Origin of the sequence: Roseibium sp. Sym1, from assembly GCF_027359675.1 — a bacterium.
Classification (GTDB): Bacteria; Pseudomonadota; Alphaproteobacteria; order Rhizobiales; family Stappiaceae; genus Roseibium.
In genome coordinates this window covers 5,193,976-5,251,646 of record NZ_CP114786.1, presented here as the reverse complement: position 1 = coordinate 5,251,646, position 57,671 = coordinate 5,193,976, and the positions used below count along the sequence as shown (strand labels likewise).

50 protein-coding genes, 2 tRNA genes and 1 riboswitch (2 of these 53 only partly in view) are annotated in these 57,671 nt (G+C 59.7%); of the genes, 27 read left to right on the top strand and 25 right to left on the bottom strand.

Going from position 1 to position 57,671, the window contains the following annotated elements:
• Positions 1-986 carry the 3' portion of a D-TA family PLP-dependent enzyme gene (locus O6760_RS24420; RefSeq protein ID WP_269582252.1) on the top strand. The gene continues 82 nt to the left of window position 1, outside the view, so the window shows 986 of its 1,068 coding nt (coding positions 83-1,068); its start codon lies beyond the left edge, outside the window; its stop codon occupies positions 984-986.
• A gap of 344 nt (positions 987-1,330) precedes the next feature.
• Here O6760_RS24420 and O6760_RS24415 read toward each other — a convergent pair whose 3' ends face one another.
• From O6760_RS24415 to O6760_RS24380, 8 genes are all read right to left on the bottom strand, one after another.
• The gene (locus tag O6760_RS24415) at positions 1,331-2,458 is read right to left on the bottom strand and encodes an ABC transporter ATP-binding protein (protein ID WP_269582251.1); all 1,128 of its coding nucleotides are present in this window, start codon (positions 2,456-2,458) and stop codon (positions 1,331-1,333) included.
• Positions 2,459-2,533: 75 nt separating this feature from the next.
• Positions 2,534-3,745 (bottom strand): ABC transporter substrate-binding protein, encoded by a 1,212-nt coding sequence (locus O6760_RS24410; protein WP_269582250.1) that lies wholly within the window; start codon positions 3,743-3,745, stop codon positions 2,534-2,536.
• A gap of 34 nt (positions 3,746-3,779) precedes the next feature.
• Complete coding sequence (locus O6760_RS24405) at positions 3,780-4,622, bottom strand: carbohydrate ABC transporter permease (protein WP_269582249.1); 843 nt, start codon at positions 4,620-4,622, stop codon at positions 3,780-3,782.
• Positions 4,612-5,508: a carbohydrate ABC transporter permease gene (locus O6760_RS24400; protein WP_269582248.1), complete on the bottom strand. Its 897-nt coding sequence runs from the start codon at positions 5,506-5,508 to the stop codon at positions 4,612-4,614. The genes O6760_RS24405 and O6760_RS24400 overlap by 11 nt, the downstream gene beginning before the upstream one ends.
• Before the next feature lie 8 nt (positions 5,509-5,516).
• A complete protein-coding gene (locus tag O6760_RS24395) occupies positions 5,517-6,686 on the bottom strand; it encodes a Gfo/Idh/MocA family protein (RefSeq protein ID WP_269582247.1) in 1,170 nt (389 codons plus the stop codon).
• Positions 6,683-7,432: a copper homeostasis protein CutC gene (locus O6760_RS24390; RefSeq protein ID WP_269582246.1), complete on the bottom strand. Its 750-nt coding sequence runs from the start codon at positions 7,430-7,432 to the stop codon at positions 6,683-6,685. The genes O6760_RS24395 and O6760_RS24390 overlap by 4 nt, the downstream gene beginning before the upstream one ends.
• A complete protein-coding gene (locus O6760_RS24385) occupies positions 7,429-8,340 on the bottom strand; it encodes an ROK family protein (protein WP_269582245.1) in 912 nt (303 codons plus the stop codon). Before O6760_RS24385 ends, O6760_RS24390 begins: the two co-directional genes overlap by 4 nt.
• Positions 8,341-8,580: 240 nt before the next feature.
• The gene (locus O6760_RS24380) at positions 8,581-9,462 is read right to left on the bottom strand and encodes an N-acetylmuramic acid 6-phosphate etherase (protein WP_269582244.1); all 882 of its coding nucleotides are present in this window, start codon (positions 9,460-9,462) and stop codon (positions 8,581-8,583) included.
• A 198-nt stretch (positions 9,463-9,660) separates the two neighbouring features.
• On the opposite strand from O6760_RS24380, the gene O6760_RS24375 reads away from it, so the two are divergent.
• The 4 genes from O6760_RS24375 to O6760_RS24360 all read left to right on the top strand — a co-directional run bounded on the left by O6760_RS24375 (position 9,661) and on the right by O6760_RS24360 (position 14,184).
• Complete coding sequence (locus O6760_RS24375; protein WP_269582243.1) at positions 9,661-10,422, top strand: GntR family transcriptional regulator; 762 nt, start codon at positions 9,661-9,663, stop codon at positions 10,420-10,422.
• Between the two features lie 5 nt (positions 10,423-10,427).
• Complete coding sequence (locus O6760_RS24370; protein WP_269582242.1) at positions 10,428-11,468, top strand: SIS domain-containing protein; 1,041 nt, start codon at positions 10,428-10,430, stop codon at positions 11,466-11,468.
• A complete protein-coding gene (gene nagA / locus O6760_RS24365) occupies positions 11,465-12,616 on the top strand; it encodes an N-acetylglucosamine-6-phosphate deacetylase (protein ID WP_269582241.1) in 1,152 nt (383 codons plus the stop codon). The genes O6760_RS24370 and nagA overlap by 4 nt, the downstream gene beginning before the upstream one ends.
• 465 nt (positions 12,617-13,081) lie before the next feature.
• A protein-coding gene (locus O6760_RS24360) for an IS3 family transposase (protein WP_269581172.1) occupies positions 13,082-14,184 on the top strand; the annotation gives its coding sequence in 2 pieces (ribosomal slippage) (positions 13,082-13,343 and positions 13,343-14,184; 1,104 coding nt in all).
• Positions 14,185-14,393: 209 nt separating this feature from the next.
• Here O6760_RS24360 and O6760_RS24355 read toward each other — a convergent pair.
• Both O6760_RS24355 and O6760_RS24350 read right to left on the bottom strand, forming a co-directional pair.
• Positions 14,394-16,028: a caspase, EACC1-associated type gene (locus O6760_RS24355; RefSeq protein ID WP_269582240.1), complete on the bottom strand. Its 1,635-nt coding sequence runs from the start codon at positions 16,026-16,028 to the stop codon at positions 14,394-14,396.
• Between the two features lie 4 nt (positions 16,029-16,032).
• Positions 16,033-16,383, bottom strand: coding sequence for an effector-associated constant component EACC1 (locus O6760_RS24350; protein WP_269582239.1), 351 nt, complete (start codon positions 16,381-16,383; stop codon positions 16,033-16,035).
• A 373-nt stretch (positions 16,384-16,756) separates the two neighbouring features.
• Between O6760_RS24350 and O6760_RS24345 the strand changes: the two genes are divergently transcribed.
• Complete coding sequence (locus O6760_RS24345; protein WP_269582238.1) at positions 16,757-17,581, top strand: hypothetical protein; 825 nt, start codon at positions 16,757-16,759, stop codon at positions 17,579-17,581.
• Positions 17,578-18,750, top strand: coding sequence for a pentapeptide repeat-containing protein (locus O6760_RS24340; protein WP_269582237.1), 1,173 nt, complete (start codon positions 17,578-17,580; stop codon positions 18,748-18,750). The genes O6760_RS24345 and O6760_RS24340 overlap by 4 nt, the downstream gene beginning before the upstream one ends.
• 276 nt (positions 18,751-19,026) lie before the next feature.
• On the opposite strand, the gene O6760_RS24335 is transcribed toward O6760_RS24340, so the two are convergent.
• Positions 19,027-19,102: transfer RNA gene (locus O6760_RS24335), tRNA-Asn, on the bottom strand.
• 325 nt (positions 19,103-19,427) lie between these two features.
• A riboswitch (cobalamin riboswitch) is annotated at positions 19,428-19,641 on the top strand.
• A gap of 33 nt (positions 19,642-19,674) precedes the next feature.
• Here O6760_RS24335 and cobU point away from each other — a divergent pair.
• From cobU to O6760_RS24310, 5 genes are read left to right on the top strand one after another with little or no spacing between them, the layout of a single operon-like run.
• Positions 19,675-20,226 carry a bifunctional adenosylcobinamide kinase/adenosylcobinamide-phosphate guanylyltransferase gene (gene cobU, locus O6760_RS24330; protein ID WP_269582236.1) on the top strand — a complete coding sequence of 184 codons (552 nt, stop codon included), beginning with the start codon at positions 19,675-19,677 and terminating at the stop codon, positions 20,224-20,226.
• Positions 20,223-21,332 (top strand): cobalamin biosynthesis protein CobW, encoded by a 1,110-nt coding sequence (gene cobW, locus O6760_RS24325; RefSeq protein WP_269582235.1) that lies wholly within the window; start codon positions 20,223-20,225, stop codon positions 21,330-21,332. Before cobU ends, cobW begins: the two co-directional genes overlap by 4 nt.
• Before the next feature lie 51 nt (positions 21,333-21,383).
• Positions 21,384-25,142 (top strand): cobaltochelatase subunit CobN, encoded by a 3,759-nt coding sequence (gene cobN, locus O6760_RS24320; RefSeq protein ID WP_269582234.1) that lies wholly within the window; start codon positions 21,384-21,386, stop codon positions 25,140-25,142.
• Positions 25,139-25,777: a cob(I)yrinic acid a,c-diamide adenosyltransferase gene (cobO, locus tag O6760_RS24315; RefSeq protein WP_269582233.1), complete on the top strand. Its 639-nt coding sequence runs from the start codon at positions 25,139-25,141 to the stop codon at positions 25,775-25,777. Before cobN ends, cobO begins: the two co-directional genes overlap by 4 nt.
• Positions 25,778-25,816: 39 nt before the next feature.
• Positions 25,817-27,262 carry a cobyric acid synthase gene (locus tag O6760_RS24310; protein WP_269586350.1) on the top strand — a complete coding sequence of 482 codons (1,446 nt, stop codon included), beginning with the start codon at positions 25,817-25,819 and terminating at the stop codon, positions 27,260-27,262.
• Between the two features lie 35 nt (positions 27,263-27,297).
• Here O6760_RS24310 and cbiB read toward each other — a convergent pair whose 3' ends face one another.
• The gene (gene cbiB, locus O6760_RS24305; protein ID WP_269582232.1) at positions 27,298-28,275 is read right to left on the bottom strand and encodes an adenosylcobinamide-phosphate synthase CbiB; all 978 of its coding nucleotides are present in this window, start codon (positions 28,273-28,275) and stop codon (positions 27,298-27,300) included.
• 9 nt (positions 28,276-28,284) lie between these two features.
• Positions 28,285-29,286 (bottom strand): threonine-phosphate decarboxylase CobD, encoded by a 1,002-nt coding sequence (gene cobD, locus O6760_RS24300; RefSeq protein ID WP_269582231.1) that lies wholly within the window; start codon positions 29,284-29,286, stop codon positions 28,285-28,287.
• A gap of 263 nt (positions 29,287-29,549) precedes the next feature.
• Here cobD and O6760_RS24295 point away from each other — a divergent pair, with 263 nt between their 5' ends.
• Positions 29,550-29,801, top strand: a complete 252-nt coding sequence (locus tag O6760_RS24295; RefSeq protein WP_269582230.1) for a hypothetical protein — start codon at positions 29,550-29,552, stop codon at positions 29,799-29,801.
• A gap of 22 nt (positions 29,802-29,823) precedes the next feature.
• Here O6760_RS24295 and O6760_RS24290 read toward each other — a convergent pair whose 3' ends face one another.
• The 3 genes from O6760_RS24290 to O6760_RS24280 all read right to left on the bottom strand — a co-directional run bounded on the left by O6760_RS24290 (position 29,824) and on the right by O6760_RS24280 (position 31,629).
• A complete protein-coding gene (locus tag O6760_RS24290; protein ID WP_269582229.1) occupies positions 29,824-30,954 on the bottom strand; it encodes a carboxylate-amine ligase in 1,131 nt (376 codons plus the stop codon).
• Between the two features lie 68 nt (positions 30,955-31,022).
• On the bottom strand, positions 31,023-31,445 hold the full coding sequence (locus O6760_RS24285) for a hypothetical protein (protein ID WP_269582228.1): 423 nt from the start codon (positions 31,443-31,445) through the stop codon (positions 31,023-31,025).
• A 110-nt stretch (positions 31,446-31,555) separates the two neighbouring features.
• Positions 31,556-31,629 (bottom strand) — tRNA-Cys (locus O6760_RS24280).
• Between the two features lie 250 nt (positions 31,630-31,879).
• On the opposite strand from O6760_RS24280, the gene O6760_RS24275 reads away from it, so the two are divergent.
• From O6760_RS24275 to O6760_RS24265, 3 genes are all read left to right on the top strand, one after another.
• Entirely contained in the window at positions 31,880-32,542 is a 663-nt protein-coding gene (locus tag O6760_RS24275) for a protein-L-isoaspartate O-methyltransferase family protein (protein WP_269582227.1), read from the top strand.
• Between the two features lie 204 nt (positions 32,543-32,746).
• Positions 32,747-34,138 carry a TolC family outer membrane protein gene (locus O6760_RS24270; protein ID WP_332306204.1) on the top strand — a complete coding sequence of 464 codons (1,392 nt, stop codon included), beginning with the start codon at positions 32,747-32,749 and terminating at the stop codon, positions 34,136-34,138.
• Positions 34,139-34,411: 273 nt separating this feature from the next.
• Positions 34,412-35,137: a PopZ family protein gene (locus O6760_RS24265; RefSeq protein WP_269582226.1), complete on the top strand. Its 726-nt coding sequence runs from the start codon at positions 34,412-34,414 to the stop codon at positions 35,135-35,137.
• 20 nt (positions 35,138-35,157) lie between these two features.
• Here O6760_RS24265 and O6760_RS24260 read toward each other — a convergent pair whose 3' ends face one another.
• Positions 35,158-35,586, bottom strand: coding sequence for a DUF1284 domain-containing protein (locus O6760_RS24260; protein ID WP_332306232.1), 429 nt, complete (start codon positions 35,584-35,586; stop codon positions 35,158-35,160).
• A gap of 183 nt (positions 35,587-35,769) precedes the next feature.
• Between O6760_RS24260 and O6760_RS24255 the strand changes: the two genes are divergently transcribed.
• The gene (locus tag O6760_RS24255; protein ID WP_269582224.1) at positions 35,770-38,688 is read left to right on the top strand and encodes a valine--tRNA ligase; all 2,919 of its coding nucleotides are present in this window, start codon (positions 35,770-35,772) and stop codon (positions 38,686-38,688) included.
• Between the two features lie 114 nt (positions 38,689-38,802).
• Positions 38,803-39,348, top strand: coding sequence for a DUF2155 domain-containing protein (locus tag O6760_RS24250; RefSeq protein WP_269582223.1), 546 nt, complete (start codon positions 38,803-38,805; stop codon positions 39,346-39,348).
• Positions 39,349-39,378: 30 nt separating this feature from the next.
• Here the strand turns inward: O6760_RS24250 and O6760_RS24245 are convergent, their stop codons facing one another.
• From O6760_RS24245 to O6760_RS24235, 3 genes are read right to left on the bottom strand one after another with little or no spacing between them, the layout of a single operon-like run.
• Positions 39,379-40,170 carry a GNAT family N-acetyltransferase gene (locus tag O6760_RS24245; RefSeq protein WP_269582222.1) on the bottom strand — a complete coding sequence of 264 codons (792 nt, stop codon included), beginning with the start codon at positions 40,168-40,170 and terminating at the stop codon, positions 39,379-39,381.
• 60 nt (positions 40,171-40,230) lie between these two features.
• Positions 40,231-40,713, bottom strand: coding sequence for a GNAT family N-acetyltransferase (locus O6760_RS24240; RefSeq protein ID WP_269582221.1), 483 nt, complete (start codon positions 40,711-40,713; stop codon positions 40,231-40,233).
• A 57-nt stretch (positions 40,714-40,770) separates the two neighbouring features.
• Entirely contained in the window at positions 40,771-41,439 is a 669-nt protein-coding gene (locus O6760_RS24235) for an alpha/beta hydrolase (protein ID WP_269582220.1), read from the bottom strand.
• Positions 41,440-41,746: 307 nt separating this feature from the next.
• On the opposite strand from O6760_RS24235, the gene O6760_RS24230 reads away from it, so the two are divergent.
• From O6760_RS24230 to tenA, 8 genes are all read left to right on the top strand, one after another.
• On the top strand, positions 41,747-42,916 hold the full coding sequence (locus tag O6760_RS24230; RefSeq protein WP_269582219.1) for a cysteine desulfurase family protein: 1,170 nt from the start codon (positions 41,747-41,749) through the stop codon (positions 42,914-42,916).
• Between the two features lie 105 nt (positions 42,917-43,021).
• Positions 43,022-44,494, top strand: a complete 1,473-nt coding sequence (sufB, locus tag O6760_RS24225; RefSeq protein ID WP_269582218.1) for a Fe-S cluster assembly protein SufB — start codon at positions 43,022-43,024, stop codon at positions 44,492-44,494.
• Between the two features lie 65 nt (positions 44,495-44,559).
• Entirely contained in the window at positions 44,560-45,315 is a 756-nt protein-coding gene (gene sufC / locus O6760_RS24220; protein ID WP_269582217.1) for a Fe-S cluster assembly ATPase SufC, read from the top strand.
• Positions 45,316-45,329: 14 nt separating this feature from the next.
• Positions 45,330-46,649, top strand: a complete 1,320-nt coding sequence (locus tag O6760_RS24215) for a SufB/SufD family protein (RefSeq protein WP_269582216.1) — start codon at positions 45,330-45,332, stop codon at positions 46,647-46,649.
• A 38-nt stretch (positions 46,650-46,687) separates the two neighbouring features.
• Positions 46,688-47,944, top strand: a complete 1,257-nt coding sequence (locus O6760_RS24210) for a cysteine desulfurase (RefSeq protein WP_269582215.1) — start codon at positions 46,688-46,690, stop codon at positions 47,942-47,944.
• Positions 47,945-47,955: 11 nt separating this feature from the next.
• Positions 47,956-48,351 carry an SUF system Fe-S cluster assembly protein gene (locus O6760_RS24205; protein WP_269582214.1) on the top strand — a complete coding sequence of 132 codons (396 nt, stop codon included), beginning with the start codon at positions 47,956-47,958 and terminating at the stop codon, positions 48,349-48,351.
• A 71-nt stretch (positions 48,352-48,422) separates the two neighbouring features.
• Positions 48,423-48,800: a Fe-S cluster assembly scaffold SufA gene (sufA, locus tag O6760_RS24200; RefSeq protein WP_269582213.1), complete on the top strand. Its 378-nt coding sequence runs from the start codon at positions 48,423-48,425 to the stop codon at positions 48,798-48,800.
• Positions 48,801-48,837: 37 nt separating this feature from the next.
• Positions 48,838-49,500: a thiaminase II gene (tenA, locus tag O6760_RS24195; RefSeq protein WP_269582212.1), complete on the top strand. Its 663-nt coding sequence runs from the start codon at positions 48,838-48,840 to the stop codon at positions 49,498-49,500.
• A 60-nt stretch (positions 49,501-49,560) separates the two neighbouring features.
• Here tenA and O6760_RS24190 read toward each other — a convergent pair whose 3' ends face one another.
• From O6760_RS24190 to parE, 4 genes are all read right to left on the bottom strand, one after another.
• Positions 49,561-50,622 (bottom strand): GGDEF domain-containing protein, encoded by a 1,062-nt coding sequence (locus tag O6760_RS24190; RefSeq protein ID WP_269582211.1) that lies wholly within the window; start codon positions 50,620-50,622, stop codon positions 49,561-49,563.
• Positions 50,623-50,745: 123 nt separating this feature from the next.
• The gene (locus O6760_RS24185) at positions 50,746-52,200 is read right to left on the bottom strand and encodes a DEAD/DEAH box helicase (protein ID WP_269582210.1); all 1,455 of its coding nucleotides are present in this window, start codon (positions 52,198-52,200) and stop codon (positions 50,746-50,748) included.
• 294 nt (positions 52,201-52,494) lie between these two features.
• Positions 52,495-53,226: a sulfotransferase family 2 domain-containing protein gene (locus O6760_RS24180; RefSeq protein WP_269582209.1), complete on the bottom strand. Its 732-nt coding sequence runs from the start codon at positions 53,224-53,226 to the stop codon at positions 52,495-52,497.
• 96 nt (positions 53,227-53,322) lie between these two features.
• On the bottom strand, positions 53,323-55,368 hold the full coding sequence (gene parE / locus O6760_RS24175; protein ID WP_269582208.1) for a DNA topoisomerase IV subunit B: 2,046 nt from the start codon (positions 55,366-55,368) through the stop codon (positions 53,323-53,325).
• Between the two features lie 600 nt (positions 55,369-55,968).
• Here parE and O6760_RS24170 point away from each other — a divergent pair.
• On the top strand, positions 55,969-56,808 hold the full coding sequence (locus tag O6760_RS24170) for a tetratricopeptide repeat protein (protein ID WP_269582207.1): 840 nt from the start codon (positions 55,969-55,971) through the stop codon (positions 56,806-56,808).
• A gap of 546 nt (positions 56,809-57,354) precedes the next feature.
• On the opposite strand, the gene xth is transcribed toward O6760_RS24170, so the two are convergent.
• Positions 57,355-57,671 carry the 3' end of an exodeoxyribonuclease III gene (gene xth / locus O6760_RS24165; protein WP_269582206.1) on the bottom strand. The gene runs 466 nt beyond the window's last position, so only the last 317 of its 783 coding nucleotides appear in the window; its start codon lies off the right edge, out of view; it ends in the stop codon at positions 57,355-57,357.

The following is a 57,671-nucleotide window of genomic DNA, read 5'->3' as shown; positions in this document are numbered from 1 at the left end:
TCGCCCAGGAATATTTCGACCGGATCGGCAGGGATTTCCGGCCGCATATCAAGACCCACAAGATCCCGGCCCTGGCGATGGCGCAGGTGGCCGCAGGCGCGAAGGGCATCAATTGCCAGAAGATCAGCGAAGCGGAGGTCTTCGCCGAAGCCGGGTTCAACGACATCCTGATCACGTTCAACATGCTCGGCCGTGCCCGGCTTGATCGGCTCAAGATCCTCAACACCAGGACCGACCTGAAGGTGGTCGCGGACAACGACATCGTCGTCGACGGCTTGTCACAGGCCTTTCAGGACACCCAGATGCTGAAGGTGCTGGTGGAATGCGACACAGGGGCCGGCAGGAACGGGGTGCAGACACCGGCAGCGGCGGCTGACCTTGCCCGCCGCATCGCCGATGCGCCCGGATTGCGGTTCCAGGGTTTGATGACCTATCCGAAGCCGTCGACGGAAGCCGCGGTCGAGGCGTTCTTTTCCGAAACGCTGGCGTTGCTCACCGAGGCGGGAATCGAGTGCCCGGTCGTCTCCCACGGCGGCTCGCCGAGCCTCTATGACAGCGACCTGGTGCCGAGCGCGACAGAGCATCGGGCCGGGACCTACATTTTCAACGACCGGTCCATGGTCCGAGCCGGCATGTGCGATTTCGACGATTGCGCCATGCACGTGCTGGCCACGGTTGTTTCACGGCCGACAGAGACAAGAGCGGTTCTGGATGCGGGATCAAAGGCCCTGACCTCCGATCTGCTCGGGTTTTCCGACCATGGTCTCCTGGTCGGCTATCCGGACGCCTCGATTGCCGCGCTCAGCGAGGAGCATGCGGTGGTGGACCTGAGCCGGTCGGACAGAAAGCCGGACATCGGCGAGCGGGTCAGGATCATTCCCAACCACACCTGCGTCGTGTCCAATCTTTTCGACAAACTGGTGTTTCACCGGAACGGCGTGGTGACTCGCATCGAGCCTGTCGCCGCCCGTGGGCAAGTCGTCTAGGCTGTAGTGACACATTAACGACTGGCATCGTTGGGGTCAGGATCGTTGCTGAACAGGCGGAAAGCGCAAGGAAGTGCAGTGCACTTTCGAGCATTTCCAACACCTTCAGGGACGATCCTGGACCAACCCCGAAGGGGCCGCCCGAAAATCGGGTCCTTTCTGCGTCGCATGTCGTCGAATATGCCCCGCATGTCCGTCCTCCATGCTCCTTGAAATGACCCTATTTTCGGGCGGCGCTGCCAATCGTTAATGTGTCACTACAGCCTGGTCCTCCAGGCGGCTTGCCCGCCTTTCCCTGATGTGGATGCGGCCGTCTTGGCGGGGGCGCGTTCCGGCGAACAGTCCTAGAAATGCATGTCCGCCGCATCGAGTTCCTTAAGCGAAAGCAGGCGTTCGAAGGCGTTCCCGTCCGCGTCGAACAGGTGACAGTCGCTCCCGTTGAGGCCCATCGCCACCGGTTTGCCGACCCTGGCCGGCGCGGAGCCCGGGAGCACGCTGCAGAAGATGGCCTTGGCCCCGTCAACGGCGCTGTAGGTAACTGTATGGATTCCCAGGTGCTCGACCACATTGGGAACGGTCTCGAGGGCCGCGTCTGCCTTGCCCAGCGTCAGGTGCTCGGGGCGGATTCCGAGGGTAAGAGGTTTGCCGGCAACATCGGACACGGCCGACACCTGTACCGTGAGGTCCGCTCCGGACGGTAGCGTCACAGTGATGCCGTTTGCGTCCGCGGCCTTTCCGGTGACGTCGATGAAATTCATCTTCGGGTTGCCGATGAAACCGGCCACGAAAACATTCTGCGGCTTGTGATAAAGCTCCAGTGGCGTACCGACCTGCGAAATGACGCCCTGATCCAGGACCACGATCCGGTCGGCCATGGTCATGGCCTCGACCTGGTCGTGCGTGACATAGATCATGGTTGCGTCAAGTTCCGAATGAAGCTTGGCAAGTTCGACTCGCATTTCGGCGCGGAGCGCGGCATCCAGGTTGGACAGAGGCTCGTCGAACAGGAAGACGGACGGTTCACGGACAATGGCCCGGCCAATGGCGACACGCTGGCGCTGCCCGCCTGAGAGTTCCCCGGGTTTGTGCTGCAGACGTTCGGTCAGTTGCAGGATCCCGGCTGCTGCCCGGACTTTCTCCTCGACCTTGTCCTTGGCCAGGCGCTCGACGCGCAGGGGAAAGGCGATGTTCTCGTAGACGGACATATGCGGATAAAGCGCATAGGACTGGAACACCATGGCAATACCGCGCTTGACCGGCGGAAGGGTATTGACGACCTTCTTTTCGATGGTGATGTCGCCGCCCGTGATTTCCTCGAGCCCCGCAATCATGCGCAGAAGGGTCGACTTGCCGCATCCCGACGGGCCGACAAACACGATGAATTCGCCATGCTTCACATCAAGTTCGACACCCTTGATGACTTCCATCTGGCCATAGCTCTTGCGTACGTCGCGCAGCTGCAACTCGCCCATGGTCATTCCCTTTTTCAAAAGAGTTGGCCGGGCCCCCGGATGTGGGTTTGACAGGGGCCCGGTCAGCGCGCCGGCTTACTTGTAGTCTTCAAGCTGCTCAGCGGCGATCTCGACGGCCTCGGCGGCGCCGATTTCACCCAGAACGACCCCCTGGACAGCTTCGTTGATCGCATCCTGAAGGCCGACATAGTCGGTGACGAACGGCTCCGGACCACCGGTCGGGATCGCTTCAAGGAACGCTGCCCAGGTCGGGTCCTTCTCGACCAGGGCCTTGACCTCGGGCAGGTCGCGCAGCGGCGTGAAGCCTTCACCCAGTTCGAATTCCATCTGGTTTTGCGGGTTGGTCAGCAGCTTGGCGAGATCGAGCGCCTGGTCCTCGACCCCAGAGCCCTTGAAAACGGCCAGGGAGTCGGTGATCAGCAACGTGCCCGGACCGCCGCTCGGACCGTGCGGGATCGGTGCCACGCCCCAGTTCACGTCGGTGACGCGGGTACGCTCCCACGGGCCGGAGATGAACATGCCGATCTTTCCTTCGGAGAACAGCGGACGCAGCTTGGCGCGGTCATAGGCGACCGGTCCCGGCTGGGAGACCGTTGCCATCTTGCCGTAGAAATCCAGCGCCTCGACATTGTTCGGCGAGTTGAAGACGATTTCGCCGTCCTCGCTGATGACTTCACCACCGTTCGTGTAAACGTAGTTCATGAATTGGTGCATGGTGTTGTCGAAGGAGGCGGCCGCGAGGCCGAAGCCGTCGGCCTCGGTCTTTTCCTTGATCGCCTTTGCGGCTTCATACATCTCGTCCCAGGTCTTGGGCGGCGTTTCCGGATCGAGCCCTGCTTCCCTGAAGAGGTCCTTGTTCCAGTAGAGCGCCTTGGTAGAGAAGGCACGCGGCAGGCCCCATTGCTGGCCGTTGGCGGTGATCGTGCCGAGGATCGGCGCGGCATAGGTCGCCTTTTCTTCATCGCTCATGTTGACCGGAATGATCAGGTCGTTGGCGGCAAGCTGTTTCAGCGTGCGCGAGCCCATATAGGCGATCGCGGGCGGGTTGCCGGCGGAAGCAAGGGTCGTGGACTTTTCCTGGCACTGGCCCCAGGGCACGAATTCCACGTCGACCTTGTAGCCGGGGTTGTCCGCCTCCCAGCCCTCGATCAGGGCAGCCTGCTTCGGAATACCGGCACCCGTGTTGTCGCCGCAAACGATCATGTGAATGTTCTTGTCTTCCGCTTGCGCGGCAGCGGCAATGCTGAGGGCAAATGCACCGCCCAACAGAAGTGATTTGTAAGTCATCTGCTTTCCCTTTCTGGTTAGATTATTGTTTTTGTTATTCTTTGACGGCGCCTGCCGTGAGGCCGGCGACGATGTAGCGTTGCAGGAACACATAGACGAACAGCACTGGCAGAATGCCGACGAGGCTGGCGGCCATGAGTTCGTTCCAGACGACCGACTGGCGACCGAAGAATTGGAACAGGCCGACCGGAAGCGGGTTCAGTTCGTTCACGGAATTGAAGGTCAGCGCATAGATGAATTGCTGGGCATAGGCGGTGATGAAGGCGGTGATGGTCACCACGACGATGCCTGGGAGAGCGACCGGAATGATCACGCGCCAGAGCGTGTAGATCTTTCCGGCACCGTCCACCCAGGCCGCCTCTTCCAGTTCCTTCGGAATGCGCACGAGGTAGGACCGCAGCAGCCAGATGCCGGTCGGGATCACGAAGGCGGTGCCCGGCGCGATCATCGCGAAATAGGTGTTGAGCAGGCCGTATTGCTGCATCAGCTTGAACAGCGGGATGATCAGCACGGCACCGGAGAACATGTTCACCGCGATGAAGATGCCCAGAAGGGAATTGCGCGCGGGGAACTCGAAACGGGCAAACGCGTAGGCGGCCGGTATGATGCAGACGAGGCCGAGGATGGTGACAACCGTCGCGATGAAGAACGAGTTGAGCATGTACCTCCACAGGAGCGGCACGTTCTCCCACATGGTGAAATAGGCATCGAAGCTCATTTCGTCGGTGATGAACCGGTAGGGAATCGAGAACAGGCTGCTGAGCGGCCTCAACGACACCACGAAGGCCTCGACGAACGGCGCCAGGACGAAGGTGAGGAACACCGCGAGGCCGACATAGATCAGCGCATATTCGTACCAGCGATACTTATGCAGCATTGTTCGGGCTCCTCTTTGCAAGGCGCGACAGCAGCAGGAAGTAGACCAGCGTGAAGGATCCCAGGAACAGCACGATCATGACGGTCCTGGCGGCCCCTTCGCCGTATTTGAAACGGCTGATCGCGGTCTTGTAGGTGTCGATGATCATGGTGGTGGTCGCACCGCGCGGACCGCCCTCCGTCAGGATCCAGATGATGTCGAAGGAATTGAAGGTCGCGATCGCCGACAGGAGCGCCATGGTGGCGATCGAGGGGATGATCAGCGGCAGCGTGATCCGGCGGAACCGGTAAAGACGCGAAGCACCGTCGACCCAGGCGGCTTCATAGAGGTCCTTCGGAATCGACTGCATCGAGGCAAGCAGGTAGAGCGTCACCATCGGCACGCCGATCCACACATCCGTCACGATGGTCGCCATGAAGGCGGATTTCTTGTAGGCCAGGAACTCGAAGGGCGCGTCGAGAATGCCGACCCGTTGCGCAAGGCCGGAAATCATGCCGAACTGGCCATTATACATCCAGCCCCAGATGAAGACGCCGATGGCGATCGGGATCACCCAGGGCGGCATCACCAGGATGCGGAACAGGGTGCGCCCGGGCACCATGGCGTTGAGCAGCACGGCACCGAGTGTGCCGATCAGCATCTTGAGCGCGACGGACAGGCTCATCCAGTAGAAGGTGCGCGCGATCACCTCCGGAAAGCGGCGGGACATCAGCTTTTCGTAATTGTCGAGCCCGACATACTCGAATTTCGGGCTCATGCTGGTGTTGGTGAAGGACAGCCGGAAGGTCTCGTAGAGCGGGTAGGCGACGATTGCCAGCATGACGAGCGAGGCCGGTACCAGCAGGAGGTACGGAAAGTAGTCGCGGTTCTTTGCCGTCTGCGCCATGGAGCCTCCTATGCCAGGCCGTAGCTGTCGAATTGCTGCCAGGTGTCGCTCAGATCAAGGACGGTGCGCGCGCGGCGCGCCTCGTCCAGCTTGATCGCGGTGAGCCCGGCTTCGAGGGCATCCAGCACCCCGACGGGCAAATCACCGCCGTTCCTGAAGTAGTGGGCAAGGTCGCGCGCCATGGCATCGTCGGCGCCGTAGTGGCCGTCCCGCCCGGCGTCGACCAGCTGCGGTCTGTCAACGAGGCAGGCCGAGGTCAGTGCGTCATGGACCCGGTAGTAGTTGCGGATGAAGTCGCCTTCGGCCATGCCCTTGGTGCCCATGACCGCGAAACGGCGGAATTCGTCGGGGACAAAGAGGTTGGTGTGGAAGCACAGATTGGCACCGTCTTCGTATTCGATCAGCGCGGTCTGGTAGTCGATGATGTCGCCGTCGCTGTCGAAATCGGCATTGCCGCCACCCCAGCGCGGCGTGAACGGGTCGACCCGGTCCTGGTAGACCGGTGCCGGGAAACTGTGGTCCTGGTCCGGCCGGTTTTCGGGAACGAAACTCTTGCGGCCGCCGAAGCTTGAAACGTAGCGCGGGCGGCACCCCGTGACACCCTGGTAGAGATCCAGGTCGTGGCAGCATTTTTCCAGCATGAATCCGCCGGAATTCTTCTCGTAGCGCCGCCAGTCGCGCATGAAAAAGGAGCCGTGATAGGGACCGATATGCTCGGCTGCCTCTATGGAGACAACCTTGCCGATCTGCCCGGACCTGAGGCTCTTCTGCAGTTCCGTGTAGAGCGGCGAATAGCGCAGGACCAGCCCGACAATCACCCGATGGGCGCCGCCATGGACCTTCATGAGGGAAAGCAGCTCGAAGGTTTCCGCTTCCGTTGTAACCACCGGCTTTTCGCAGAAGATGTATTTCACATCCGACTGCAGAGCCGTCCTCAAGTGGTCCAGATGCATGAAATTGGGCGAGCCGATCATCAGGAGATCGAGCTTTTCCGAACGCAGCATCGCGGCCAGGTCGTCATAGGCGGTCAGCCTGACGCCGCTTCTGGTCTCGACCTGTTTCAGGCCCGCCGGTGTCGGATCGACATAGGCGCAGGGCGCGATGTCAGGTGTGACGGTCTGCAGGCAATTGCTGACATTCGCGATTCTTGCCCCGAGACCGACATAACCGGTTTTCATGCCGCGGCCTCCGCGTACAAATCCATGACGTGGCGAAGCGACTGGACAAGGTTGGCATCGGTGTCGCGCAGGCCGGACGCGGCAACGAACCCGAGGCGTGTTTCAGCGGTTTTCGGGTCGGCATGGTCACGCCGCGGCGCGGAACACGAAGCGTGCAGTTCGCCGACGCCGCCATGCTTCAGGATGCGCTTTGCGTTCGAGGCATTGACACCGGACCCGGCCATTACCGAAAGGCGTCCGGCTGCGATCGTCACCGCCTGTGCGAGCCGCTCCATCCCGAATTCGGCCTTGTCCGCCTGGCCGGATGTCAGGATGCGCTCGAAGCCGATTTCGATCGCGTCCTCGACGGCGCGGCCATAGTCGCGAACCGTGTCTATGGCGCGGTGTAGCGTGGCCGGCAGGTCTGTGCCGGTCAGGGCAGCTGACAAGAAATCGATGTCCAGATCGCGTTGGTCGTTGACCGCTCCAAGGACGATGCCGGCCAGGCCGGCGCGTTCAACGGCCTCTATATCCCGCAGCATTGCGGTCTTTTCCAGGTCTGAATAGGCAAAGCCCCCCCTGCGCGGCCGTACCATCGCGAAGACCGGAACAGGCAGTTTTGCGGCAGCGACCATGACGCCGGCGGACGGGGTGAGGCCGCCTTCGGAAAGAGCTGCACAGAGTTCAATCCGGTCTGCCCCGTTTTCGGCCGCGATCCAGGCACCTTCGAGCGTATCCACACAGACTTCGAGCGGAGGGCGCGTCATGCCGACGTCCCGCCGAAAAGTGTGCTGGCAGCGATCCCGGCGCCGCGCAGGCCGCCGTTCTCGGCATGTTGTCCGCGGATAACCAGAGGGTCCGGATAGGACGCCAGAACGAGATCGCGGGTTTTCCGGTCGATCTGTTGCAGCAGGAGCAGATCGCCGGACAGTCCGCCGCTGACCGGAATGACGTCCGGACCGAGCGTGTTCACCAAAACGGAAAGGGCGCGGGAGAGCAGGGTGGTGTAGGCGTTGATCGTGTCTGTCGCCTGCGCGTCTTTCTGGTGCCAGCCCGTGGTGATTTCCGTGCTGGACAGGGCTTCGCCATGCAGGCTCTTGTGGATCTTTTCCATGCCGCGCGCCGAGCACACCGCGTCGACACACCCGGTCTGCCCGCAGCCGCAAGGATAATGACTGAGGCCCTTGAGTTGACCGCCTGCCGTCGGGTCGACAATCGGGCCATGCCCCCATTCGCCGGCGATCCCGCCATATCCCTTGACCAGCTGGCCATTGACGACCAGTCCACCACCGACACCCGTTCCCAGAATGATGCCGAAAACGACGGGTTTGCCGATGCCGGTCCCCTGAACCGCCTCGGCAAGCGCAAAGGCATTGGCATCGTTGGTTACGAGCACCGGCCGGTTCAGCGCTGCTTCAAGGTCATCGCGGACCGGACGTTTGTGAAGGCAGGGGATGTTGGCGACATCGGCAAGGCCGGTCCGGTCGTCGAAGGCACCGGCCAGCGAAATCGATATGGGACCCTTGTCGGGGCTTGCGCCGGCTGCGACGGCATCGACAAAGGCGGACCAGTCATTGCCGGGTGTCGCGACGCGCCCATGTTCCTCGACGGATCCATCTTCTTGAAGAAAGCCGTGACGGATAAAGGAGCCGCCAATATCGAAACAGGTGATCATCGCCTGTCTTCAACCCCCGGATTAGATTTGTTACGATCCATTCACAATACCAATATGCAACCAATTAAGTGGTTCGTAAACCAAAAAAGATGATTGGCATGGTTTTTTTAATAAATTGGACGCCGGCCGGACAGCGGGTATCCCGGCCGGGTAGATATGCAGGCGTTTGACGCAGGCGGTCCAAGGGCGACCGGGCGAGCGGCCGCGGCCATTGATCAATTTGTCACGCCGGGGAGGGCGTCAGAGGAAGGGGCGGATATTGCCGTCCTTGCCGTCAAGGAGGTGTTCCGCCGAGGCGGCGTCGATATCCCGCAATATCATGAGGGCCGCAATCTTCACGCGTCCGCCGGCTTTCTCAAGCGTGGTCGCCGCCGCATCCGCCGGGCAGCCTGTCAGGTCCTGGAGAATTCTGCGGGCGCGCTGGCGCAGTTTTTCGTTGTCGGCCACGAGATTGACCATGTGCCCCCGCACAGCGTGCCCGAGCCTGAGTGCGACAAGCGTGGAGATCATGTTCAGGGCGGCTTTCTGGGCACTGGCGGCGCCGAGCCGTGTGGATCCGGCAATGATTTCCGGTGGTGTCCTCAGAAGGATCGGGTGATCGGCGAGTTCGAGCAGCGGCGTATCCGGATTGTTGGCAAGGGCGATGGTTTCGGTGCCGGCCGCGCGCGCCGCGTGGAAGGTGCCAAGCGTGTAAGGTGTTGAACCGCTGGCGGAAACAGCGATCAGAATATCGCCTTCTCCAAGGTCGGAGTCCCTGAAATCCCGCTGACCGGCCTCTTCATCGTCTTCATAGGTGCCCGCAAGATGCAGGAGATTCTTGGCCCCGCCCGCATACAGCATCCGCATCCGTTCCGGCGGAAAACCGAATGTTCCCGGCAATTCCAGGCAATCGGCCAGGGCGGTCAGGCCTGCGCTGCCGGCGCCCGCATAGCCGATCTTGCCCTGTGCCTGGGCCGCCCGTTGCAGGGCATTCGCGGCCTGCGCAATGCGGGGAATGGCGTCTTCCACGGCGGTAAGAGCTTCCCGCTGGCGGTGCAGGAGCAGGGACAGGACATCGTCGTCCGACTTGTTTGAAAGGCCAATCGAGAGAGGGTCCCGGTCTTCGGTCGTCGGCAATTTCATGGGTCCATGAACATGGATGGGGTCTGGCTCACAACTCGAAAATCACTCCGGGAGACAAGCGCATGTCTTGCCGCGGACGGGCGGTTTCTGGTGCTGGCCGGTGAGGGCTCTGGTCTTTTAACACTTGATTTTCGGTTCCGATAGAGTTTAAATTGGTATCTGAAAGGTATTATTCTTACCCTTGAGGCGCTCCGTTTCATGACAGATTTTATCACGATGCTGGAAGATGGCGACTGGTTGGCGAATTCCAGTGGCCCACGGTATTTGCAGTTGCGGCGGCGCATCCAGAAGGCGATCGACGAAGGTGTTCTCAAGGAGAACGAGCCGTTGCCGTCCGAGCGGGAGATCGCCTCGATCACCGACTTGTCGCGGGTAACGGTCCGCAAGGCAGTCGCCGGGCTGGTCGAGGACCAGATCGTGGTGCAGAAGCGGGGGAGCGGATCCTTTGTCGCGCCGAAGGTCCACAAGGTGGAGCAACGGCTTTCCAGTTTGACCTCCTTCAGCGAGGACATGGCCCGGCGGGGGCTGAGTGCCAGCAGCGAGTGGCTGCGGCGCGGCTTGTTCCCGGCATCGCCCGAGGAAATGTTCACCCTTGGCCTGACTTCCGGAGAACAGGTTGCCCGGGTCGACCGGCTCCGCAAGGCGGATGGCACGGCGATGGCGATCGAGCGGGCGTCCCTGTCCAGCAAGATCCTGCCCAACCCGGAAAAGGTGACGACGTCGCTTTATGCGGTCCTGCGCGCATCCGGCATGCAGCCGGTCCGCGCGATCCAGAGGATATCCGCGCGCAATCTCGAGCCCATCGACGCCGACATTCTGGGTGTGCCGGCCGGGTCCGCCGGGCTGAAAATCGAGCGCGTGTCCTATCTCGCCTCCGGCAATGTCGTCGAATTCACGCGATCCGTCTATCGCGGCGATGCCTATGACTTCATTGCCGAACTGCAAATTTCGGAAGACTAGACCCCATGACAGACGCACAAGACCTGACCGCTCCGACGCATATGCGGCGGGAAATCGAGGAAATTCCGGAAGCGTCCCGACGTCTTCTGGCAGAAGGAACGCCCGGGATCCGCCGGATCGCGAAAGAGGCCGGGGCGCCGGTATTCCTGGCAAGCGTGGCGCGCGGGTCCTCGGATCACGCGGCAACATTCCTGAAATATGCGGCCGAAATCTATCTGGGGCTGGCAATGGCCTCGCTCGGCCCGTCGGTGTCCTCGGTCTATCATGGCCGGGTAAGGCTGAACCAGGCGCTGGTGATCGCCATTTCCCAGTCCGGTGCCAGCCCGGACATCCTGTCCGTGGTGGAAAGCGCAGCCGGGCAGGGAGCCTTCACGGTTGGACTGACGAACACCACCGGCAGCGAGCTGGCACGCCTGTCGGCAGCCGCCGTAGATATCTGCGCCGGACCGGAGCGCAGCGTCGCCGCGACCAAGACATTCGTCAATTCCGTTGTGGCCGGCCTGCTGCTGCTGGGCGAGATCGGTGGCGACAAGGCCTTGCTCGATGCGCTCGCCGATCTTCCCGACCAGTTCGAGAAGGCCATCTCCATGAACTGGCAGGCCCTTGCTGAGCCGATCGAGCAGCGGGGCTCACTTTACGTGATCGGGCGCGGGCCGGGTCTTGCAATCGCCCACGAAGCTGCCCTGAAATTCAAGGAAACCTGTCAGGTGCACGCGGAGGCCTATTCCTCCGCCGAGGTCATGCACGGGCCGGTTTCGATCGTCGAGAACGGTTATCCGATCCTGGCGCTCGGTGTCCGTGACGCCGCCGAGGATGGACTGGCCCAGGCCGCCGATCGGATGGCCGACCAGGGGGGCAGGGTGTTCGCCACCACGGACAAGGTCAGGCGCGCTGAAAGGCTGCCCTTTGTTTCCACGCGCCATCCGCTTACCGATGCGCTGGTCCAGATTGTTTCCTTCTATGCCTTCATCGAGTGGTTCGCGCGTCGCCGGGGCTTCAATCCCGACATTCCCAGGCATCTGAAAAAGGTCACCCAGACGGTATGACCACCCAGACAGCCTATCGGTGCAGCCGGATCTTCGATGGTGAGAAGATTCACCGGGATGCCGTACTCCTGCTGGAGGGGGGCGCCGTTGTGGACCTTTGCGGGCCGTCGCAGGTCCCCGCGACGGCCTCGCAGGTCGATCTCGGTGATGGCATTCTGTCGCCCGGACTGATCGACCTTCAGGTCAATGGGGGCGGAGGGCTGATGCTCGGCGATGTGGAAAGCGTCGAGGACATTGCCCGGATCTGTCACGCGCATCTGCAACTTGGCACCACGGCGCTTGTCCCGACCCTGATCACCGACACGCCCGAAACAACCCGCAGGGTTGTCACGCTCGGCATCGAGGCCTGGGCGAGAGGGGTGCGCGGGTTTCACGGGCTGCATCTTGAGGGACCGCATCTCTTCAAGGGTCGCAAGGGCGCGCATGACCCGGATCTGATCCGGCCGATGACCGGGGACGATGTCGAACTCTACCTGTATGCCGCCAGGCAGTTGCCGAGCCTGATCATCACGCTGGCGCCGGAAACTGTGACACCTGACCAAATAGGCGTCCTTGCCGATGCCGGCATTCATGTCAGCCTTGGACATAGCGGCGCCACTTACGAGGAATGCAGGGCGGCAACGGAGGGCGGGGCGTCCTGCGTCACGCACTTGTTCAACGCCATGAGCCCGCTGCAACACCGGGAACCCGGACTGGTCGGCGCCGCGCTCGACCTGGGCGCGCTCAGTGTCGGCCTGATCGCCGACGGTGTGCATGTGGATCCGGTCGCGATGAAGATCGCACTGAAGGCCAAGACCGGCCCGGGACGGATTTTCCTGGTCACCGACGCCATGTCCCAGACCGGCACCGATGTAACCTCCTTCACCCTTGGCGGGCGCGAGATCTTCCGCCGCGACGGCACGCTGACACTCGCAGACGGTACGCTGGCCGGTGCCGACATCGACCTGCCGGCGTCGTTGAGATACCTGACGCAGACACTGGAAATTCCGCTGGAGACCGCTCTCGGGATGGCGACGAGCATTCCGGCGTCTGTGCTTGGCCGACCCATGGGGCGCTTAGCGGAAGGCAATGCGGCGGATTTTGTCCTGTTTGATGAGGCGCTTGGGGTTTCCAGTGTCTGGTTGAACGGGCAGGCTCTGGTGGGATAAGGAAGTAGTAGACGTACCGATCATGCCACTACAGCATAGACACGTGAATTTAGTGATCTAAGGTGGTGTGTGACGGAACACGCTGTTTGGTTCGTTTTATCAGTCAGAGTGCGTCATCGACTACTCACATGCTTTACGCAGCGACTTTTTCTACGCAGATTCTAATGGAAAGGTTGAGTGGTGATTGTTCCCAAGGCGAGAAGGTCTGGTAATTTCATGGCTGGTTCCAGAGGTTCTATAGACCAAGAATGTCAAATGGCTATGGCTTTCACTGGAGACAATGTAGTTGGTAGCTGTCTACCATATTCGGTACCAAATATGTATCACTGAGACGAGGTGCCGAGAGATGTAAGTAGTCGGTGCGCAGAGAGGCTTTATTAGACGTGATGTGCCCCCGCTAAATTCCCTCGATTTGGGTTAGAGTTTTCCGCGACGATTTTCCTGGCTGAGGAAGGAGCGGAATTGATGAAGGCATCGAAGTTTTCTGATGCGCAGAAGGCGTTCATCGTCAAGCGTGGGGAAGAAGGTGTTCCGGTTGCGGAGATCTGCCGTGAAGCTGGCATCAGCCAGGCGACCTATTTCAACTGGCGGAAGAAATACGCGGGTTTGATGCCGTCGGAGATGAAGCGTCTTCGGGAGCTTGAGCAGGAGAATGCCCGGCTGAAGAAGATCGTCGCGGACCTGTCGCTCGACAAGGAGATGCTTCAGGACATTGTCAAACGAAAGCTCTGAGGCCTGCCCGGAAGAGAACGCTGGTCGACGAGATGCGGTCGGACTGGTCGGTGTCCATTCGCCGTGCGTGCGCGGTGATCCGGCTTGACCCGACGACCTACCGTTACAGATCCCGTCGGCCCGGCCAGGCCGCTTTGGAACAGCGTATCAGGGAGATTTGCCAGACGCGCGTCCGGTTCGGTTACCGGCGGGTGCATGTATTGCTGCTTCGGGAAGGCTGGGTGATCAACATGAAGAAAACACGGCGGATCTACAACGAGTTGGGCCTGCAACTGAGGAACAAGCATCCCAAGCGCCGAGTGAAGGCGAAGCTTCGGGAAGATCGCCAGGAAGCCGTGGGTCCGAATGATGTCTGGGCCATGGATTTCGTGCATGATCAGCTCGCAACCGGTCGGAAGATCCGCGTTCTGACGGTGATCGACACGTTCTCCCGCTATGTGCCGGCGCTTGATCCGCGCTTCAGTTACCGTGGCGAGGATGTGGTGAGAACGCTGGAAACTGTCTGCACCCGGATTGGCTATCCGAAGACGATCCGGGTCGATCAGGGCTCCGAGTTCATCTCTCGGGATCTCGATCTGTGGGCCTATAGAAGGGGCGTCACGCTTGACTTCTCCAGGCCTGGGAAACCGACGGACAACGCCTTCATTGAGGCCTTCAACGGCCGTTTCAGGGCGGAGTGCCTGAATGCACACTGGTTCCTGAGCCTTGCGGATGCGACCGAAAAGTTGGAGGATTGGCGCAAGGACTACAATGAACACAGACCTCACGGTGCCATCGGCAACAAAGTGCCGGTGGATCTCATGAAATCAGAACACGCAGCCAGCCCGTGTTCCTGATTTGGTCCGGAAAACTCTAGCCCTTCCTGGGGGCACGTTGGGTAGCACTCCATCAACCAAAGGACTCTGCGCTAAACCGGAAGAAACTCGGGTCTCAGGTCAGACGTGCTTGAGTCCTTGTAATCGAGCATTGGAGCGCTGTACGGTTTACCGATACTGTGAATCGCCGAGGCGAGTATTACGTTGTCGGATCGTTTGGGCCTCTATTTTCAGAAGTTGCCCATTGTCAAAAGCGCTGCTGGCAAGAGACCAAACATGGCTATAAGTAAGGACATAGCAGCGAACGGTTTGACTAAGATGATCCCAAAGATCCAGGTGAATGTTGTTCTCTCGGCATTAAGATACGAGATGTGGTGTTTGTAACTTCGGCGTTGCATCGTATTGTTTGTTTCGTTCTGTTTCTCGGGCTCGTAATCCTCGGACAGTGCAGTAATGCTCCGGATCCTATTCATCGGACTGACGGCGTAGAGCGAAAGAAAAACGATTACGGCTTGGATGATTGAGAGGAATGCAAGCGCTCTAAGCGTATTGCCCGTATCCACAGACGATGACGGCTCTAAATCCGGTAAACTACCGCCAAAAAACTGATAACGCCATACGCTACTAAGTTGCACCGCGGTTGCCTCACTCTTGAGTAAAACAAAAAGAAGCCCAAGCGACAATGCAGCAAAAATAGAAGTCGAGCAGATTAATATCAAGGAATTTAGGCGTGCGGAACGGTAGTCTATCAATAGCGTACGCACATCATTCGGCCAGGCCTGCCAATCTCTTTTTGTAGCGCCGAACTGAGACCAGGTGCCGGCCTCATTGTTATTCGTAGTGCTTTCACCGTCGGGGTTCTCATCTGCCGGGCGCTCCTTTAACTCTTCGAGCTCTACCCGGATTTCATTTAGCATTTCGTCGTTAATTCCCGTTGACTCCTCAATACTGACAATGCGTGCACCGTAATCAACAACCGTGTTTTGTAGACCTTCGACGCTTGCTTTCAGTCGGCTGATGTCATCGAGGGAAAAAAACCGATTTCGGGCGAGGAAAAAAGCGCTGCCGTCATCTGTATTGGCCCTCCTCGGCAAAGGCATAGCCGCGCGATGCATTCGAACCTCGAGTTCTTCGAAGATCTGGTTGATGGTTAGTAGTTCCGCCGCATCTTCCACACCGTTTTCGAGTACGTCGAGCAATTGGCCAGTGAATTGCGTAACTTTTTCACCTGGCGGGGCTAACGCCTTTTTGTCGGAGGGGACCGCGGCTATCGCAAAGGTGCCTTTTAGGTCAATTTGGGTTTCAACCGTGGAATAAATTTCACTGCTGTTCATGAAGCCATCAACGCCTGCTCCTGCAAAGCAGCAATCCAATATAAGGATGCGGCGCGGTGCCTTGGACTTGGCAATAGCAGAACGGACTTTGGAGATTGGAACGCCGTTGAAGTTGCGTTCACGGGGAGAAGTGCTCGTAGAGCAGAGGTAAAGGCTTTCATCGGCGTCTCCCTGTAGCCCGTGACCGGCGTAGTAAACAATGAAAGTGTCGCGGGCGGCGGCGCCAGCTTTGGCGATCCGCGTAAGGATCTTGTCTGCAGATGAGACGTCGACGATTGGCTCAATATCCTTGCGGTCTAGGCCAACAATATCGGGATCCGTGAAAACCCGCTGAAGCCGATTGATATTCTCACGCACATGCGGTAGCGGCTCCAATGCCGGTTTCAGGGTCGGGTCACCGCTCTCATTTCGTACATCCTTGTCAACAGTTTCTAACGCAAGAGGCCCATCATAACCCTCTGAATGGCTGGTTCCGATAAGCACCACCTTTACGCTGTCACCATAGGACAGTTTATTGTTGACGCTGTGCATCGCGTTATACCCTGAGTCTATTGATCGCCGCGACGACTGTTTCCAAATCTTCGGGGTTTTGAGCCTTAAGCAACACTTCCTCGTCGCCGTTTGTAAATTTCACGATGATGGGGTCATATTTGGCAGAGATCCAGACGTGTACAGATTCTGCAAGTTTTACCATCGCCGCCGAACCAAGGACCACCGTCAATACAGCAAGTAGTGTGGGACCCATTTCACCTTTATCTGAATCCGGCGGGATCTCTTCCTGTTCTACTGTTTCAACGCCCGATATGCGTGCACTCTCCAGCCAATTCTTAAGATGTGCAGTCTCTTCAAGGGCGTTCTCGCCGATGATTTCAATTTTAATGCTCATTTGCTCATCCTAAGTTCAATCAATAAAGTTAGTTGCTAACACGCTATAATAGCAATATGGGTTTATTCAATGGGTTTTTCTATATAAATTTACCCTACGGTTCGATTGTTAAGTGTTCTGCCAGCCTGAAAGTACAAACCAGTTTGTCCGTCCTAGGAGGCCTAGTTAAGTTTTCGAATAGTTACATTTCTCTGCAGCTTAAAATAGCTTTTTTTCCTTGAAGTTACGGCTTTGGAGATGTTGTCGCTTTGTTACTAACATATTGAGGTGTTTCTCTGGTATTTAATATCGGTATCAGATGTACCTAGCGGACAAGCCTTGTATCCTTGGCATCCTCCCTCATAGCGGGAAATCTGAAATTGAGGAGATTGATATGAGTGGCTCAAACAACCTTCGCACAGTTGGTGATCTTGTCGCTATGCAAGGATGGGTACAAAAAACCAACGATGTTTCTCGTTTTACTCTTCACCTTCATTTGTCGTTTGATCAAGCGAGAATAGGTGGTGGATCGAATGCAAGTGTCAATTTCAAGCTTGTGGTCAAGCGCTGCCATGTCGAGGTTGAGATACCCGCTAGAGAAGGAATTACTTATGATCAAGCCTCTGTAGATATGGACGTACCAATGCAAGCTCAGATAATGAGAGCGTTGCAAGAGGCAAAAGCCGAAAGATCTGAACCGCGTGAACCCATCACCGCACAGGATTTCGGGGCAAAGTTTAATGACAGCTATAGAGGGCGAAATTCAGAAAATGCTGGCAGTGAGAAGGGTTTCACTGTTCCAATTATTTCCTCAGAGTATAAACCTACAGGGCCCAGACAGCTGTGTTGGAAGCTGCGGCCCGAAACTACTGAATTTCTGCAAGGGCCTGTTTGGAATGCCAAAGATGAACCGCGATTTACGGTTGTCGATCGAAGAAGCCCAGCGAGACGCAAGTCTGACACAGAGAAGGGGTTTCAGCCGTTTGTACGTGTTTCTCTACGTTGCAAACGGGAAGACATTGAGTTGCTCGAGATCAGCTTAAAAGATCAGGAGAGAAACTCGTTACTTTTGGGTAGTCCAAAACACTCTGTTCGTGTAGCCGCGGCAGAAGCCTATTTGAAAACTGTGATGTTTCAAGAAGGATTGCAGGTTGGAAATTTGTCAGATGTTTTTTCTGACTTGTTGCTGGCAGAGTACCTCTTAGAGGTGAAACCGTGAATGAAATATTTTCGCAACTTGAGCTTATTCTCACATCAGATCAGCATGACCTTCGATACCTTGCTAGACTAGTAAATTGCGATCCTGCTACCATGTATCGCGGGGTTAATTTTCGCGATGCAGATTTATCTGACCAGGATTTGTCCGGCATAGACCTTACAGGCGCACAGCTTTCCTCAGCTCATTTAAGTCAAGAACAAATTAATACAATTCGCCTTGCATATTCAGAAGAACCTGAGGCTTTTACAAAAAATATCGAAGAGGATAGTTTTTCATCACACTTCCACAGTTGGGAGAGTAAGTTTCCTCAGTTTTCTGTTTTGGAATACAACAAAAATATTCTTGAAGAGGAAGTGAATAAACTCTGGGACTTTAGTCCTGATTGGCATCTTTCTGCAGTTAAAGCGATTGCAGCGAGAAGTTTTAATATAGCGAGTTTTCATTTCTTAAGTTTTTTAATGTACCGAAAAAATGCGATCGCTGATCGAAGAATTTATGAGCTGCTAACTCGCATCGGCTACTGGTCCCTTTCCCAATCTAAGATTCCTGAATTTGGTGTGTCAAAGTACGCTCCTGACTATTTTGTCGCCTACATAGGCGATGCCAATGGCTTCCGTGAAGCTATGGAGCGTACGCAAATAGTAGTAGGAAAATATTGTGGTTTAACAAGCGCATTTATCGATGAAAATTCAAAGAAAATAAAGTCATATTACGAATTGATAGATTTTTTAGACCAATTTGATAAAGAAATAAACCTGTCCGAAGGCTCTCTTTTATCCAAGGATTTCTTTGAAAATATACAAAAATTCTGTTCATCTGCACATGTTGTTTTACGTTTGATGGAATCCGTGCGGTCTAGTGTAATTCCAACAAATATCTTGTTATCTGTGACAGCAAAGGGAAGCCAAGATAGAGACTTTATGGAGATTCTCGATGCACTTACTGAGCGCGGTGTAATCGTCGACAATAACGTCTTAAAAAATTGGATCGACTCAGCAGCTTCTTTTGATGAAGCCTTCGATAGGGCTTTGAGTGCTTCGAGGAATAATCCTGAAGGTTTCCCAGATTATAGTCAGAGCATTGGAAAACGGGTAACGACGGCTAGTGAGTTTGATAAGCTTAAGGGTTTAGTAGATTCAATTAAGGCGAACCTTAGTTCCAGCGAGTGAGTGTTGGTTAGAGTTATTTAGAGTGTGGTTTAACTTCCCGATGAAATATTCCTCGTGATCTAAAATTCAAAGTTGTTCCGCTTCAGGTCGGTGTTAAGAGGCAATTAGAATCCGCCTTCGCAGGTAGCAGACACCGTCTCGGTCGTGTGGTTTGGGCTCTCTAGCCTTTCCCATATCGGCTCATTTGTGTAGCCGTTTTGGCCGATTTTTCCGCAGCGAAGTCAAGCGCACATGCGATGCGCGGTGGGTTTCTGCGGATTTTTAGGAGGGTGGTGATGGCTCCCCAGGCCGGACTCGAACCAGCGACCCAGCGATTAACAGTCGCTTGCTCTACCAACTGAGCTACTGGGGATCACCACGCTCGGGGTCAACGCGTCGCCGCCCCGTCGATGGAGATGCGTATATCAAAGGCTTGATCCGTTTGCCAAGCCCTTCGTGGCGTTTTTTTCATCAAGCCGTCATTTTTTTGTGGCGGGTGTGGAAAACTATATATTTTTCAGATGACTAGGCGTTAAGGACGGCTTGGAAAAAGCTGCGCCCGCGTGGCGTCACGGACTGCCGCAACCAGTCATGGGAAGGGATCGGGATCGTCAGGTGGTCGAACGGCCCGTTCCGGGCGGCAATGAAGGACGCGCAGAGCGAAATCCGTCGTGCCGCTTGTGTCCCGCCCAGGATCCGGTTAGGTAGTTTGCGACGGTTCCGGATTGAGTGTTGCTCGGTCCGGATGAAACGGGAATCCGGTGCGGGCCAAGATGGCCCTGATCCGGAGCTGCCCCCGCAACTGTGAGCGGTGAGCGGCTGCACGAAAACCACTGGTCCAGACCGGCCGGGAAGGGGTGCAGACCGCGGTGAGCCGCAAGCCAGGAGACCGGCCGTCATCCCTTCAACCTCGAACGCTGTCGGGTGGACGGCCGGGAGACGGACATGACGGATCAGACCCTGCCGCGAACCGCCCTCGTGTTTGGCGGTGCCCGCTCCGGCAAGAGCCGGTTTGCCGAACGGCTCGCCGAAGACTGCGGTCTCCACAAACTCTATGTTGCCACGGGCGCGGCCCATGACGATGAAATGGCCGAGCGCATTGCGGCGCATCGCGCGCAGCGCGGATCGTCCTGGGAAACGATTGAGGAACAGTTCGATCTCGCCGGCGTGCTTGACCACGAATGCCGCCCGGACCGGGTGGTTCTGGTCGATTGTCTCACCCTGTGGCTCTCAAACATTCTCTTTGCGGACAAGGATGTAACCCTGGAAACCGAGCGCCTGTGCGCGCGTGTCGCCGGGCTTGCAGGTCCCTGTGTCCTTGTCTCCAACGAAGTCGGCATGGGCATCGTGCCGGAGAACCGTCTGTCGAGGTCGTTCCGCGATGCGCAGGGCAGGCTCAACCAGGCTATGGCCGGGGTCTGCCAGAAGGTCGTCTTTGTCGGCGCGGGCCTGCCGCTCCTCATGAAACCCACTTTTCAACCGGATATCACGCTATGACCACTTCCATCTCGCAACCGGGCCGGAAAATTCCGGCAACGATCGTCACCGGGTTCCTGGGCGCGGGCAAGACCACGCTGATCCGCAACCTTTTGACGAATGCCAACGGCAAGCGCATTGCGTTGATTGTCAATGAATTCGGCGACATGGGTTTCGATGGTTCGCTGGTGAATGGCTGCGCCGACCCGGACTGCGCCGCGGAGGAAGTGGTTGAGCTGACCAATGGCTGCATCTGCTGCACGGTTGCCGATGATTTCCTGCCGACCATGGAAATGCTGCTCGCCCGCGAGACCCCGCCGGAGCATATCGTCATCGAGACCTCCGGCCTTGCGCTGCCCCAGCCGCTGGTGCGTGCCTTTTCCTGGCCGAGCGTCAAGCCAAAGGTGACCGTCGACGGCGTTGTCACGGTGCTGGATGCCGCCGCGCTTGCCGAAGGACGGATCGCGCTCGACGAAGCCGCGCTTGAAGCCCAACGCGCTGCGGACGAGGCGCTCGACCATGAAAGCCCGGTTGAGGAACTCTTCCAGGACCAGCTGCGCTGTGCCGACCTGGTCGTGCTCAACAAGGCTGATCTTGTGGCTGCCGACCTGCTCGAAACCGTTCGGAAGAAAATCGCCGCGGACGTGCGCCAGGCGGTCCACATCGTCTCTTCGGAAAAGGGAACGCTGCCGATCGAGGTGCTGCTCGGCCGCGGGTCCGCTGCCGAGGACGACATGGACGGTCGCCATGAACACCACCACCATCACCACGATGACCATGACGACGACCATCATCATGAGGGCGACCATGATCATCACCATCATGACCACCATCACCACGACGATTTCGAAAGTCATGTTCTGGAAGTCGGTTCCTTCGACAGCCTAAAGGATGCCGAGGCGAAGGTCCTGGAGGCGATGGCCCTGAAGGGCGTGCTCCGGATCAAGGGCGCCGTGCGCATCGAGGGCAAGGCGGCGCCGGCCATGGTCCAGGCCGTCGGCCCGCGTGTCGAAACCTGGTTCGCGGCGGGGGCGGAAAGTGCCGGCCGGCTGGTGGTGATCGGCCTCAAGGGCCTCGATCTCGACGCGACACGTGGGCTGCTCGGTCAGGTGAGTGAAGCTGCCTGATCGCGGCCACCGGATACCGACAGACGCTTGAGACCAACAAGAAGGCACTGAATGCACATTCTCGCCAGCCAGACGCGCCGGATCGATGACGGTGGAGACGCGGTCGATCTCGGCCAGTCGCCCGCGGACATCCTGTTCCTGTCTGCAGCAGACACGGAGCTGGGCAGTTTTGCCGCCGCCCGCAAGCAACTGGGAGAACGCGCGGCAAGCCTCAGGCTCGCCAACCTGATGGCGCTGTCTCATCCCTATTCGGTCGATCTTTATGCCGAACAGACCATGCGCGGCTCAAAGCTTGTGATCCTGCGCATTCTCGGCGGAGTCGAGTACTGGCGCTACGGACTGGAGCGGTTCGAGGAAGAGGCACGGGCCAGCGGCGTTGAGCTGATCGTCCTGCCGGGCGATGACAAGTGGGACGAGGAGCTTACGGCCCGCTCGACCCGCAGCACAGAGGAAGTCCATCGTTTCTGGCGGTATTGCGTCGAGGGCGGCGCGGAAAACTATGCCAATGCGCTGCTCTACGCGGCTTTCCTGCTGAACGGGGACGAGGAACCGGCCCATCCGGTCCCGCTGCCGCGAGCCGGGATTTATCGGCCCGGGCAACCCGCACCGGATCTTGCCGCACTGACCAAAGGCTGGCCCGATCCCTCACGGCCGGTCGCCGCCATCACCTTCTACCGGGCTCTGGTCCAGGGCGCCCAGACGGCTCCTGTCGATGCGCTGGTAAAGGCGCTTGACGCGGCGGGTGTCAATGCGTTGCCGGTCTATGTTTCCAGTCTCAAGGAGGCCGAATCCATTGCCGTCCTGGACGGCCTGTTTGACGGCGCCAGGCCGGACGTGATTTTAAACGGCACGGCCTTTGCCGTGTCGAAGGCGGGCGTCGCCCATCAGCCGACGCCGCTTGACCGGCCCGGCAAGCCGGTTCTGCAGGTGGTGTTTTCCTCGTCCTCCAAGGAAGGCTGGGAAGACAGCGACCAGGGCCTGTCGATCCGTGATCTCGCCATGCATGTCGTGCTGCCGGAGATCGACGGCAGGCTGCTGACCCGGGCGGTTTCCTTCAAGGAAGAGGGGGGCTACGACGAGTCGACCCAGTCGACCCCGGTTGCCTTCACACCGGTTCCTGACCGGATCCAATTCGTTGCAAACCTGGCTGCTGGCTGGGCGAAACTCGGCCGGACACCCGCCAAGGACAAGAAAACCGCGCTGATCCTGGCCAATTATCCGAACCGGGACGGGCGCCTTGCCAATGGTGTCGGTCTCGACACGCCGGCCTCCTGCGTCAACGTGCTGAAGGCGATGGCCCGGGAGGGGTATGATGCCGGCGGGGCGCCGGACACATCCGCCGGGCTGATGGAACACCTGACTTCAGGTGTCACCAATGCCCGGGATGACCGCGCTATACGCCAGCGCTTCCAGTCGTTCGGGATGAGTGACTACAAGGAAGCATTTGCCAGGCTGCCGGAGGACGTGCAGAGCGCCGTCATCGAACGATGGGGCCGTCCCGAAGACGACCCCCATGTCACGGACGGTGCGTTCCGCCTGGCACTTCACCGGTTCGGCAACCAGGTGGTCGGCATCCAGCCGGCGCGCGGCTACAACATCGATCCGAAGGACACCTACCACGACCCGGCGCTGGTGCCGCCGCATCATTATTTCGCGTTTTATGCCTGGCTTCGCGGAACACTCGGTGTCGATGCGGTCATCCATCTCGGAAAACACGGCAATCTGGAATGGCTTCCCGGCAAGGCGCTGGCCTTGTCCGAAAGCTGTTTCCCCGAAGCCGTGCTCGGTCCGGTGCCGAACATCTATCCCTTCATCGTCAACGACCCGGGCGAGGGCGCCCAGGCGAAGCGGCGCACGGCCGCCGTCATTGTCGACCACCTGACCCCGCCGCTGGCGCGCGCCGAGAGCCACGGCGTTGCCGGTGAACTGGAAACCCTGCTCGACGAATACTATCTGGCGAGCGGTGTCGATCCCCGGCGGCTCAAGGCCCTGACACGTGATATCCTCGACGTCGCCGCCCGAAACGGGCTGGACAGGGACATCGGCCTTACCGACGACATGGACGAGGAAACCCGCCTGGCGCGTCTCGACGCCCATTTGTGCGACCTCAAGGAACTCCAGATCCGCGATGGCCTGCACATCCTGGGCGACAGTCCGGACGGCGATCTCCTGACCGATCTGCTGGCCGCGCTTGCCCGTGTGCCGCGCGGAAGCTCACCCGGGCAGCAAAGCCTGCAGCGGGTCATTGCCGCAGATCTCGGATTTGACGGCTTTGATCCGCTCGATTGCGATTTTTCAGCGGCCTGGGCGGGTGACAGACCTGAAATCCTGCAGTCAGTCAGCGAGGCACCGTGGCGATCCAACGGTGACACGGTCGAGCGGATCGAACTGCTGGCACATGACCTGATTGCCGGAACACGAGAGGTGCCGGAAGAGTGGCAGGCCGTTACGGCCGTTCTCGATGAAATCCGGGACACGTTGCGCCCGGCGGTGACCGGATCGGGGCCGGCGGAAACGGAAGCGGTGCTGACGGCTCTCAAGGGCGGTTTCGTCGCACCGGGACCGTCCGGTGCGCCGTCACGCGGCCGGCCCGATGTCCTGCCGACGGGCAGGAACTTCTATTCCGTGGATGTGCGCGCGGTCCCGACCGAGACCGCGTGGCGGCTCGGCTGGCAATCTGCCGCGCTTGTTGCAGACCGCTATTTCCAGGAGGAAGGCGAATGGCCGACGGCCCTCGTGCTGACCTGCTGGGGCACGGCCAACATGCGCACCGGCGGCGACGACATTGCCCAGGCTCTGGCCTTGATCGGTGCAAAACCTGTTTGGGAACAGGGCTCGGGCCGGGTAACCGGCTTTGAAATCCTGAAACTGTCCGAGCTCGGCCGTCCGCGCATCGATGTCACCTTGCGGGTCTCCGGGTTCTTCCGCGATGCCTTCCCGCACCAGATGGACCTGTTCGACAGCGCCGTCCGGGCCGTCGGCGCGCTGGATGAGCCGGACGACGCCAATCCGGTCGCAGCGCGCATGCGCCAGGAAACCGCAAGATTGCTGGCCGATGGCCTTGAACCGCAGGAAGCTTCCCGACGTGCCGGATACCGGGTGTTCGGGTCGAAGCCGGGGGCCTATGGCGCCGGCCTGCAGGCCCTGATCGACGAGGGTATCTGGCAAGAGCGCGGTGATTTCGCCGACACCTTCCTGACGTGGGGCGGCTATGCCTATGGCGGGGGTGCCGAGGGGACCGGTGCGCGCGGTGATCTGGAAAGCCGGCTGCGCGCGGTCGACGCGGTCCTGCACAACCAGGACAACCGCGAACACGACCTGCTCGACAGTGACGACTACTACCAGTTCGAGGGCGGTCTGGCGGCGACCGTCGAGAGCCTGAAGGGCGAGGCGCCCAAGGTCTATCACAACGATCATTCAAGGCCCGAGCGCCCCGTGGTGCGCAGCCTTTCGGAGGAAATCGGCCGTGTGGTTCGTGGCCGGGCCGCCAATCCGAAATGGATCAACGGTGTCATGCGCCATGGTTACAAGGGTGCGTTCGAAATGGTGGCGACGCTCGATTACCTGTTTGCCTTTGCCGCGACCACGCGCGCCGTCGGCGACCATCATTTCGATCAGCTTTACGAGGCCTATCTGGACAATACGGAGGTTCTGGAGTTCCTCAGGGACGCCAATCCGGCGGGCCTCAACGAGATGCTGGCCCGGTTCCAGGAAGCAATCGACCGCGGGCTCTGGACGCCGCGGCGCAATTCGACACATGCTGCACTCAGCGAATTGAGAACAACACGAGAAGGGACGGACGCATCGTGACCGCCGACAAGGACAAGCCGGAACTTTCCGAAGAGGAACTGAACGCACGCCACGCGGAAAAAATGCGCAAGAAAAAGGCTGCGCGCGACAAGATCATGGCCACCAAGACCATCGAGAAGGGCTTGCTGATCGTCCATACCGGCAAGGGCAAGGGCAAGTCGACGGCAGGGTTCGGCATGGTGTTCCGTTCGCTCGGCCACGGCCACAAGGTCGGCGTGGTGCAATTCGTCAAGGGCCGGATCGAGACCGGCGAACGCATGGCGCTTGAACGTTTCTCCGATCTGGTGACCATCAAGCGCATGGGCGAGGGCTTTACCTGGGAAACCCAGGACCGCCAGCGCGACATCGACGCCGCCCAGGAGGCCTGGGAAGCGGCGAAGCAGATGATCACCTCCGGCGACTACCGCCTGATCCTGTGCGATGAGCTCAATATCGTGCTGCGCTACGACTATCTGGATATTGCCGAGGTGGTGGACTTCCTGAAGAACGAGAAACCGGACGATGTCCATGTCGTCATCACCGGCCGCAATGCCAAGGATGAACTCATCGACATTGCCGATCTCGTCACAGACATGACCCAGATCAAGCACCCGTTCCGCTCCGGCGTGAAGCCGCAGGAAGGCATCGAGTTTTAAGACGTGTCCGAACCTTCCGGGAAACGCGCGGCCGCGATCATGGTGCAGGGGACCGGCTCCAATGTCGGCAAGAGCCTGATCGTCGCCGGTCTTTGCCGCCTTTTTGCCAACCGGGGCCTGAAGGTTCGCCCGTTCAAGCCTCAGAACATGTCGAACAATGCCGCGGTGACCGCCGACGGCGGTGAGATCGGCCGCGCGCAGGCGCTGCAGGCGATGGGCTGCCGGGTGCCGCTCAGCGTGCACATGAACCCGGTGCTTTTAAAACCGGAAACGGACACCGGCGCCCAGGTGATTGTCCAGGGTAAGCGCTTCGGTACCATGCGTGCGCGGGAATACGGAAAACAGAAATCCGAATTATTACCAAAGGTTCTGGAAAGTTTTTCAATCAATGCATCAGGTGCGGATCTGGTGATTGTCGAAGGTGCCGGAAGTCCGGCGGAGATCAATCTGCGTGCCGGCGACATCGCCAATATGGGCTTTGCCGAGGCGGCGGACCTGCCGGTGATCCTGTGCGCGGATATCGACCGGGGCGGCGTCATCGCTTCCGTCGTCGGCACCCATGCGGTGCTGGAAGAGGCGGAGCGTCACCGTATCAAGGGCTTTTTCATCAACCGGTTCCGCGGCGACCCGAGCCCTTTCGATGATGGAATGCGCGAAATTGAAGCGCGTACGAACTGGCGTGGCCTCGGAGTCGTGCCCTGGTTTGCAGATGCGGCAAAACTGCCGGCCGAGGATGCGCTCGGCCTCGCCGACGGCTTCGGCGACGGCGGCATGAAGATTGCCGTTCCGGTGATTTCCCGGATCGCCAATTTCGACGATCTCGACCCCCTGCGCCTGGAACCGGGTGTGACGCTCGAACTGGTCCAGCCGGGGACACCGCTTCCCGGCGATGCCGATCTTGTTCTGCTGCCGGGATCCAAGTCGACCATCGGCGACCTCGCATTTTTCCGCGCGCAGGGCTGGGACATCGACCTGAAGGCGCATCACCGCCGCGGCGGTCATATCCTGGGTGTCTGTGGCGGCTACCAGATGCTCGGCCGGTCCATCTCCGATCCGGACGGCATCGAGGGAGCGCCCGGAACGGTAGAAGGCCTCGGATACCTCAATGTGGAAACGGTGCTGACGGCGGAAAAATCGACGGTTGCGGCAAGCGGAACCCACGTTGCCAGCGGCGCGCCTGTATCAGGCTATGAAATCCATGTCGGCCGCACGGACGGTCCGGATTGTGCCCGGCCGCTCATGCGTCTCGCCGGTGACCGGCCAGACGGCGCGGTCTCTGGTGACCGGCGCGTGGCGGGAACCTACATGCACGGCCTCTTCACCGGCGATGCCTTCCGGGACGCTTATCTGAGCGGATTTGGAGCAGGCTCAAGTCTTTCCTATGACCGCGACATCGACCGGATCCTGGACGATCTGGCGGCGCATCTGGAACGGGTGATGGATGTGGAAACTGTCCTGAAAATCGCCGGCGATCGTGAACCCTGACGTCTGGCTTCTGGCTTCTCGCTTCTCGCTTCGAATTAAAGGCTGGTCAGGACACCAAGGCCTGTGACCAGAAGCGCCTGCAGGCCATAAGCCCCCAACAGAATCCGCAAGGCCCTCGAAATATCCAGCGCCCGGGCGTCTTTCCGCCCGGAGGCGTTCAGGTACCGGTCATTGACCGTGTAGCCGGGATAGATGCGGGGGCCGGCGAGGGCAAGGCCAAGTGCGCCGGCCATAGCCGCTTCCGGCCAGCCGGCATTGGGCGAACGGTGCTTGCGGGCATCGGCAAGGATGCAGGCAAGGCTCTTGCGCGGGGACCCTCCGGCGAGCGGCGCGCTGATCGCGATCAGCAGTCCTGCGAGGCGCGAGGCGGGCAGGTTGACGAGGTCGTCGAACCGGGCCGAGGCCCAGCCGAAATCGGCATAGACCTCGTTTTTGTGACCGATCATGCTGTCGGCGGTGTTGACCGCCTTGTAGGCGATCAGTCCCGGCAGGCCCAGAAGCGCGAACCAGACCAACGGCGCGACGATGCCGTCGGAATAGTTTTCGGCGCAGGATTCGATCGCCGCCCGTGACACACCGGCTTCATCGAGCTGCTTGGGATCCCGGCCGACAATCATCGAAACCGCCCTGCGGCCTCCCTCCAGTCCCTCCGTCAACAAGCCATCCCGAACGGCGGCCACGTGACGGTAAAGGCTGTTCTGAGCCAGGAACACGGCGGCGATCAGGACGATCAGGATATTGCCAAATGGCAGCAGGCCTGCGACCGCCTGAATGCCGGCGCCGAAAAGAACCGCGGCTGCGACCAGGGCCATCAGCGTCAGAACACCACCGAGTTTGCATGTGCCCGGAGCATAGTCGGTCTTGTTGAAGACTCGGTCGAACAGGGCAATCAGCTTGCCGATCCACACAACCGGGTGCGGCAAGCGCTGCCACAGCCAGTCGGGATCACCGATCAGGACATCGACGATCAGGGCGGCGAGCAGCAACCAGAGCGCATGTTCATAAAGGATCATGGATTCTGGCTAGAGCTCCTTTTGGGCATCCGCAAGCGCTTCCGACAGGCGTTCCAGTTTGTCCGCGCCGCCGGGCAGTCCAAGGCGCATCCAGGTCGGGGCATAGTCAAAGACACGTGTCCAGATCCTGCGGCGGGCGAGGGCCTCGTGCAGACCTTTCGCGTTCCTGAGACCTGCAAGGGCATAAAGCGGCGTGCCACCGAAGACACTGAGACCGTGCTGGGAGAGCGTCAGCGTCAGGTCTGCCATTTCATCGACGAGCTGCCGGGTCATGGCCTCCTGCCACGAGCTGTCCTTCAGGGCCGCTGTGCCAATCTCCAGCGCCGGACCGCTGAGACACCAGCTTTCGAGAACCCCGGACAGCCGTGACGTGGCTTCCTTCGGTCCGGCCAGAAAGCCCAGTCTCAGGCCGGCCAGTCCGAAAAACTTGCCGAAGGACCTGAGCACGAGAACATTCTCGCCTCCCAGATGCGGCAGAATGCTGGCACCCGGAACGACATCGGCGAAGGCCTCGTCCAGCACCAGATAGCCGCCACGCTCCGTCAGCGTCCGGGCGATTTCAAGAAGGCTCTTGACGTCGACCAGCTGCCCGTCCGGATTGTTCGGATTGACCAGCAGCACGATCCGGGCGTCCGCGGGCAGGGCATAAATGCTGGAGAGTTCGACCGGTTCACGGCCTTCGCGCGCCCACACCTTCTTGTGGCTCGAATAGGTTGGAGAGGCGATGGCGACCGGACCATCAGGCAGCAGGTTCGGCAGCAGCGACAGCAGGATCTGCGTGCCCGGCGCGGCCACGAGGCCGAGTTGGTCCGGAACGCGGTAAGTCTGCCGTGCGGCGGCAACAAGCCGTTCCAGCGCGGACTTTGCCGGCAAGGCTGTCCAGGTTGAAAGCGGAAGACTGGCGGGCAGGGGATAGCTGTAGGGATTGATGCCGGTCGACAGGTCGAGCCAGTCCCCCGGCTCACCGCCGAAGCGTTCCATGGCGACGCTCAGATCCCCACCGTGTTCCATCGGGCTTGCCTCGTTCTTTCTTTGCTATGCGCATGAATCAGAAAGGCTTTGTAGCCGTCAGAGACCATGAAAGTACAGGCGGAACGCGACATGCGGTGCCGCAAGTCCGTCGCTTGCGGCAATCGTCTTCGAAAGACAAGGCTAACGGCCCGGCCTGTAACCAGAACGGGACCTCTGCGGATCGGCAACCCGGACCACATTGACAGCGGCATGAGCTGCGCTAAAAAGAACAAAAGAAGAACATGTAGACATTGGAGCAGCACGTGACCGACCGCAGACGAAAACCCCCATCTCCGGATATCGACCGTGAAGTTCTCCTGGAACGGTTGGCACTCGCGCGTCATGCGCTGATTGACGCCCAGCGCGGCCTCCGGCCGAAATCGGGCCTTGCCCGGTCAGCGGCGGCGGTGATTGCAGAGATCGACGAATTTGCCTTTGTGCTGACCGGTGTCGAGGGGCATTTCCATTCGCGGGCGCACGGAACGCCGCCCAGACGATCAGGATTACCCGACTAGCTGTGACGGGGACGCTTCCGGATCAGAGACCGGCCAGTGTTTCCTCGATCAGGTGATCGACAATCGCGACCAGCCTGTCGTCCGGCAGGTGACTGTCTTCGGGAAAGTCGCCCGCGAGCGCCAGTTGCTTGTCCGCAGAGGTGCCGCGCGCGGCGATATCGCGCAGATGGGCGATGTCCGCTTCACAGCCGAAATGCTTGGCGTCCGGGGTGACCAGCTCGATGATCTCCTCGACGAGATCCCGAAACGGCGCGGTTTCATTCTGTCCGAAATCGATCAGGTGCGCTTCTGTTCCATGTCTTTGCGCCTGCCACCGGTTCTCGGCGATGAGGAACCTGGAATATTGCCGCCAGCCCTGGTTCATGCACCGGAGACGATAGAGCATCCGGCACAGGCAGCGGAACAGGGCGGCGATCGCCACGGCATCGTCCAGACGCGGGCACACGTCGGTGATCCGCATTTCAAGCGTTGGAAACCGGTCGGAAGGACGCAGGTCCCACCAGATCTTGGTGGCATCCTCGATGACGCCGGCATGGGCCAGGATGTCCACCGTATGACGGTATTCGTAAAAGCTCTCGAAGCTCGGCGGCAGGCCGGTTCGGGGCAATTCGTTGAAGACGGCGAGGCGGTAGGACTTCAGTCCGGACTTGCGCCCGCGCCAGAAAGGCGACGAGGTGCTGAGCGCCAGCAGATGGGGCAGGAAATAGGCGAGCTGGTTGAAGAGCTCGATCCTGAGTTCCTCGTCTTCGATGCCGATATGAACATGCATGCCGCAAATCAGCAGGCGCTTGGCGACCACCTGCATCGACCGTGCGAGTTCGTTGTAGCGTTCCTTGTCGGTATGGGGCTGTTCCGTCCATTCCGCGAACGGGTGGGTCGAGGCGGCGAGCGGCGCAAGGTTATGGGCGGCGGCTTCCCGTGCGATCGTTTTGCGGAAGTAGCTGAGCTCCGCGCGCACTTCTGCCAGTGTCATGCAGACGGGCGTGCCGACCTCGATCTGGCAGCGCAGGAATTCGGGACTGACCCGGCCCTCGAGCGCGCTTTCACAGGCCTTGAACAATTCGGGTGGCGGAGAACTCGCCAGCAGGCGGGTCGTCTTGTCGACGAGAAGATACTCCTCTTCCACGCCGATGCTGAAACTTGGTTCTTTCATCCACGAAACATCCGGGATTCCTTTGCGGGTCGTCAAGGCAGGACAATTGCGGACGCGGGCGGCGGACGTTACCAGATATTGCCTGCCGCCGGCGTATAGGTGGCACCGATGACGGTGTTGGCCTGCAGGATATCGCACTGAAGAATCGTTGAAAATTTTGCGGTAGGCGCATTCGTCTCGCAGACGGCGGCCGACATGATCAACTTGCTGCTTGCCGAGAGTTCGACCGTGTCCTGGCCCTGGATCAGCACGCTTTTCGGTGCGCTTATGATCACGTCCTGATTCTGGAGCGAAATCATGCTTTCCAGTTCGGAAATCCTGGATTCCAGATCGTTGACACGCTCCCTGAGGGCCTCGATCAGGGCCTCGGTGTTGTCGCTTGGCGACACCAATTGGGGCGTCTTGCGTGGACGCGGTGGTCCGACACGTTTCATGGTTGATGTCGTGACGGGCTTCTTGGAAACCGGCGCCGTCGCTCCAGGTGTTTTCATGATCTTTCCCCGCGTTTTTCGGCTACGCCAAAACGCTAGCATGCCGCATGGGAAAGAGGTAGCCGCATCGCGCGCGACCGGGTGCCGGAAAGCCAAATGTCAGGAAAGTCTGGAGGCCCCGACCGGAATCGAACCGGTGTACACGGATTTGCAATCCGCTGCGTCACCACTCCGCCACAGGGCCCCAAGGTGGTGTGCCGCGCCTTATCGATCAGTTGCGCGATTTGGTCAAGTCCTGAATGCAGGGAGTTGATATTTTCCACCGTCTCCGATTTCAATAACCGGTGCCTGCAAATGGCCGGTGCAATTTTTCGCGGATTTCAGGGCCTGTCCGGAAGATCCGTAGATGCTGATACTTGTCACGGCGGCTTCGCATCGCTAATGAACGGTGCCAAGAGGTGCCGGGCAGCCGGCAAGTCAAAGTGAGGGCCGATATGACGGACTTTAGCCAGTCCCGCCGCAAGATGGTGGACAACCAGCTGCGCACCAATGATGTGACCGACCACCGCATTCTGGATGCCATGGAACTGGTTCCCCGCGAGCGTTTCGTACCGGCTTCAAAACGGGCGGTTGCGTATATCGACGAGGACCTGCCGGTCGGATCCGCTGATACCGGCCGCTTCCTGATGAAGCCTCACATCTTCGGCAAGCTGGTTCAGCTGGCGGAAATCCGCGAGAACGATGTCGTGCTCGTGGTCGGCGCCGGAACGGGCTACAGCGCGGCCGTGCTCTCGAACCTCGCGGCGTCGGTTGTCGCGCTTGAAGAAAATTCGGATCTGGCAAAAACCGCGACCGAAGTGCTCGTGGATCTCGGGATCGAAAACGCGGTGGTTGTCGAAGGTCCGCTCACGGGCGGCTATCCTTCGGAGGGTCCCTATGACGTCATCCTGGTCGATGGTGCGGTTGAGGTTCTTCCGGAAGCGCTGCTTGATCAGGTCAAGCCGGATGGACGCCTCGCTGTCGTCGAGGGCCAGGGCGGCGCCGGTGTCGCACGGCTCTACCAGAAATCGGGCGACGCGGTCAGCAGCCGGTTCGGATTCAATGCGTCCGTTGCACTTCTGCCGGGCTTTGCCAGGGAAGAAGCCTTCGTGTTTTGACAGGCGCTTGTGTCATGTTCCTTTGCAAGAGCCCGTCGCACTCCGGCGGGCTTTTTGATTTGTGGCAAGGCAACGTTCCGGCAACTTGTTGCCATTAAGCCGCACTCATGGAAATTCGGCCCATATCACCCTCAAAAGGTTGAAGAATAAAACCGGTCAGTTTACTCAACATGATCGTGTAGTCTGACCTGGAAGGAGTGTGGGGTGTCTGGTCGTTCAACGTTGAAAACGGTGGCCTTTGCAGTGGCCCTCATGGGGGGCGTATCCGCCGGAACGTTGACCGGGGCATTCTCGTCAGCGGCTCAAGCCGAAACCATCCGGGAATCGCTCGCACTTGCTTATGCGAACAATCCGACCCTGAATGCTGCCCGCGCCCAGCTGCGCGGCGTGGACGAAAACGTGCCGCAGGCGCTGTCGGGCTGGCGTCCTACGGTTTCGGCAGCCGCCTCTCTGGGACGGCTTGCGACCGGTTCGGACGCGAATATCGACTACAGGAACAACGCCTCGATCTCGCTGACGGTCAGCCAGACCCTGTTTCGCGGATTCAGAACCATCAATTCCACCCGGCAGGCTGAGGCAGTCGTGCGGGCGCAGCGCGAAAGCCTGATGTCCACGGAACAGGACACGCTGCTGGACGCATCCACGGCCTATGTCGATGTGATCCGTGATACGGCCCTGGTCTCGCTTCAGCGCAGCGATCTTGCCTTCCTCCAGGAACAGGTCCGTGCCGCCCGTGACCGGTTCGACGTCGGTGAAGGCACACGCACCGATGTGAGCCAGGCGGAAGCCCGTGCCGCGGAGGCGCGCGCCAGCCTCAACACGGCACTCGCGAACCTGAACACCAGCCGCGCGATCTACCGCCAGATCATCGGTATCGAGGCGCGCAGCCTGTCCGCTGACACGACCATCAGCCGGTTCGTGCCCAAATCCATCGATGAAGCCCTGCAACAGAGCGAGGCGAATCAGCCTTTGATCCGCCAGGCGCAGCATCTCGTCGATGCGGCGATGTTCAACATCAAGGCCATCGAGGGTGAGCTTCTGCCCACTGTGACCCTGGATGGCAGCGTCTCGCGATCCTGGAACCAGACAGCAGCCACGGACTACACGGACAACGCCCAGATCTTCGGCAATGTCAGCATTCCGATCTATCAGGGCGGCGGCGTTTCCTCACGCGTCCGCCAGGCCAAGGAAGAACTCGGCCAGACCCGGCTGCAGCTGGATGTCACGCGCGACCAGATCCGCGCCAACGTGATTTCCGCCTGGGGCAACTATCAGGCAGCGGAGGCGTCCATCGTCGCCGCACAGGCCGCCGTGGAAGCGCAGCAACTGGCGCTGGAAGGCGTGATCGAGGAACAACGCGTCGGCCAGCGCACGACCCTGGACGTGCTCGACGCGCAACGGGAACTGGTTACACAGCAATCCAATCTTGTGACGGCGCAGCGCAATCGCATCGTGGGGGGCTATCAGCTCGTTGCGGCGGTTGGACGGCTGGATGCGGAATCGCTCGGCCTGAACGTCGCCCGGTACAATCCCCGGCAGCATTACAAGGCCGTCCGCGACAAATGGATCGGTCTGCGCACGCCGGATGGCCGGTAAGAAACCGGTAACTTAATGCCTTCACGATAGGCGCAGAAGCTTGGCCAGCCTTGTCATTTGCTGGCCTGCCGTGACGTTGACTGCGGGCGCAGACGCGCAAAATGAGCCTGAATCTCCACATTGAGGCGGCAAATTCCGACTTAAAAGGGGAAAAGGCGTTGGTAAGGACCGCGCTTGCTTTGCGCGTATCATACGGACCCGCATAATTTCGGTTAACGAATCATTCAGACTGCACTGAGTGTTCCTTTGCGTAGCCGAAGTACGGGGGAAGTCATGGCACAGGCGAAAAAGGCTGAAGAGCCGTCGATGGAGGAAATCCTCGCATCGATCCGCCGCATCATATCCGATGAGGACTCCCAGGGAGCCGACGCGGAAGACGCCAGCACAGGCGAGAAAGTAGAAACACCAGCAAAAGAAGAGGCGGCGGACGATATGGGCGATGCCTCCGAAATGTCCCAGGACGATCTCGACAAGCTGTTCGACATGGCCGGCGATGACGAGGAAATTGAAACGGAAGACGACGAAAGCGCTGACGATATGGCTGCGGCCATGGCGGCCGATGCCGAGGCGGATGAATCCGAGGATGTCCTGGAACTGACCGAGGAACTGGCTGTTCCGGAAGAGTCGATGGATATCGTCGAAGGCATGGCCGAAGACCTTGAAGGCGACGCCGGCGACATTTCTTTCTCCGAAGCACCCGAACCGGAGCCGGAACCGGTATTCGAGCCGGAACCGGCCATGTCTTCCATGCCGATCCCGGACGATCTTCCGGACATGACGGCCGAGACACCGCTGACCTCACCGGAAACCGGACAGGCGGTTCATGCCGCGCTCGACAATTTTACCGACATGTTCATCGGGTCCCAGGCGCAGACCGTCGAGGAACTGGTCAAGGACATGCTGCGGCCGATGCTGAAAGCCTGGCTGGACAAGAACCTGCCGCCGATGGTGGAGGAGATGGTCAAGCGCGAGGTCCAGCGGGTCATTCGCCGGCGCTGATTTCCACCTCGGCGATACAGTCAGTCAGGGGGTGCCAGATGGCATCCCCTGAACTTGTTTTGGGCAATGCGCGAGCAAAGGTCCTGCCATTCGCAGGAATCGCAGGCTTCCCGGATTTTTGAAGCGGCAAAGGCGTGTCGCAGCTTTTCGGTAGTGTCCGCGTCAAGAACAAGACAGTTGACGCCCGTCAGGGGGTGTCCAAGGAGCCTGCCCAGGGCCTCAAGCGCCTGTGCGTCCCTTGAACGCACACTGTCGTTGTGACAATGGCAATTCGCTTCCTGCAGCATGGGCTGGCAGATCTCGTCCGGCCCGTCGACGATGCGGATGTCTTCGCCGGCATTCAGCCGGTCGATCACGGTGCCGTAGTTGGCGACAAAGTCCGGTGTATAGCCCTTGCCGAGATAGGTCAGCATGCACAGCAGATGATGCGGGCGGATGGAAACGGTCATGCGTCGCTTATGACAGCATTCGCCGGAGAACCCAAGCGGCGTGCCGGCGAGTTGTGTTTTCCCGGCACCAGCCATGGCAAAGGGCACGAATTCGCCGTTCTTGCCGGTTGACTTGCGCAAGCGCTTCCGATTTACACGGTGCTTCACGCAATTCGACAATATTCCTCCCATTGAGTGACCCTGATGCTGGAAAAGACCTACGATGCGGCCAGCGTTGAGCCGCGGATATACGAAACCTGGGAAAAGGCGGAGGCCTTCAAGGCCGGAGCTGGCGCCAAGGACGGCGCGCCTGCCTTTTCCATCGTAATTCCGCCGCCGAATGTAACGGGCTCGCTGCATATGGGCCACGCGCTGAACAACACGCTCCAGGACATCCTTGTCCGCTGGAAGCGCATGCAGGGATTTGACGTTCTCTGGCAACCGGGCACGGACCACGCCGGCATCGCCACCCAGATGGTCGTCGAGCGCGAGCTGATGGAACACCAGCAGCCTGGCCGCCGCGAAATGGGGCGTGAGTCCTTTGTCGAGCGGGTCTGGGAACAGAAGCGCAAGTCCGAAGGCACCATCCTCGGCCAGCTGAAGCGCCTGGGAGCCTCCTGCGACTGGAGCCGGACCGAGTTCACCATGTCGCCGAACCTGTCCGACGCGGTCCTCAAGGTCTTTGTCGATCTTTACAACGAGGGCCTGATCTACCGGTCCAAGCGGCTCGTCAACTGGGATCCGAAATTCGAGACGGCGATTTCCGACCTCGAGGTCGAGAACATCGAGACCGACGGCCACATGTGGCATTTCAAGTATCCGCTGGCCGGCGGCGAAACCTACGAATATGTCGAGAAGGACGAGGACGGGAACATCACCCTCCGCGAGATCCGCGACTATATCTCCATCGCCACGACCCGTCCGGAAACCATGCTCGGTGACGGTGCGGTTGCCGTGCATCCGGGGGACGAGCGCTACCGGCCGATTGTCGGCAAGCTCTGTGAAATCCCGGTCGGGCCGAAGGAACAGCGCCGACTGATCCCGATCATCACGGACGAGTATCCGGATCCGGATTTCGGTTCCGGCGCCGTCAAGATCACCGGCGCGCACGACTTCAACGACTATGGCGTCGCGCAGCGCAACAAGATCCCGATGTACCGCCTGATGGACACCAAGGGCGCCATGCGCGCCGACGGTGAGCCATATGCCGTGGAAGCGGCCAAGGCACAGGCGATCATCGACGGTGCGCAGATGACGATCAACGAGATCGATGAGATCAACATCGTTCCCGATGACCTGCGTGGTCTCGACCGGTTCGAGGCGCGCAAGCGGGTCATCGACCAGATCACCGCGGAAGGCTTGGCTGTCACGGTGGCCTCCGATCACCCGGACATTGCCTGGATGAAGGGGCAGGCGCCTGAATGGAGCCCGCTCGGCAAGGCGATTGTCCGCCCGCTGGAAGAAGGTGCCGAAGCACCGGCCGAGTTGCCGCTGGTGGAATCCAAGAAGATCATGCAGCCGTTCGGTGACCGCTCCAAGGTCGTCATCGAACCGATGATGACGGACCAGTGGTTCGTCGATGCCAAGACCCTTGCCGGTCCCGCCCTGAAGGCTGTTCAGGACGGCGATACCAGGTTCGTTCCCGAAAACTGGGACAAGACCTATTACAACTGGCTGAACGACATCCAGCCCTGGTGCATCTCGCGCCAGCTCTGGTGGGGGCACCAGATCCCGGTCTGGTACGATGAGGACGGCAACGAATACTGCGCCCAGACCGAGGAAGAAGCCGTCGCGAAGGCCGGGGGCAAGGCGCTCACCAGGGACGAGGACGTGCTCGACACCTGGTTCTCCTCCGCGCTCTGGCCCTTCTCCACGCTCGGCTGGCCGCACAGGACGCCGGAACTGGAGCGGTATTACAAGACCGATGTCCTGATCACCGGCTTTGACATCATCTTCTTCTGGGTCGCCCGGATGATGATGCAGGGTCTGCATTTCATGGACGAGGTCCCGTTCCACACGGTCTATATCAACTCGATCGTGGTCGACAAGAACGGGAAGAAGATGTCGAAATCGCTCGGCAATGTTCTCGACCCGCTCGAACTGTTCGACACGTTCGGGGCCGACGCCACCCGTTTCGCGCTGGCGAGCCAGGAGGTCCAGTCCCGCCGGACGCTTCGCATGTCCGACCAGGCGGCCGAGGGTGGTCAGCGCTTCGCAACCAAGATCTGGAATGCGGCAAAATTCATTGAAATGAACGAATGCGCCCGCGTCGACGGTTTCGATCCGGCTGCCGCGAAGCACACGTTGAACCGTTGGATCGCAACCGAGACGGGCCGTTGCATCAGGGAAGTCACGACCGCCCTGGAGGACTTCCGCTTCAATGACGCTGCCAACGCGGTCTACAGATTCACCTGGAACACTTTCTGTGACTGGTTCCTGGAACTGGCCAAGCCGATCTTCAACGGCAACGACGAAGCCGCGAATGCCGAGACCCGTGCAACGGCATCCTGGGCGCTGGACGAGATCCTGAAGGTTCTCCACCCGATCATGCCGTTCCTGACCGAGGAACTCTGGGAGCGTCTCGGAAAGACAGGCGAACTGCTGATGCTGAGCGCATGGCCGGAAGCCAGAGTGGAAGACGACGCCGCGGCAGCGGAAATCAACTGGCTGGTATCGCTGATTTCCGAGATCCGCTCGGTGCGCGCGGAGATGAACGTTCCGGCCGGCGCCAAGGTGTCCATTGTCATCACGGGCGCCAATGAAGATACCGTGACAAGGCTGAAAACCCACGAATCCGCCATCATGCGTCTGGCGCGCGCGGAGACGGTCGATCTCGCCGACGCCGCCCCACGCGGCTCGGCGCAGATCATTGTCGGCGAAGCGACGGTCTGCCTGCCCCTGGCCGGCGTGATCGATCTGGGAGCGGAGACCGCACGCCTCAAGAAAGAAGCCGCCAAGCTGGATGGTGAGATCACCAAGATCGAGAAAAAGCTGTCAAATCCGAAATTTCTCGACAAGGCCCCGGACGAGATTGTCGAGGGTGAACGGGAAAAGGTCACGGAGGCCAGGGAAAAGCTGGAAAAGGTTCAGATCGCGCAAAAGCGTCTGGAAGAAATCGGTTAAAACCGATCAAGCGGCCCGGGAATGCGGTTTTGTCTTTTCCGGGCCGCAATTCGGTGCTAGCGCGGCGCTCAGGAACCTCAGTATGCTAGGCACCAGGGAATCACTTCGAAGCTGATGGCTCACGTGTTTGAAACGATGAAAGCGGCAAAACGCGCCTGCAGGGTAATCGGATTTGCCGCGATTGCGGCCTCGATCCCGTCGCTGGCCCTTGCCGAGAAGATCGAGAATCCTGTCGCCGTCTTTTCCGGCCTGGACAAGATCACCGGACGTATCATTTCCTTCGACGTCTATATCGGCGAGACGGTTCAGTTCGGGGCTCTGCAGGTGACCCCGAGGGTCTGCCACACGCGGCCGCAAACGGAATCGCCGCTGACAACCGGTTTTGTCCAGGTTGACGAAATCACGCTCAACAATGAGGTCCGCAGGATCTTTTCCGGCTGGATGTACGCCGCCAGCCCCGGTTTGCATGCGGTTGAGCATCCCGTCTATGACATCTGGCTGACCAACTGCAAGCTTGCCTCCAAGGTGCCGCCGCCGGAGGACTATACCGGTCCTCCAATCAAGGGCGTTGTGGCCGATGGCGAGGATCCGCTGGCCGGCCCGGATGATGGTGTCGATGCGGGGCCGGGCGTTCCCCGGCCGAAACCGTTCCAGGGCTGACCTTGTGGGGCGGTCGCCGGTTTCAACGACTCAGCGTGTGAACCGGTCTTCAGAACAGGTCGCCAGCCCTGAAAACAGGTCGCTCGAGAGACGGAGCCCGGAGTTTTCGACCATCTTTCGAGACGCGGTATTGGACGCGGAAACCAGTTCGTAGACATGTGTTGCCGACAACGTGTCCAGTGCCGCCCTGGCCATGAGCGCGTTGACGATGCTGCCGAGCCCCTTGCCGCGATGATCGGGTGCAACGGCAACAAGCCCACCCCAGGCCCAGGCATGGTAGGGACTATGCGCGTTGTGGGGCAGGTAGGCATGGGCACAGGCCGCCAGGGCACCGTCAGTGTCGACAAGTCCGACATTGACCACCTTGCCGAACCGGCCGTTCAAAAATCCTGCGGAAAACGGGGCTATCCCCGCTGAGGCAATGAACTCCTGAAACAGCCTTGTGCGTGCCCCCTCGACACCGTCGAGGGGAGGCATCTCGTGGAAACCGGAGGGAAGTCCGCTTGAGAGAATGCCGGCGGTCGTGTTTGCGACGGCTTCGGCATCGCCGCAAAAAACATCCCAGGTGTCCACCCTGGCATCGGACCTCGCCATTTCCTCTTTCAACCGGCCCAGGTCGGATTTCGGCAGCAGGCGGAAACCGAAAATTCCATCTTCCTGCAGGTATTGCCGGATCGTGGGAAAGCCAAGGCGGTCGGGATCGTCAGACCCGAGCATGCGCGCGTTGTTGCAGGCACCGGGCGTGGACATTGTCCAGCCATACATGTCTTCCGCGCGTTTCTGGAGCGCAATCTGCTTTGGCGAACCGACGTATCCTGACATGCGCCCCCCGATTGGACATCTGCTGACGGAATTCAAAAGATGTGCTCCAGGCACAGGATGTCAACGGGTCAACCGTGCCGGATACCCAGGTGCGCGAAGTTCAAAACCGGTCTTGGTGTTGGCAAAGCCGAGTCGCTTGTAAAACCTGTGTGCCGCCGTGTTGTCGGCGCCGGAAAGCAGCATGATCTTGAAACAGCCTTCGTCGAAGGCCCGCTCGAGGGCTGTTTCCATGAGGCGGCGGCCTATCCCCAGGCCACGCCAGTTTTCATGGGTCACGACGTTTTCGACCAGCGCGTACGGAGCACAGCCGCGCGTCATGTTAGGAACAATCACAAGAGTACAGGAGGCCACCAGCCGTCTGTCTTTCTGCGCCAAGAGGATGGTGAGGCGGGGGTGTTGCATCATTTCCGCGAAAGTCTGCCGCTGCAATGCGTCCGCCGCCGGCAGGTCATCGGTGACGAGGTGGCGGTAGAGATCCCGAAGGCCTTCAAAATCGCCGGAACCGGCAGCCCTTATCGCCAGGTCATCCGTTGAATTGGTCATATGCCTACATAAAGCAAAAAAGGCCCGCCGGGTGGCGGGCCTTTCGGATCCGTCTGGTCAGTCGATATCGACGTAATCGGCAGGGGTCAGGCCGAGCCGCTTGTCGACATAGGTGCCGCAGCGCTCGATCAGGTCGTCCATGTCGTTCTCGAAGAAGTGGTTCGCGCCCGGAATGGTCTCGTGGTCGATGACGATGCCCTTCTGGGTTTTCAGCTTGTCGACCAGCGTCTGCACGTCCTTCTGCGGCACGACCTTGTCGTTGTCGCCGTGAACGATCAGGCCGGAAGACGGGCAGGGGGCCAGGAACGAGAAGTCGTGGAGGTTGGCGGGCGGCGCCACGGAAATGAAGCCTTCCACTTCCGGACGGCGCATCAGGAGCTGCATGCCGATCCAGGCACCGAACGAGAAGCCGGCAATCCAGCAGGCACGCGCGTCGGTATGGACGGTCTGCACCCAGTCAAGAGCCGCAGCCGCATCGGACAACTCGCCCTGGCCGTGATCGAAGGAGCCCTGGGAACGGCCGACGCCACGGAAATTGAACCGCAGAACGGCAAAACCGCGCCGGGCGAACATGTAATACATCTGGTAGACGATCTGGTTGTTCATCGTTCCGCCGAATTGCGGATGCAGATGCAGAACCAGCGCGATGGGCGCATTCCGTTTCTTGGCGGGATGGAACCGGCCCTCGAGCCGGCCGGCGGGACCGTTGAAGATCACCTCAGGCATGAAGAACTAAGTCCTTGTCATAATGTCGCGCAGGGAAACTGGCGCGTGAAATTAGGGTGCCGGTTACGTGGTTTCCCGTAAGTCTAAACTTGACTCTCAAGCTCCAAGTTTTTAGAACCCTGTTTAGAATTATTCGAAACTTCGCATCACCACCCAGAGGCAGTCCGGAAGGCAGCAATGCTCGGTTCGACCGGTTGGGGGTGTTATCGTCGTCACAGCGGAAAATTTCAAGGAATTTCGCACATGTGTCTGACAAACAAGCGAAATTTCGAGTCTGGATACAACAGCATCATGGGCCCGAGGTGTCATGCCGCGTCAGTCTGACCCGATCTATCTTGACCACAACGCCGGAGCACCGCTGCGTCCGGCAGTGCGCGAGATCATGATCGATGTCCTGGGTGATGCCGGAAATGCCTCTTCCGTTCACGGCCATGGCCGCAAGGCACGCGGCCGTATCGAGGCCGCGCGCGAGCAGGTTGCGCGTCTGTGCAAGGCAAGGACCCGTGCGGTGACCTTCGTGTCCGGCGGTACGGAAGCCAACATGACCGCATTGACGCCCGTCTGGCAGGACCAGGGAGCGCCGGTCTATCTCGACAAGCTGTTCCGCAGCGCGGTTGAACATCCCTCCGTCGTCACGGGGGGCCGTTTCGCCGCTGCGGACCAGGTTGTGCTTCCGGTCGACGAACAGGGGGCGGTGCGTCTGGAAGACCTGGAAGCGGCGGTGCGGGATGCGTCCCCGAGCCTGATTTCCGTGATGGCGGCCAACAATGAAACAGGCGTGATCCAGCCATTGGCGCGGATCGGTGAAATTGCAGGCAAGTATGGTCACTTTTTCCATGTAGATGCGGTGCAGGCCGCAGGCCGGATGGCGATTGACCTGGACGCATGGCAGGCAGATGTAGCGACCCTGTCGGCACACAAGTTCGGCGGTCCGCAAGGCATCGGCGCTGTTGTTGTCCGTTCCACGGCCAGGCTGCCATCTCCGCTGATGATCGGCGGTGGCCAGGAAAACTGGCGCCGTGGCGGCACGGAAAACGTGGCCGCGATTGCAGGCTTCGGTGTCGCGGGTACAGCTGCCCTTGAAGAGGCGTCCGACACGCGCCATCTGGAAGACTTGAAAGCCAGGCTTGAAACGGGACTGCGTGCCGTTTGTCCAGCGACCGTCATCTTCGGCGAGGGTGCAGACCGCCTGGCCAACACAAGCTGTTTTGCCGTTCCCGGAATTCCGGCGGAAACGGCATTGATCGCTTTCGATCTGGAGCGCGTATCCGTGTCGTCCGGGTCGGCCTGTTCTTCCGGCAAGGTGTCCGTGTCCCACGTTCTGACCGCCATGGGGGGCGCCGAGGATCTCGCGCGTTGCGCCTTGCGTGTCAGCATGGGCTGGGACACGCGCGCAGAAGACATCGACAGGTTCCTCGAGCTCTGGCCGGGGATCGTTGACAGGCTCAATCCGCAGGCACGCCACCAGGCGGCTTGACCAGGAGAATTCGGCGGTGCGTCCGCCAGCAACAGGCAGGCGAGGGCTGCTCCCTGCAACAGGATATGAAATGCGGGCACGGGGCCCGCTGAATGGAGGCAAGGTATGCCAGCTGTACAGGAAACCATCGACACGGTGAAAGCCATCGATGTTGACCAGTATAAATACGGCTTCGTAACGGACATCGAATCGGAAAAAGGCGCCAAGGGTCTTTCCGAGGAGACGGTGCGGTTTTTGTCGGCAAAGAAGAACGAACCGGAATGGATGACGGAGTGGCGGCTTGATGCCCTGCGCCGTTTCCAGCAGATGGTAGAGCCGAGCTGGGCACGTGTTTCCTATCCGAAGATCGACTTCGACGACCTTTATTACTGGGCCTCGCCGAAATCCGTCGAAGGCCCGAAAAGCCTTGATGAAGTCGACCCGGAACTGCTGGCGACCTACGCGAAACTCGGCATTCCACTGGCGGAGCAGGAAATCCTGGCCGGTGTCGAACCGAAGAACCGGGTTGCCGTCGATGCCGTCTTCGACTCGGTCTCCGTGGTCACCACCTTCAAGGAAGAGCTGAAGAAGGCCGGCGTCATCTTCTGCTCCATCTCGGAAGCGCTCCGCGAATATCCGGACCTGGTGAAGAAGTATCTCGGCTCGGTCGTGCCGGTCACCGACAACTTCTACGCAACGCTCAATTCGGCGGTCTTCTCCGACGGATCCTTCGTCTACATTCCCGAGGGCGTGCGCTGCCCGATGGAACTGTCGACCTATTTCCGCATCAACGAGCAGAACACCGGCCAGTTCGAGCGCACGCTGATCATCGCCGACAAGGGTTCCTACGTTTCCTACCTGGAAGGCTGTACCGCTCCGCAGCGCGACGAGAACCAGCTGCACGCGGCCGTGGTCGAACTGATCGCGCTGGACGATGCCGAGATCAAGTATTCCACCGTCCAGAACTGGTTCCCGGGCGACAAGGACGGCAAGGGCGGCATCTACAACTTCGTCACCAAGCGCGGCGACTGCCGCGGCAAGAACTCCAAGATCTCCTGGACCCAGGTCGAGACCGGTTCCGCGATCACCTGGAAATACCCGTCCTGCATCCTGCGGGGCGACAATTCCCGCGGCGAGTTCTATTCCATCGCCGTTTCCAACGGCCACCAGCAGATCGACAGCGGCACCAAGATGATCCACCTGGGCAAGAACACGTCCAGCCGGGTGATCTCCAAGGGCATCTCCGCCGGCAAGTCGGAAAACACCTATCGCGGCCTGATCTCCGCGCACCGCAAGGCATCGAACGCCCGCAACTTCACCCAGTGCGATTCGCTGCTGATCGGCCAGGAATGTGGTGCCCACACGGTGCCTTACATCGAGAGCAAGAACGCCTCGGCCCAGTTCGAGCACGAGGCGACCACCTCGAAGATCTCGGACGACCAGATGTTCTACTGCCTGCAGCGCGGCCTGTCGGAAGAAGAAGCCGTGGCGCTGATCGTCAACGGCTTTGTCAAGGACGTGATCCAGCAGCTGCCGATGGAATTCGCCGTCGAGGCCCAGAAGCTGATCTCGATCAGCCTGGAAGGCTCCGTGGGCTGAGGCCCTGACGCAATTTGAATTTGATTTGGGCCGCGAGGTCCGCTGAATGACGAGGAAATATCTCAATGCTTGAGATCAAGAACCTGCATGCCCGCATCGCGGAAGACGAAACCGAGATCCTGCGCGGCGTCAACCTGACCGTCAATGCCGGCGAAGTCCATGCCATCATGGGCCCGAACGGCTCCGGCAAGTCGACCCTGTCCTATATCCTGGCCGGCAAGGACGACTATGAAGTCACCGAGGGCGAGGTGCTTTTCAACGGCGAGAACATGCTGGAGATGGAACCGGACGAACGTGCCGCCGCCGGCATGTTCCTGGCCTTCCAGTACCCGATCGAGATCCCGGGCGTTGCCACTATGGAATTCCTGAAGACGGCAATGAACGCGCAGCGCAAGGCCCGTGGCGAGGACACGCTGTCGATTCCGGACTTCATGAAGCGCGTCAAGGCGGCTGCCAGCCACTTGAACGTCTCCATGGACATGCTCAAGCGTCCGCTCAATGTCGGCTTCTCCGGCGGTGAAAAGAAGCGTGCGGAAATCCTGCAGATGTCGCTGCTGGAGCCGAAGCTCTGCGTGCTCGACGAGACCGATTCCGGCCTCGACATCGACGCCCTGCGCATCGTCTCCGAAGGCGTCAACAAGCTGCGCGGTCCGGACCGGGCGATGGTGGTGATCACCCACTACCAGCGCCTGCTCGACCACATTGTGCCGGATGTCGTGCATGTCCTGTCCAAGGGCCGCATCGTCAAGACCGGCGACAAGGACCTGGCGCTCGAGCTGGAAAAGAACGGCTACGCCGACTACATCGACACGGCCGCCTGAGGGAGCAACGCGACATGAACGCAAGCGTACCCATCAAACACACCCAGGCCGAAAGCGACCTGCTGGAGCGCTTTGATGCTTCAAAGGGGGCACTGTCCGGTTCGGTAGCCGTCTCGGCGCTCCGCGAGGCCGCGCTCGGCCAGATCCGTGATCGCGGTCTGCCGCATCGCCGCGTCGAGGAATACAAGTATTCCGATCTGCGCGCCTTCCTGAAATCCGCTGCTCCGCTGGCAGCCGCCGCCGACGCAGCCGTGGCCAAGGCGCTGCTGGACGGTCAGGACAGCTATGGCGACCTGGACCGGTACCGGATCGTCGTTGCCAATGGCACCTATATGGCGGAGCTGTCTGACACCGAGGCTCTCGCAGCCGAAGGCGTGACGCTGACCGCGTTGACCGACGCACTGAACGGTGAGAACGGTGCCCGGCTTCTGGCGTCGCCCAAGACCGGCCCGAATGATGGCGTGGTCGCACTCAACACGGCCTTCGTGCAGGGCGGTGTCGTGATCGAGGTCAAGGCGGAAGCCGAAATCTCCAAGCCGGTCGAACTGGTCCAGGTGGCAACGTCCGCCGGTGCCCAGGTGACCCGCAACAAGGTCTCTCTCGGCGAAGGTGCCAAACTGCGTCTTCTGGAGACCTTTGTCGGCGATACCGGCGAGGGTGAACTCAACACGGTTTTCGATTGCACGCTGGCCGACAAGGCAGCACTCGCTTCGACCCGACTGGTCGTCGGCAACGCCGCTGCGCCGCGCCTGTTCACCACCATCGCGACATTGGGGGCCGAGACAGAGTTCAAGACCCTGGGGTTCATTGCCGGTCCGCGCTTCACCCGGAACCAGCAATTCATCAACTTCACCGGCGAGAATTCCGAGGCCAAAATCTACGGCGTGACCATGGCAGGCGGAGACGCGCTGGCCGATCAGACCCTGATCGTCGACCATGCCGTGCCGCATTGCAACAGCCGGGAATTCTTCAAGACCGTGCTCGACGGACGTGCCCGTGGGGTCTATCAGGGCCGGATCAACGTCGCGCCGCATGCCCAGAAGACCGACGGCGAGATGATGACCCAGGCGCTGCTTCTGTCAGAAGAAGCGGAAATGGCCAACAAGCCGGAACTGGAGATCTTCGCCGATGACGTTCTGTGCGCCCATGGAGCGACCAGCGGACAGATCGACGAGGACCTGCTGTTCTACCTGCGCGCCCGCGGCATTCCAGAGGATGAAGCCCGGACCTTGCTGGTTCTGGCTTTCCTGTCCGAAGCAATTGAAGAATATGGCGAGGATGATGTGACCGAAGGCCTGGAAGCGCGCGTGCGCGACTGGCTTGCCGGCCACTGAAGACATCCGGACCTGGGTTAAAACGAGGAGTGCGCCGCATGACGGTCGCCACCGCAGAACAGACGACCGGCTCAGCCGGTTACGACGTCGAGGCCATCCGCGGGGATTTCCCGATCCTGGCGCGGGAGGTCTACGGCAAGCCGCTGGTCTATCTGGACAATGGCGCCTCCGCGCAGAAACCGCAGGCGGTCATCGACGCGGTGACCAAAGCGTATTCGCATGAATATGCCAATGTGCATCGCGGCCTGCATTTTCTCTCCAACACGGCCACGGACAACTACGAAGCGGCGCGCGAGAAGGTGCGCCGGTTCCTGAATGCCAAGTCGGTCGACGATGTGGTCTTCACCAAATCGACCACCGAAGCGATCAACCTTGTGTCCTATGGCCTCGGCCCGGACCATTTCGCCGATGGCGGCGAAATCGTGCTCTCCATCATGGAGCATCATTCCAACATCGTGCCCTGGCATTTTCACCGCGAACGCCATGGCGCCGCGCTGAAATGGGTCTACGTGCGCGAGGACGGGTCTTTTGACCTGGATGCCTTCGAGGACGCTCTCAGCGACAAGACCAAGCTCGTGGCGATCACGCACATGTCCAACGTCCTCGGCACGGTGGTGCCGGTCAAGGAAGTCTGCCGGATCGCGCATGAACGCGGCATTCCGGTGCTGGTCGATGGCAGCCAGGCGGCTGTCCATCTGCCGGTGGATGTGCAGGATCTCGATTGCGACTATTACGTCTTCACCGGGCACAAGGTCTACGGCCCGTCCGGAATCGGCGTCCTGTGGGGCAAGCCGGAGCGCCTGAAGGCATTGCGCCCGTTCAATGGCGGCGGCGAGATGATCCTCGATGTCACCGAGGACGTCGTCACCTACAATGATCCGCCGCATCGTTTCGAGGCCGGCACACCGCCGATCGTCCAGGCGATCGGACTGGGCGCGGCGCTCGACTACATGGAGGCGCTCGGTCGGGAGAACATTGCCAGGCACGAGGCCGACCTCAAGGACTATGCCCACCAGAAGCTGCGCGAAATCAATTCGCTGCGGATCTTCGGAGACGCGCCGGGCAAGGGCGCGATCGTGTCCTTCGAACTGGAGGGCGCCCACGCCCATGACGTGGCGACCATCATCGACCGGGCTGGAGTCGCGGTACGAGCCGGCACCCATTGTGCGCAGCCGCTCTTGGCAAGATACGGCGTGACCTCTACATGTCGGGCAAGTTTCGGGCTTTACAACACGCGTTCCGAGGTGGACGCTCTCTATGAAGCCCTGTTGAAAGCACAGAGCTTTTTCGGGTAAGGACGGACCCCATGGAAAACGCTACCACGATTGATACCGCAGCCGACGGCGAAGAGCTCCAGGCGGAAGTCTCCGCCAGGAGTGCGATTCCCGCCGATGAGCTGGACAGGCTGACCACCGACATCGTCGGGGCGCTGAAGACGGTCTACGATCCTGAGATCCCGTGCGATATCTATGAGCTCGGCCTGATCTACAAGGTCGATATCGAGGATGACCGGTCGATCAACATCGACATGACCCTGACAGCGCCCGGCTGCCCCGTGGCCGGTGAAATGCCGGGCTGGGTCGAAAACGCTGTCGCCTCCGTGGCCGGTGTCGGTCCGGTCAATGTCGACATGGTCTTCGATCCCCCCTGGACACCGGACCGGATGTCCGACGAAGCCAAGGTCGCGCTCAACTGGTATTGAGGCGAGGGGCTTTTTTCCGATAAGCTGAATAACCATATCAGCTTTGATACCCGGAACTGATTGAGGACAATATGGCTTCCGCCGGAAAATTCCAGGTCATGACCCTGACCGATGCCGCTGCAGACCGCGTGAAGGAACTTGTCGGCAATTCCGACAAGAATGCCGTCGGTTTGCGTGTCGGCATCAAGAAGGGCGGCTGCGCCGGCATGGAATACACCATGGACCTTGTCGAGGAGCCCAAGGCGGGCGACGACGTGATCGAAGACAAGGGCGCGAAGCTTTTTGTCGACCCGTCCGCGGTTCTGTTCCTTCTGGGAACGGAAATGGACTTTGAAGTCACCAAGTTCAGGTCCGGATTCGTTTTCAAGAATCCCAACGAAGTCTCGGCCTGCGGCTGCGGTGAATCCGTTTCTCTCCAGGCCGCGGACCTGAACGCCCTGGCGCGCTGACAGCGCCGCTTCCCGACTGTTCCAAAAGAGCGTTTTCATGACCCTGTTCGACCGGCTCAAGGCCGACGCGGCTCCGCAATGGGCCGACTATACCCGCCATGACTTTGTCGATCAGCTGGGCAGGGGCAGCCTGCCGATGGCGTGTTTCAGGCACTACCTCGTCCAGGACTACCTGTTTCTGATCCAGTTTGCGCGTGCCTATGCGCTCGGGGTGTACAAGAGCCACAGCGTCGCCGACATGCGTCTGTCGCTGGAGGGCGTGAAAGCCATTCTTGATGTCGAACTGGACCTGCACCTGGAATTGTGCGGCAACTGGGGCATGAACCGGTCGGCTATCGAAGACGCGCCGGAAGACACACCGACCATGGCCTATACGCGCTTTGTGCTCGATGCCGGAATGTCCGGCGATCTCCTGGATCTGCAGGCCGCCCTTGCGCCGTGTGTCATCGGTTACGCGGAAATCGGCGCACGCCTTGTCGCCGAGGGCCTTGATCGCGACGACAACCCCTACCGGAGATGGATCCGGGAATACGGCGGCGATACCTATCAGGAACTGGCGGCCGATTTTACCCGCTGGCTGGACAACACGGCGTCCCAGGTCCTGACGGAAAAACGGTATCCGCGCGTCCTGTCATTGTTTGAAAAGGCCTGCCGCCTGGAAAGTGATTTCTGGCAGATGGGCTTGAACGCAAAAAACTGAGCAGCGGTCCCGCGCAGCCATACCTCAATTTGTCTTGCATTTGCTTGTGCGGATGACGTATCAGGCGACGTTTTCCTGCCTCTGCGCAAGGGGCTGGTCCTTTTCCGTCTTGACCAGGTTTCGGCCCGCATTCTTGGCAAGATAGAGAGCCTCGTCAGCGCGAGCGACAATGCTGTGGGTGGTGTCGAGCTTGTCAAACGTGGCGACACCGACCGAGATGGTGACGCGACCGAGATTCTCACCGGTCGACCGTTTCACCAGTTCCTTGGACATGACGGCCGTACGGATGAGTTCGCCAATGGCCGCGGCATCTTCAAGGCTCGTATGGGGCAGGATGATCGCAAATTCCTCGCCGCCATAGCGACAGGCGATGTCCTGTGCCTTGATGTTCTGCTTGACCGCAAGAGCGACAAGCCTGAGTACCTGGTCACCGGTCTGGTGTCCGAAGGTGTCGTTGAATTTCTTGAAGTGATCGATATCGGTCATCAGCAGGGAGAAGCCGCGACCGCTCTCGATGGAATGATCAATCACCCGCTCGATTGAATTCTCGAAATGCTTCCGGTTGTTGAGCGTCGTGAGCTCGTCGGTCAGGCTTTCGTACCGAATGGCCTCCAGCGAGGACTGAAGGTTCTCGATATGCTTCTTGGATTCGAGCAACTGGCTTTCAAGCCTGCGATTGGAGGACACGGCATTTTGTGTCGATTTCACCAGATGCGTCACGTAAATCTGCAGCTTCTCCGGATCGGAAATGCTCTTGATCTTTTCGCCGGCCTGTTCCAGTGCCGTGCCGTAATCCGATGTGGCGTCGGCGCTCAGTTTGAGCGTATCGACCAGATCCTCGACTTCCTGTGACACCTTGGTGCCAACTTCGTCCAACCTGTCGCCCAGGCGTGTCGGAGACAGGAAACGCCCATAAAGCGTCAGCATTTCATCCGTGCTGATTCGGCCGTTCGTCTTGATGGTTTCGTTGACTGCCCGGTTCAGCCCCTGATTATAGCCGGCCGCATATGTGTACCAGAGTTCATAGGAACGCGGGTACGCCGGCAAGGTATTCTTCTTGATGTAGCTGATAGCGGACTCTCCATATTGGATCGTCCGCTTATGGTCGTCTTCATCCGCCATCAGGGTTCTCTCAACACACACTCGCAAGTCCGCCCCACACGGCTGCAAGATCTGTTTCTAAAACTCTGATGGAAGGTTTAAGGAGCCGTTAAGTCTACGCGGAAACCTTGAGACATTTTATGGTTATGAAGCCTTTTTGGGCCGTGGTTCGCGCAGCAGGAATGCCGGGATGTGTACACCTGCGCCGAAGGCAGGTTCCATTTTGTCGCTGCGGGACTTCTTCCCGGCGGATCTCTGTGGCAGGTTTGAAACTGGGCTGGGAACCGTCACGGGGTTGGTCTGCTCCTCGGGCGATGTGGTGTTGCTGCTTTCGCGGGACTTGCTCTGCGAACGGCGGCGAGACGCCGGTTTTGGCTGCTCTGCCTCGTTGTCGTTGCTGGATCGCGATGTCTTCGCGGTCTTGCCGCCACCCTTGCGGCGCGCCTTGCGCTCCTGGGCCGCAGCTTCGAAATCGATCGGATCACCGAGCCAATCAATGTTTTTCTTGATCAGGCTCTCGATTGCGTCCAGATATTTCTGGTCTTCTCCGGTCACCAGCGTGTAAGCGGTTCCCGAGCGACCGGCACGGCCGGTGCGGCCGATCCTGTGAACGTAGTCCTCGGCATTGATCGGCACGTCGAAATTGAACACGTGGCTGACTTCCGGAATATCAAGTCCACGCGCGGCGACATCGCTCGCCACCAACAGCTTGATATTTCCCTTCCGGAAATTGTCCAGCATCATCATGCGCGTGCGCTGGTCCATGTCGCCATGCAGCGCGCCGACATTGTATTCGTGCCGTTCAAGCGACCGGAACAGCGTCGTGACATCGCGCTTCCGGTTGCAGAACACGATCGCATTCTGAAGATCTTCCGCACCTTCGAGAAGTTCCCGCAGCGTGGCGCGCTTGTCATAATCCTTGGAAGGGCTGGCCTTCAGGTACAGAGCAACATTGTCCGCGGTCGATGACGTCGGTGCGACCTCGATACGGGCCGGGTTCTGCAAAAACGCTTCGGTAAGACGCTGAATTTCCGGCGGCATCGTGGCCGAGAAAAACAGGGTTTGGCGGGTGAAGGGGATCAGCTTGCAGATCCGCTCGATATCGGGAATGAACCCCATGTCGAGCATGCGGTCGGCTTCATCGATCACCAGGATTTCCACGCCCTGAAGCAGCAGCTTGCCACGCTCGAAATGGTCGAGCAGGCGTCCGGGCGTCGCAATGAGCACGTCGGTGCCCCGGTCGAGTTTCTTGTCCTGTTCGGAGAATGAAACACCGCCGATCAGCAAGGCGACATTGAGCTTGTGATTTGTGCCGTATTTCTCGAAATTTTCCTCGACCTGCGCGGCAAGTTCGCGGGTGGGCTCCAGGATGAGCGTCCGCGGCATGCGCGCCCTTGCGCGGCCTTTTTCAAGCAGCGTCAACATCGGCAGGGTGAAACTTGCGGTCTTGCCGGTTCCCGTCTGGGCGATGCCCAGTACGTCCCGGCGTTCCAGTACCTGGGGGATTGCTCCCGCCTGGATCGCTGTCGGATCTTTATAACCTGCTGCCTCAACTGCAGCGAGGACCTTCTCGCTAAGACCGAGAGTATCAAATGCCATGGAGCGTGTTGCCCGGATGTTGTGATTGTTCAATGGCGGCACCTATGGAACCACCGGTGCCAACGTGCGCACACCCTACATTCATGCGCTCAGGTGTCAATGCACCGTCGAGGTAAAATGGCAAGAAAATAGAGTATTTCTGCGTTTGATTTGCCATCTCAGTTAATATTGCGGCGACCGTGCTTTACGAAGTCGTTGTCGATTGCCAGCAGGTGACCTGCAATTTTGGCCCGGGCGGAAAAAACACTGGGGAATTTTTGTTGTGCGCAGGGCCGGCGACGAAATGCATTTCGATCAGGCCGTGAGTGCTTCCCGGGAATAGAGCACGGCGTAATCAGCGCGATAGCGCCGCTTGAGTTTCTGCACCAGAGCCGCGTCGCTGAAGGCGCGAAGCGTGGTCTGGGTGACAAAATTCGACAGGCGATAGGACACCGCCGGAAGCGGGCGGATGTTCAATGCGCTCTCGGCAAAGAACCTTGCCAGGGACTGTTCGAAATTTTCAAGCCTTAGAACCACATCAGCCGTCATCATCCCCTTGTAGGAGAGAGACGCCGTCTGGCTCCGGAACAGGTTGTCGGCTTCAAGGTCTGAGATGCCGGCCACCTGCGCAACGAATTCCCTGGGGGACATGTCCTTCGTGAAATGGCGTTCTTCGTAATAGGCGGGCAGTTCTTCCGAGTTCAGGATAATCCTGTCGTAACAATAGGCGAGCCGGTGCGCGGGATCCTGCACCCAGGCAACCACCTTCATTTCCGGATAACGTCGCTTGAGTTCGCGTGCCGTCAACAATTCCACGTCGCCGTGAAACAGAAGCCGTTCGGTGCCCGGAGACTGACAGGCGACGTGGCCGTTGTCCGGCAGCAGGTCTTCGGTTCCAGCAAGCCTGTGCAGAACGGGGCGCAGCAACTGGAACGCCGGTTCCGCGATGCGCGCATAGGCGATGCCGTGTTTGGGAAATGCCAGGAACACATGATTGCGCAGCGGACGGATCCGCTTGTCGAAAATGGAGTAGACCCGGTTTAACATTTTACTTTTCCGACCGGACGAGTTGAGCAATTCTAGTCTGAAGGAACCCCGACCCGCTGAAGGGATCAACTCTTTATAAACTACTCGTCAAAGTGGTCAAATATCAAGATCTTCCGCGAATTCGGCATTTTCCTGAATGAACCGGAAGCGCGCTTCGGGCTTGTTGCCCATCAGGCGCTCGACCGTATCGTTGGTGTCGGCGATTGCCTCCTCATCGACCACGACCTTCAGCATGGTCCGTTTGGACGGATCCATGGTCGTTTCCTTGAGCTGTGCCGGCAACATTTCGCCGAGGCCCTTGAACCGTCCGATCTCGACCTTTGACCTTCCCTTGAATACGCTGTCCAGAAGCTCGTCCTTGTGGGCATCATCCCGGGCATAGAGGGTTTTGCCTCCCTGGCTCAACCGGTAAAGCGGCGGCACGGCGAGGAAAAGGTGTCCGGTGCGGATCAGTTCGGGCATCTCCCGGTAGAAGAACGTGATCAGCAAAGACGCGATGTGCGCGCCGTCAACATCGGCATCGGTCATGATGACGATTTTCTCGTAACGCAGGTCGCTGTCCTTGTACTGAGACCGCGTGCCGCAGCCGAGCGCCTGGATCAGGTCGGCCAGCTGCTGGTTGGCAACGAGCTTGTCCCGGCCCGCATTGGCAACGTTGAGGATCTTGCCGCGCAAAGGCAGGACAGCCTGGTTGGACCGGTTACGTGCCTGCTTTGCGGATCCGCCGGCCGAGTCGCCCTCGACGATGAACAGTTCGGTGCCATCCGCCTGGTTGGCGGAACAATCCGCGAGCTTGCCCGGCAGGCGCAGCTTGCGGACGGCGGTCTTGCGGGCAACGTCCTTTTCCTGGCGACGGCGCAGGCGTTCGTCGGCGCGGTCGATCACCCACTCCAGCAACTTGTTTGCCTGGTTGGGGGACGCCGTCAGCCAGTGGTCGAAGGCATCCCGCACCGCTGCTTCCGTGATGCGCGTCGCTTCGTTGGTTGCCAGCTTGTCCTTGGTCTGGCCGACGAATTCCGGTTCGCGGATGAACACAGACAACATCCCGCCTGCGGATGTCATGACGTCGTCACCGGTGATGATGGCGGCCTTCTTGTTGTTGGTGAGTTCGCCATAGGCCTTCAGGCCGCGCAACAGGGCATAGCGGAAGCCGGCTTCGTGGGTGCCGCCCTCCGGGGTCGGGACGGTGTTACAGTAGGAATTGACAAAGCCGTCACCGGCGAACCAGCTAACGGCCCATTCCACCGATCCGTGTTTGCCTGCATTGTCGGTGCGGCCGGAAAAGACTTCGTCGACGACACGGCGTTCGCTCTTGAGCCGTTCCCCGAGAAAGTCACGCAGCCCACCGGGGAAATGGAAAACGGCTTCTGCCGGCGTTTCGTCCTTTTCCGGAATAAGGTCCGGATCGCAGTGCCAGCGAATTTCGACACCGCCGAAAAGATAGGCCTTCGAACGGGCCATCTTGAGCAGGCGGCCAGGTTTGAAGCTGGCGCCTTTGCCGAAGATCTGCTCATCCGGCTTGAACCGGACCTGGGTGCCGCGCCGGTTCTGCGTGTCACCGACCAGTTCAAGCCCGCCTTGCGGGTGCCCGCGCCGGAAAACCTGACGGTATAGCTTGCGGCTGCGCGCCACCTCGACCACGAGTTCCTCGGACAGCGCATTGACCACGGAAACACCGACGCCATGCAGGCCGCCTGAAGTCTCGTAGACCTTGCTGTCGAACTTTCCGCCCGCATGCAGGGTGGTCATGATCACCTCGAGGGCCGACTTGTCCTTGAACTTCGGATGCGGGTCGACGGGAATGCCGCGGCCATTGTCCGTGATCGTGAGAAATCCGTCGCCGGTCAGGCAGACGTCGATCCAGGTCGCATGGCCGGCAACCGCCTCGTCCATGGAATTGTCGATGACTTCGGCGAAAAGGTGGTGCAACGCCTTTTCATCCGTGCCGCCGATATACATGCCCGGACGGCGCCGGACCGGTTCGAGGCCTTCCAGAACCTCGATGTCGGCGGCCGAGTAATCCTCCGAAACGGCGACGGGTGCGACCGGACGTGCTTTTTGCGGCATGGGAGCGGGTGGGTCTTCTGAAAGGGGCGCGGAGACCGCCGCATTGCCAGCAAACAAATCGTCTTTTGCACTCATTCCGTATCGCCTGATGGGTGTGTGATCACAGTTGTCGAACGTTCAGCGCCGTTACCTACACCGAATCACCGACAAGTTTGAAGGACAAAGATAGAACGGCAAAGGCTTTTGGCCAGAAGCCCCCGTTTTCAACAGCCCGGCACCCGTTTTTGAGGTGCTGGCAACACATCATCAACCCCCATGTGCTGAGATGCCTTCGAGCGACGACGGCAGGGGACGGGATTGTGCCAATTCAGCAACACTTGACGACAGAGTCACCTGTAGCGTGGCGAATGCCTGCTGTTGCCCATGTTCGGCCATTTTTCACGGCCACCCGTGGTTTATGTTCAAGAAACGGTCGAGATGAAAGGATCCTGCAGATCGGCAGGATGCAAGCTTTGGAGCCGGAATTGTCTTAATTGAGCGCAATGTGGCCCAACTTAAGACGAATTGATTGGCCATCTTGTGCCTTAGCGGAAAGAGGGCGCCCCGAAGACGCGGTCTGACCGGGTGTCGAGAATACAAATGCGCATCGCGCGGACAAAAAACAAGAGAGTCCGTCGGAAGGAAAAGCCGTTTCCGATGGTAAATTGTGTGACTGGGATGCAAAAGAACAGCACAATGCTTCAACGCCTGGGAAAAGCCGGGACTGTGCTCGGCGCGTTGATCTTCATTGGATTGGCCGGGCCCGCGGTGGCCTTTGACGGCCAACCCGCTGCACCGAACAGGTCGATTGGTCCGGAGGACCTGTCGCCGACCGAAGCCTTGCGTGCGGGCGCACGTCAATATTATTCCGGAGACAAGGCCGCTGCGCTCAGCTCGCTGCAATATGCGGCTGAAAACGGACAGCCCATGGCTGCCTGGAAGCTCGGTGAGATGTACGCGAAGGGCGACGGTGTCCAGGAAGACGACCTCAAGGCTTTCGAATATTACAGCCAGATTGTGCGCGAACATGGCGAAGACCGGCCTGATGCTCCGGATGCGCCTTTTGTGGCCAGCGCCTTTGTGGCACTCGGGTCCTATTACCTGAACGGCATTGATGGCGCGGTTCCGAAAAGCGAAACGCGCGCCCGACAGATCTTTACCCATGCAGCGTCCTATTTCGGGGACGCGGACGCCCAGTATGAACTTGGCCGGATGTATCAGGACAGCAATCACCGCATGGCGGTGCGCTGGTACAATCTCGCGGCCCTGAAGGGGCATGTCGGGGCACAGGCCCGGCTCGGGGAAACCCTCTATGCGCTGGGAACGTCGGACAAGAAAAAGGCGCGTGGCCTGATGTGGATGACGATTGCGCGTCAGCAGGTCCAGGGGTCGGATGCCGCCTGGATCAACGCCATGCACGAGCAGTATTTCGCGGTCTCGCCGGAACCCGTGCGTCAGATGGCGCGCTCCCTCGCTGACGGCTGGCTGCAGCAGAATCGGCCGGACGTTCTGACGGCGCAGGTGCCATCGCAGTAGTTGGTGAAACGCGTTACCCTTTTACCCTCGCAAGTTTGTTTCACACGGAAAAGACGCGTCACGAAGGGCGGGAGAGGGCGTTCCCGGACGCCGGCTGCATGCTTTCGGGCGGAAATGGAGACGCCTTGAACGGACCGAGGCGCCGTTCCCGCATCGATAGTGGACAAGGCGCGCTGCTGAATTTCCAGGACGTGTTGTTGAGAACCATGGCGCAAGTTGCCATGCGCATGCCGTCCGACCCTTTCAGGCAAATGGACTCACCCAAGCCGTAATCCTGACCCTTGTACCGGCAGGTGCAGGAGACGTTTTGAGCTTGCGCGGCCGCACTGCCCATAATGAGGCCAGCGAACACAACCAGCTGAAAAACATTTCGCAAGGATGCAAGAGGCCGGAATTCGGCGCATTTGCGATGTGCCGTCAGACGAGGTCCGCAAGTTGCGCGCGCGGACAATAGGCGCCGGTGCGTTATCCCATGACCGTGAAAGCTTACCATGACGGCAAGCAACCGCAAGTCCGGTGGCTGCGCGTGTCCGGCGCCGATTTATGTCAGGCGGCCAGTTGCACCCATACGGGCACATGATCGGAGGGTTTTTCCCAGCCGCGCACATGCTTGTCGATGCCGCAGCCTTCCATTTTGTCGGTAGCCTGCGGTGACAGGAGAATGTGATCGATCCGGATGCCGTTGTTCTTTTGCCAGGCGCCGGCCTGATAGTCCCAGAATGTGTAGGTGTCGGGGGCCTCCGTCGTTGCGCGGACGGCTTCGGTCAGGCCGAGGTGGGTGAGGGCGCGGAAACGTTGACGGCTTTCGGGCTGAAACAGGGCATCGTCACGCCAGTTGTCAGGGTTCCTCGCATCGACCGGAT

Coding starts and splice junctions, on each gene's coding strand:
- O6760_RS24240 (WP_269582221.1), bottom strand. CDS start 40,713: ATGACCAATTCAACGGATGACCTGGCGATAAGGGCTGCCGGTTCCGGC.
- nagA (WP_269582241.1), top strand. CDS start 11,465: ATGACCACCCAGACAGCCTATCGGTGCAGCCGGATCTTCGATGGTGAG.
- O6760_RS24370 (WP_269582242.1), top strand. CDS start 10,428: ATGACAGACGCACAAGACCTGACCGCTCCGACGCATATGCGGCGGGAA.
- O6760_RS24395 (WP_269582247.1), bottom strand. CDS start 6,686: ATGAAAACCGGTTATGTCGGTCTCGGGGCAAGAATCGCGAATGTCAGC.
- O6760_RS24170 (WP_269582207.1), top strand. CDS start 55,969: ATGCTTCAACGCCTGGGAAAAGCCGGGACTGTGCTCGGCGCGTTGATC.
- O6760_RS24400 (WP_269582248.1), bottom strand. CDS start 5,508: ATGGCGCAGACGGCAAAGAACCGCGACTACTTTCCGTACCTCCTGCTG.
- O6760_RS24380 (WP_269582244.1), bottom strand. CDS start 9,462: ATGAAATTGCCGACGACCGAAGACCGGGACCCTCTCTCGATTGGCCTT.
- O6760_RS24355 (WP_269582240.1), bottom strand. CDS start 16,028: ATGCACAGCGTCAACAATAAACTGTCCTATGGTGACAGCGTAAAGGTG.
- O6760_RS24190 (WP_269582211.1), bottom strand. CDS start 50,622: ATGGCGGATGAAGACGACCATAAGCGGACGATCCAATATGGAGAGTCC.
- cobW (WP_269582235.1), top strand. CDS start 20,223: ATGACCACTTCCATCTCGCAACCGGGCCGGAAAATTCCGGCAACGATC.
- O6760_RS24345 (WP_269582238.1), top strand. CDS start 16,757: ATGAGTGGCTCAAACAACCTTCGCACAGTTGGTGATCTTGTCGCTATG.
- tenA (WP_269582212.1), top strand. CDS start 48,838: ATGACCCTGTTCGACCGGCTCAAGGCCGACGCGGCTCCGCAATGGGCC.
- O6760_RS24255 (WP_269582224.1), top strand. CDS start 35,770: ATGCTGGAAAAGACCTACGATGCGGCCAGCGTTGAGCCGCGGATATAC.
- O6760_RS24230 (WP_269582219.1), top strand. CDS start 41,747: ATGCCGCGTCAGTCTGACCCGATCTATCTTGACCACAACGCCGGAGCA.
- cobU (WP_269582236.1), top strand. CDS start 19,675: ATGACGGATCAGACCCTGCCGCGAACCGCCCTCGTGTTTGGCGGTGCC.
- O6760_RS24390 (WP_269582246.1), bottom strand. CDS start 7,432: ATGACGCGCCCTCCGCTCGAAGTCTGTGTGGATACGCTCGAAGGTGCC.
- O6760_RS24185 (WP_269582210.1), bottom strand. CDS start 52,200: ATGGCATTTGATACTCTCGGTCTTAGCGAGAAGGTCCTCGCTGCAGTT.
- O6760_RS24285 (WP_269582228.1), bottom strand. CDS start 31,445: ATGAAAACACCTGGAGCGACGGCGCCGGTTTCCAAGAAGCCCGTCACG.
- O6760_RS24235 (WP_269582220.1), bottom strand. CDS start 41,439: ATGCCTGAGGTGATCTTCAACGGTCCCGCCGGCCGGCTCGAGGGCCGG.
- O6760_RS24180 (WP_269582209.1), bottom strand. CDS start 53,226: ATGTTAAACCGGGTCTACTCCATTTTCGACAAGCGGATCCGTCCGCTG.
- cobD (WP_269582231.1), bottom strand. CDS start 29,286: ATGGAACACGGTGGGGATCTGAGCGTCGCCATGGAACGCTTCGGCGGT.
- cobN (WP_269582234.1), top strand. CDS start 21,384: ATGCACATTCTCGCCAGCCAGACGCGCCGGATCGATGACGGTGGAGAC.
- parE (WP_269582208.1), bottom strand. CDS start 55,368: ATGAGTGCAAAAGACGATTTGTTTGCTGGCAATGCGGCGGTCTCCGCG.
- O6760_RS24210 (WP_269582215.1), top strand. CDS start 46,688: ATGACGGTCGCCACCGCAGAACAGACGACCGGCTCAGCCGGTTACGAC.
- O6760_RS24245 (WP_269582222.1), bottom strand. CDS start 40,170: ATGTCAGGATACGTCGGTTCGCCAAAGCAGATTGCGCTCCAGAAACGC.
- O6760_RS24385 (WP_269582245.1), bottom strand. CDS start 8,340: ATGATCACCTGTTTCGATATTGGCGGCTCCTTTATCCGTCACGGCTTT.
- O6760_RS24250 (WP_269582223.1), top strand. CDS start 38,803: ATGGCTCACGTGTTTGAAACGATGAAAGCGGCAAAACGCGCCTGCAGG.
- sufA (WP_269582213.1), top strand. CDS start 48,423: ATGGCTTCCGCCGGAAAATTCCAGGTCATGACCCTGACCGATGCCGCT.
- sufB (WP_269582218.1), top strand. CDS start 43,022: ATGCCAGCTGTACAGGAAACCATCGACACGGTGAAAGCCATCGATGTT.
- O6760_RS24290 (WP_269582229.1), bottom strand. CDS start 30,954: ATGAAAGAACCAAGTTTCAGCATCGGCGTGGAAGAGGAGTATCTTCTC.
- O6760_RS24375 (WP_269582243.1), top strand. CDS start 9,661: ATGACAGATTTTATCACGATGCTGGAAGATGGCGACTGGTTGGCGAAT.
- O6760_RS24275 (WP_269582227.1), top strand. CDS start 31,880: ATGACGGACTTTAGCCAGTCCCGCCGCAAGATGGTGGACAACCAGCTG.
- sufC (WP_269582217.1), top strand. CDS start 44,560: ATGCTTGAGATCAAGAACCTGCATGCCCGCATCGCGGAAGACGAAACC.
- O6760_RS24350 (WP_269582239.1), bottom strand. CDS start 16,383: ATGAGCATTAAAATTGAAATCATCGGCGAGAACGCCCTTGAAGAGACT.
- O6760_RS24410 (WP_269582250.1), bottom strand. CDS start 3,745: ATGACTTACAAATCACTTCTGTTGGGCGGTGCATTTGCCCTCAGCATT.
- O6760_RS24215 (WP_269582216.1), top strand. CDS start 45,330: ATGAACGCAAGCGTACCCATCAAACACACCCAGGCCGAAAGCGACCTG.
- O6760_RS24265 (WP_269582226.1), top strand. CDS start 34,412: ATGGCACAGGCGAAAAAGGCTGAAGAGCCGTCGATGGAGGAAATCCTC.
- cbiB (WP_269582232.1), bottom strand. CDS start 28,275: ATGATCCTTTATGAACATGCGCTCTGGTTGCTGCTCGCCGCCCTGATC.
- O6760_RS24205 (WP_269582214.1), top strand. CDS start 47,956: ATGGAAAACGCTACCACGATTGATACCGCAGCCGACGGCGAAGAGCTC.
- O6760_RS24260 (WP_332306232.1), bottom strand. CDS start 35,586: ATGACCGTTTCCATCCGCCCGCATCATCTGCTGTGCATGCTGACCTAT.
- O6760_RS24405 (WP_269582249.1), bottom strand. CDS start 4,622: ATGCTGCATAAGTATCGCTGGTACGAATATGCGCTGATCTATGTCGGC.
- O6760_RS24415 (WP_269582251.1), bottom strand. CDS start 2,458: ATGGGCGAGTTGCAGCTGCGCGACGTACGCAAGAGCTATGGCCAGATG.
- O6760_RS24310 (WP_269586350.1), top strand. CDS start 25,817: ATGGTGCAGGGGACCGGCTCCAATGTCGGCAAGAGCCTGATCGTCGCC.